This is a genomic window from Caproicibacterium sp. NSD3 (assembly GCF_053613275.1).
Window position 1 is genome coordinate 571,902 of the sequence record NZ_CM132119.1, and the last position, 57,253, is coordinate 629,154.

60 protein-coding genes and 1 pseudogene (2 of these 61 only partly in view) are annotated in these 57,253 nt (G+C 44.2%); 42 read left to right on the forward strand and 19 right to left on the reverse strand.

Annotated features, from left to right (window positions below; all coding sequences use genetic code 11):
* The 29 genes from ybeY to htpG form a co-directional block, all read left to right on the forward strand.
* Positions 1–269 carry the 3' portion of an rRNA maturation RNase YbeY gene (gene ybeY / locus ACVS9P_RS02790; RefSeq protein ID WP_452104125.1) on the forward strand. 241 nt of this gene lie to the left of the window's left edge, so 269 of the gene's 510 nt are visible here — the last part of the coding sequence; its start codon lies off the left edge, out of view; its stop codon occupies positions 267–269.
* Positions 270–274: 5 nt separating this feature from the next.
* Positions 275–823: a diacylglycerol kinase family protein gene (locus ACVS9P_RS02795; RefSeq protein WP_452104126.1), complete on the forward strand. Its 549-nt coding sequence runs from the start codon at positions 275–277 to the stop codon at positions 821–823.
* A gap of 12 nt (positions 824–835) precedes the next feature.
* Positions 836–1,759, forward strand: coding sequence for a GTPase Era (gene era, locus ACVS9P_RS02800; RefSeq protein ID WP_452104127.1), 924 nt, complete (start codon positions 836–838; stop codon positions 1,757–1,759).
* Positions 1,760–2,030: 271 nt separating this feature from the next.
* A complete protein-coding gene (gene recO, locus ACVS9P_RS02805) occupies positions 2,031–2,819 on the forward strand; it encodes a DNA repair protein RecO (protein WP_452104128.1) in 789 nt (262 codons plus the stop codon).
* A complete protein-coding gene (locus ACVS9P_RS02810) occupies positions 2,816–5,194 on the forward strand; it encodes an endonuclease MutS2 (RefSeq protein WP_452104129.1) in 2,379 nt (792 codons plus the stop codon). The genes recO and ACVS9P_RS02810 overlap by 4 nt, the downstream gene beginning before the upstream one ends.
* A gap of 139 nt (positions 5,195–5,333) precedes the next feature.
* Positions 5,334–5,708 (forward strand): YlxM family DNA-binding protein, encoded by a 375-nt coding sequence (ylxM, locus tag ACVS9P_RS02815; protein ID WP_452104130.1) that lies wholly within the window; start codon positions 5,334–5,336, stop codon positions 5,706–5,708.
* A gap of 13 nt (positions 5,709–5,721) precedes the next feature.
* Positions 5,722–7,083: a signal recognition particle protein gene (gene ffh / locus ACVS9P_RS02820; RefSeq protein ID WP_452104131.1), complete on the forward strand. Its 1,362-nt coding sequence runs from the start codon at positions 5,722–5,724 to the stop codon at positions 7,081–7,083.
* 83 nt (positions 7,084–7,166) lie between these two features.
* Positions 7,167–7,409, forward strand: coding sequence for a 30S ribosomal protein S16 (gene rpsP, locus ACVS9P_RS02825; protein ID WP_452104132.1), 243 nt, complete (start codon positions 7,167–7,169; stop codon positions 7,407–7,409).
* Between the two features lie 16 nt (positions 7,410–7,425).
* Positions 7,426–7,659 carry a KH domain-containing protein gene (locus tag ACVS9P_RS02830; protein WP_180341280.1) on the forward strand — a complete coding sequence of 78 codons (234 nt, stop codon included), beginning with the start codon at positions 7,426–7,428 and terminating at the stop codon, positions 7,657–7,659.
* Between the two features lie 109 nt (positions 7,660–7,768).
* Complete coding sequence (gene rimM / locus ACVS9P_RS02835; RefSeq protein WP_452104133.1) at positions 7,769–8,278, forward strand: ribosome maturation factor RimM; 510 nt, start codon at positions 7,769–7,771, stop codon at positions 8,276–8,278.
* Complete coding sequence (gene trmD, locus ACVS9P_RS02840) at positions 8,268–9,014, forward strand: tRNA (guanosine(37)-N1)-methyltransferase TrmD (protein WP_452104134.1); 747 nt, start codon at positions 8,268–8,270, stop codon at positions 9,012–9,014. The genes rimM and trmD overlap by 11 nt, the downstream gene beginning before the upstream one ends.
* 269 nt (positions 9,015–9,283) lie before the next feature.
* Positions 9,284–9,547 (forward strand): HPr family phosphocarrier protein, encoded by a 264-nt coding sequence (locus ACVS9P_RS02845; protein WP_266162816.1) that lies wholly within the window; start codon positions 9,284–9,286, stop codon positions 9,545–9,547.
* A 69-nt stretch (positions 9,548–9,616) separates the two neighbouring features.
* A complete protein-coding gene (uvrC, locus tag ACVS9P_RS02850) occupies positions 9,617–11,488 on the forward strand; it encodes an excinuclease ABC subunit UvrC (protein WP_452104135.1) in 1,872 nt (623 codons plus the stop codon).
* Positions 11,489–11,511: 23 nt separating this feature from the next.
* Positions 11,512–12,093 carry a 16S rRNA (guanine(966)-N(2))-methyltransferase RsmD gene (rsmD, locus tag ACVS9P_RS02855; RefSeq protein WP_452104661.1) on the forward strand — a complete coding sequence of 194 codons (582 nt, stop codon included), beginning with the start codon at positions 11,512–11,514 and terminating at the stop codon, positions 12,091–12,093.
* Positions 12,090–12,587, forward strand: coding sequence for a pantetheine-phosphate adenylyltransferase (gene coaD, locus ACVS9P_RS02860; protein ID WP_452104136.1), 498 nt, complete (start codon positions 12,090–12,092; stop codon positions 12,585–12,587). Before rsmD ends, coaD begins: the two co-directional genes overlap by 4 nt.
* Entirely contained in the window at positions 12,584–13,075 is a 492-nt protein-coding gene (locus ACVS9P_RS02865; RefSeq protein ID WP_452104137.1) for an ATPase, read from the forward strand. Before coaD ends, ACVS9P_RS02865 begins: the two co-directional genes overlap by 4 nt.
* Before the next feature lie 303 nt (positions 13,076–13,378).
* On the forward strand, positions 13,379–13,798 hold the full coding sequence (mraZ, locus tag ACVS9P_RS02870; protein WP_452104138.1) for a division/cell wall cluster transcriptional repressor MraZ: 420 nt from the start codon (positions 13,379–13,381) through the stop codon (positions 13,796–13,798).
* The gene (gene rsmH / locus ACVS9P_RS02875; RefSeq protein ID WP_452104139.1) at positions 13,795–14,730 is read left to right on the forward strand and encodes a 16S rRNA (cytosine(1402)-N(4))-methyltransferase RsmH; all 936 of its coding nucleotides are present in this window, start codon (positions 13,795–13,797) and stop codon (positions 14,728–14,730) included. Before mraZ ends, rsmH begins: the two co-directional genes overlap by 4 nt.
* Before the next feature lie 87 nt (positions 14,731–14,817).
* On the forward strand, positions 14,818–15,339 hold the full coding sequence (locus ACVS9P_RS02880) for a hypothetical protein (RefSeq protein ID WP_452104140.1): 522 nt from the start codon (positions 14,818–14,820) through the stop codon (positions 15,337–15,339).
* A 130-nt stretch (positions 15,340–15,469) separates the two neighbouring features.
* A complete protein-coding gene (locus ACVS9P_RS02885) occupies positions 15,470–17,812 on the forward strand; it encodes a penicillin-binding transpeptidase domain-containing protein (RefSeq protein ID WP_452104141.1) in 2,343 nt (780 codons plus the stop codon).
* 92 nt (positions 17,813–17,904) lie between these two features.
* Entirely contained in the window at positions 17,905–18,912 is a 1,008-nt protein-coding gene (gene mraY, locus ACVS9P_RS02890) for a phospho-N-acetylmuramoyl-pentapeptide-transferase (RefSeq protein ID WP_452104142.1), read from the forward strand.
* A gap of 89 nt (positions 18,913–19,001) precedes the next feature.
* Entirely contained in the window at positions 19,002–20,348 is a 1,347-nt protein-coding gene (locus tag ACVS9P_RS02895) for an FtsW/RodA/SpoVE family cell cycle protein (protein WP_452104143.1), read from the forward strand.
* A 61-nt stretch (positions 20,349–20,409) separates the two neighbouring features.
* Positions 20,410–21,540 (forward strand): undecaprenyldiphospho-muramoylpentapeptide beta-N-acetylglucosaminyltransferase, encoded by a 1,131-nt coding sequence (murG, locus tag ACVS9P_RS02900; RefSeq protein ID WP_452104144.1) that lies wholly within the window; start codon positions 20,410–20,412, stop codon positions 21,538–21,540.
* A gap of 60 nt (positions 21,541–21,600) precedes the next feature.
* Complete coding sequence (gene murA, locus ACVS9P_RS02905) at positions 21,601–22,857, forward strand: UDP-N-acetylglucosamine 1-carboxyvinyltransferase (protein ID WP_452104145.1); 1,257 nt, start codon at positions 21,601–21,603, stop codon at positions 22,855–22,857.
* A gap of 30 nt (positions 22,858–22,887) precedes the next feature.
* Positions 22,888–24,039 (forward strand): cell division protein FtsQ/DivIB, encoded by a 1,152-nt coding sequence (locus ACVS9P_RS02910; RefSeq protein ID WP_452104146.1) that lies wholly within the window; start codon positions 22,888–22,890, stop codon positions 24,037–24,039.
* Positions 24,040–24,227: 188 nt separating this feature from the next.
* Positions 24,228–25,373, forward strand: coding sequence for a cell division protein FtsZ (ftsZ, locus tag ACVS9P_RS02915; RefSeq protein ID WP_452104147.1), 1,146 nt, complete (start codon positions 24,228–24,230; stop codon positions 25,371–25,373).
* Positions 25,374–25,471: 98 nt separating this feature from the next.
* A complete protein-coding gene (locus tag ACVS9P_RS02920) occupies positions 25,472–26,005 on the forward strand; it encodes a FumA C-terminus/TtdB family hydratase beta subunit (protein ID WP_452104148.1) in 534 nt (177 codons plus the stop codon).
* Positions 26,006–26,037: 32 nt separating this feature from the next.
* A complete protein-coding gene (locus ACVS9P_RS02925) occupies positions 26,038–27,225 on the forward strand; it encodes a cation diffusion facilitator family transporter (RefSeq protein ID WP_452104149.1) in 1,188 nt (395 codons plus the stop codon).
* A gap of 180 nt (positions 27,226–27,405) precedes the next feature.
* The gene (gene htpG / locus ACVS9P_RS02930; RefSeq protein ID WP_452104150.1) at positions 27,406–29,310 is read left to right on the forward strand and encodes a molecular chaperone HtpG; all 1,905 of its coding nucleotides are present in this window, start codon (positions 27,406–27,408) and stop codon (positions 29,308–29,310) included.
* Between the two features lie 76 nt (positions 29,311–29,386).
* Here the strand turns inward: htpG and ACVS9P_RS02935 are convergent, their stop codons facing one another.
* Positions 29,387–30,019 (reverse strand): GyrI-like domain-containing protein, encoded by a 633-nt coding sequence (locus ACVS9P_RS02935; protein WP_452104151.1) that lies wholly within the window; start codon positions 30,017–30,019, stop codon positions 29,387–29,389.
* 142 nt (positions 30,020–30,161) lie between these two features.
* Between ACVS9P_RS02935 and ACVS9P_RS02940 the strand changes: the two genes are divergently transcribed.
* Positions 30,162–30,887: an NAD-dependent protein deacylase gene (locus ACVS9P_RS02940; RefSeq protein ID WP_452104152.1), complete on the forward strand. Its 726-nt coding sequence runs from the start codon at positions 30,162–30,164 to the stop codon at positions 30,885–30,887.
* A 46-nt stretch (positions 30,888–30,933) separates the two neighbouring features.
* Here the strand turns inward: ACVS9P_RS02940 and ACVS9P_RS02945 are convergent, their stop codons facing one another.
* Complete coding sequence (locus ACVS9P_RS02945) at positions 30,934–31,272, reverse strand: DUF1540 domain-containing protein (RefSeq protein ID WP_452104153.1); 339 nt, start codon at positions 31,270–31,272, stop codon at positions 30,934–30,936.
* A gap of 66 nt (positions 31,273–31,338) precedes the next feature.
* Positions 31,339–32,538, reverse strand: a complete 1,200-nt coding sequence (coaBC, locus tag ACVS9P_RS02950) for a bifunctional phosphopantothenoylcysteine decarboxylase/phosphopantothenate--cysteine ligase CoaBC (protein WP_452104662.1) — start codon at positions 32,536–32,538, stop codon at positions 31,339–31,341.
* Between the two features lie 254 nt (positions 32,539–32,792).
* Between coaBC and ACVS9P_RS02955 the strand changes: the two genes are divergently transcribed.
* Positions 32,793–33,449: an ECF transporter S component gene (locus ACVS9P_RS02955; protein WP_452104154.1), complete on the forward strand. Its 657-nt coding sequence runs from the start codon at positions 32,793–32,795 to the stop codon at positions 33,447–33,449.
* Between the two features lie 106 nt (positions 33,450–33,555).
* A complete protein-coding gene (locus ACVS9P_RS02960; protein ID WP_452104155.1) occupies positions 33,556–34,326 on the forward strand; it encodes a type III pantothenate kinase in 771 nt (256 codons plus the stop codon).
* Positions 34,327–34,380: 54 nt separating this feature from the next.
* On the opposite strand, the gene ACVS9P_RS02965 is transcribed toward ACVS9P_RS02960, so the two are convergent.
* Positions 34,381–34,992: a cytidylate kinase-like family protein gene (locus tag ACVS9P_RS02965; RefSeq protein WP_452104156.1), complete on the reverse strand. Its 612-nt coding sequence runs from the start codon at positions 34,990–34,992 to the stop codon at positions 34,381–34,383.
* A 420-nt stretch (positions 34,993–35,412) separates the two neighbouring features.
* Here ACVS9P_RS02965 and ACVS9P_RS02970 point away from each other — a divergent pair, with 420 nt between their 5' ends.
* Positions 35,413–36,069, forward strand: a complete 657-nt coding sequence (locus ACVS9P_RS02970; RefSeq protein WP_452104157.1) for a cytidylate kinase-like family protein — start codon at positions 35,413–35,415, stop codon at positions 36,067–36,069.
* A gap of 135 nt (positions 36,070–36,204) precedes the next feature.
* Positions 36,205–36,624: a GNAT family N-acetyltransferase gene (locus ACVS9P_RS02975; RefSeq protein ID WP_452104158.1), complete on the forward strand. Its 420-nt coding sequence runs from the start codon at positions 36,205–36,207 to the stop codon at positions 36,622–36,624.
* A gap of 326 nt (positions 36,625–36,950) precedes the next feature.
* Here ACVS9P_RS02975 and ACVS9P_RS02980 read toward each other — a convergent pair whose 3' ends face one another.
* Together ACVS9P_RS02980 and ACVS9P_RS02985 are read right to left on the reverse strand one after the other, a co-directional pair.
* Positions 36,951–37,523: a manganese catalase family protein gene (locus ACVS9P_RS02980; protein WP_452104159.1), complete on the reverse strand. Its 573-nt coding sequence runs from the start codon at positions 37,521–37,523 to the stop codon at positions 36,951–36,953.
* Positions 37,480–38,922, reverse strand: a complete 1,443-nt coding sequence (locus tag ACVS9P_RS02985; protein ID WP_452104160.1) for a recombinase family protein — start codon at positions 38,920–38,922, stop codon at positions 37,480–37,482. The genes ACVS9P_RS02980 and ACVS9P_RS02985 overlap by 44 nt, the downstream gene beginning before the upstream one ends.
* Positions 38,923–39,233: 311 nt before the next feature.
* On the opposite strand from ACVS9P_RS02985, the gene ACVS9P_RS02990 reads away from it, so the two are divergent.
* From ACVS9P_RS02990 to ACVS9P_RS03010, 5 genes are all read left to right on the forward strand, one after another.
* Positions 39,234–40,313, forward strand: a complete 1,080-nt coding sequence (locus ACVS9P_RS02990; protein WP_452104161.1) for an FG-GAP repeat domain-containing protein — start codon at positions 39,234–39,236, stop codon at positions 40,311–40,313.
* A 155-nt stretch (positions 40,314–40,468) separates the two neighbouring features.
* Positions 40,469–40,960 (forward strand): hypothetical protein, encoded by a 492-nt coding sequence (locus tag ACVS9P_RS02995; RefSeq protein ID WP_452104162.1) that lies wholly within the window; start codon positions 40,469–40,471, stop codon positions 40,958–40,960.
* A complete protein-coding gene (locus ACVS9P_RS03000) occupies positions 40,960–41,724 on the forward strand; it encodes a hypothetical protein (RefSeq protein WP_452104163.1) in 765 nt (254 codons plus the stop codon). The genes ACVS9P_RS02995 and ACVS9P_RS03000 overlap by 1 nt, the downstream gene beginning before the upstream one ends.
* Positions 41,725–41,964: 240 nt before the next feature.
* Positions 41,965–42,246 carry a hypothetical protein gene (locus ACVS9P_RS03005; protein WP_452104164.1) on the forward strand — a complete coding sequence of 94 codons (282 nt, stop codon included), beginning with the start codon at positions 41,965–41,967 and terminating at the stop codon, positions 42,244–42,246.
* Positions 42,247–42,259: 13 nt separating this feature from the next.
* Positions 42,260–42,619: a hypothetical protein gene (locus ACVS9P_RS03010; RefSeq protein WP_452104165.1), complete on the forward strand. Its 360-nt coding sequence runs from the start codon at positions 42,260–42,262 to the stop codon at positions 42,617–42,619.
* Positions 42,620–42,820: 201 nt separating this feature from the next.
* Here ACVS9P_RS03010 and ACVS9P_RS03015 read toward each other — a convergent pair whose 3' ends face one another.
* The gene (locus ACVS9P_RS03015; protein WP_452104166.1) at positions 42,821–43,042 is read right to left on the reverse strand and encodes a hypothetical protein; all 222 of its coding nucleotides are present in this window, start codon (positions 43,040–43,042) and stop codon (positions 42,821–42,823) included.
* Between the two features lie 568 nt (positions 43,043–43,610).
* Here ACVS9P_RS03015 and ACVS9P_RS03020 point away from each other — a divergent pair.
* A complete protein-coding gene (locus ACVS9P_RS03020; RefSeq protein ID WP_452104167.1) occupies positions 43,611–45,368 on the forward strand; it encodes a sensor domain-containing diguanylate cyclase in 1,758 nt (585 codons plus the stop codon).
* Between the two features lie 216 nt (positions 45,369–45,584).
* Here the strand turns inward: ACVS9P_RS03020 and ACVS9P_RS03025 are convergent.
* From ACVS9P_RS03025 to ACVS9P_RS03040, 4 genes and pseudogenes are all read right to left on the reverse strand, one after another.
* A pseudogene (locus ACVS9P_RS03025) lies at positions 45,585–45,692 on the reverse strand (manganese catalase family protein); the annotation flags it as partial.
* On the reverse strand, positions 45,693–45,953 hold the full coding sequence (locus tag ACVS9P_RS03030; protein WP_452104168.1) for a spore coat protein CotJB: 261 nt from the start codon (positions 45,951–45,953) through the stop codon (positions 45,693–45,695). It abuts the pseudogene before it with no gap.
* On the reverse strand, positions 45,950–46,147 hold the full coding sequence (locus tag ACVS9P_RS03035; RefSeq protein ID WP_452104169.1) for a spore coat associated protein CotJA: 198 nt from the start codon (positions 46,145–46,147) through the stop codon (positions 45,950–45,952). Before ACVS9P_RS03035 ends, ACVS9P_RS03030 begins: the two co-directional genes overlap by 4 nt.
* A 310-nt stretch (positions 46,148–46,457) precedes the next feature.
* A complete protein-coding gene (locus ACVS9P_RS03040) occupies positions 46,458–47,276 on the reverse strand; it encodes a putative ABC transporter permease (RefSeq protein ID WP_452104170.1) in 819 nt (272 codons plus the stop codon).
* A gap of 85 nt (positions 47,277–47,361) precedes the next feature.
* Between ACVS9P_RS03040 and ACVS9P_RS03045 the strand changes: the two genes are divergently transcribed.
* Positions 47,362–47,937 carry a hypothetical protein gene (locus ACVS9P_RS03045; protein ID WP_452104171.1) on the forward strand — a complete coding sequence of 192 codons (576 nt, stop codon included), beginning with the start codon at positions 47,362–47,364 and terminating at the stop codon, positions 47,935–47,937.
* A 43-nt stretch (positions 47,938–47,980) separates the two neighbouring features.
* Here ACVS9P_RS03045 and ACVS9P_RS03050 read toward each other — a convergent pair whose 3' ends face one another.
* The gene (locus tag ACVS9P_RS03050; RefSeq protein WP_452104172.1) at positions 47,981–49,306 is read right to left on the reverse strand and encodes an oligosaccharide flippase family protein; all 1,326 of its coding nucleotides are present in this window, start codon (positions 49,304–49,306) and stop codon (positions 47,981–47,983) included.
* A gap of 90 nt (positions 49,307–49,396) precedes the next feature.
* On the opposite strand from ACVS9P_RS03050, the gene prmA reads away from it, so the two are divergent.
* On the forward strand, positions 49,397–50,323 hold the full coding sequence (gene prmA / locus ACVS9P_RS03055; protein WP_452104173.1) for a 50S ribosomal protein L11 methyltransferase: 927 nt from the start codon (positions 49,397–49,399) through the stop codon (positions 50,321–50,323).
* Between the two features lie 61 nt (positions 50,324–50,384).
* On the opposite strand, the gene ACVS9P_RS03060 is transcribed toward prmA, so the two are convergent.
* The 7 genes from ACVS9P_RS03060 to ACVS9P_RS03090 form a co-directional block, all read right to left on the reverse strand.
* On the reverse strand, positions 50,385–51,497 hold the full coding sequence (locus tag ACVS9P_RS03060) for a bifunctional chorismate mutase/prephenate dehydratase (protein ID WP_452104174.1): 1,113 nt from the start codon (positions 51,495–51,497) through the stop codon (positions 50,385–50,387).
* A gap of 2 nt (positions 51,498–51,499) precedes the next feature.
* Complete coding sequence (gene aroC, locus ACVS9P_RS03065) at positions 51,500–52,579, reverse strand: chorismate synthase (RefSeq protein WP_452104175.1); 1,080 nt, start codon at positions 52,577–52,579, stop codon at positions 51,500–51,502.
* Positions 52,563–53,840 carry a 3-phosphoshikimate 1-carboxyvinyltransferase gene (aroA, locus tag ACVS9P_RS03070; protein WP_452104176.1) on the reverse strand — a complete coding sequence of 426 codons (1,278 nt, stop codon included), beginning with the start codon at positions 53,838–53,840 and terminating at the stop codon, positions 52,563–52,565. The genes aroC and aroA overlap by 17 nt, the downstream gene beginning before the upstream one ends.
* Positions 53,837–54,910 carry a 3-dehydroquinate synthase gene (gene aroB, locus ACVS9P_RS03075; RefSeq protein ID WP_452104177.1) on the reverse strand — a complete coding sequence of 358 codons (1,074 nt, stop codon included), beginning with the start codon at positions 54,908–54,910 and terminating at the stop codon, positions 53,837–53,839. Before aroB ends, aroA begins: the two co-directional genes overlap by 4 nt.
* Positions 54,907–55,749, reverse strand: coding sequence for a prephenate dehydrogenase (locus ACVS9P_RS03080; protein ID WP_452104178.1), 843 nt, complete (start codon positions 55,747–55,749; stop codon positions 54,907–54,909). The genes aroB and ACVS9P_RS03080 overlap by 4 nt, the downstream gene beginning before the upstream one ends.
* Before the next feature lie 3 nt (positions 55,750–55,752).
* A complete protein-coding gene (gene aroF, locus ACVS9P_RS03085; RefSeq protein ID WP_452104179.1) occupies positions 55,753–56,778 on the reverse strand; it encodes a 3-deoxy-7-phosphoheptulonate synthase in 1,026 nt (341 codons plus the stop codon).
* 312 nt (positions 56,779–57,090) lie between these two features.
* On the reverse strand, positions 57,091–57,253 hold the 3' portion of the coding sequence (locus ACVS9P_RS03090) for a shikimate kinase (RefSeq protein WP_452104180.1). The gene runs 1,262 nt beyond the window's last position; 163 of the gene's 1,425 nt are visible here — the last part of the coding sequence; its start codon lies off the right edge, out of view — the gene reads right to left on this strand; its stop codon occupies positions 57,091–57,093.

Below are 57,253 nucleotides of genomic sequence, written 5' to 3' on the forward strand. Positions count from 1 at the left end.
ATGATATCAATCATGATACCGGCGCAAAAATTCTTGGAGATGTTGTTCTGTCTATGGAAAAAGCAGAAGAACAGGCCAATCAGTTTGGGCATAGCCTGGAGCGTGAGGTTGGTTACCTGACGGCACACAGCGTTTTGCATCTGCTTGGATATGACCATGAGAACGGCGGAATCGAGCGGGTTCGGATGCGTGAAAAAGAGGAACAGGTTATGCTGCAGTTGGGACTTCCTAGTACCAGCAGTTATGTGCTGACAGACGAGGACGTGTAAAAATCTTGCGATTTCGAAAAAGCCTAAAATATGCTTTTCGGGGAATTATTTACTGTATCAATACTGAGAGAAACATGCGGTTTCATACAGTAGCGATCCTCTATGTGCTGCTTTTAGCGCCCTATTTTTCCCTGAGTCGTGCAGAGTGGGCGGTCCTTTTTTTGACCTTCGCTGTGGTTACGGCAGCAGAGTGCTTTAATACGGTGGCAGAAAGGCTGAGCGACTTTTCGGCTTCCAGCTTTAATACGGTGGTGCGCATTGTCAAGGATATGGCGGCCGGCGCCGTGCTTTTGTGTGCACTTTTTTCGATTGCGGTCGCGGTTTGCCTTTTCTGGAAGCCAGAGGGCTTTTGGAATTTATGGCAGATGTTTTTCGAAAATCCAGCCTTCCCTGTGCTCTTGATTTTGTTGGCTTTTCCGGCTTTCTTTTATGTTTCATGGGGGCCGCTGGAAATTCGGGATCGGATTCACCATCGAAGAGTTGTAGGGTTTCGGGTCCATCAGAAAAAATACTCTTCTGAAAAATCCGAAAAGAATAAAAATAATTTAGTTTAAGGAGTTACAAAAATGAAGGAACCATCCAAGGAACGCAGTGCATATATTGCGATTGTAGGACGTCCAAATGTAGGGAAAAGTTCTTTGATGAACCGCTTATTAGGACAGAAAGTCGCGATTGTCAGCAGCAAACCTCAGACGACCCGTACCAGAATTATGGGGGTCCTGACCGAAGGCGAAGATCAGCTCGTTTTTTTGGATACTCCTGGACTTTTAAAGCCGAGAGACCGTTTGGGAGAATATATGGTTAAGAGCGTTATCGCTTCTGTTTCGGGCGTAGACGCGGCTCTTCTGGTGGTTGAGGCGGGAACTAAAATCTCTCCTGCGGACCGCGATTTGATTGAGCGGTTCCAAAAGTTGCATCTGCCAGTAATTTTATGTATCAATAAAATTGATTTGCTGCCGAATAAAACGGATCTGATAGTGCAGATTGCGGCTTTGAGCCAGCTTTATGATTTTGAAGCCGTTGTGCCGGCTTCTGCCATGGACGGAGACGGCTTAGACGATTTAAAGGAAGAATTAAAAAAACTGTGTATGGAGGGCGGTCATCTTTTTCCGGACGATACTTTGACCGACCAATCGGAACGGGTGCTTGCTGGAGAAATTGTACGCGAAAAGTTGTTGCGCCTTTTGGAAAAGGAAGTTCCTCATGGCTTGGCAGTGGTTGTGGAACAGCTGCACGAACGGGAAGATCATTCTTGTGTGGATATTGAAGCCACAATTTATTGCGAAAAAGAAAGCCATAAAGGAATTATTATCGGTAAAGGCGGCTCTATGCTTAAAGAAGTCGGCACTTATGCCAGACAAGATCTGGAGAAGTTCTATGGAACAAAGGTCAATTTGCAACTCTGGGTCAAGGTGAAAGAGGATTGGAGGAACAAGGAAGCAGCGCTTCGTTCCTTTGGATTTAATGGCAATGATCTTTTGGATCATTGATTCCTTTTTTAGAAAATTCTTCAAAAAATCCTTTTTCATAGCACAAAAGAAGAGAAAAAAACGTCTAATTTTGACGAATATTCATTTATTTTCCACTCATACTGGAGCGGATTCCTGTACATAATGATCCTTGTACGACAACAGGAAAGGGGCGTTTTCAGTATGGACGAAAAATCAGCTTGGTCTTGCTTTCAAGAGACTGGCAGGGTGCAGGATTATCTTGCCTACGCCCAGCTAAAATACGATGCTCAGCAGATAAAGGAGGCGCCTGATGCGGTTGAATACACGGGGACTGATCATCAGGACTTCGGAAGTGGGCGAAAGTGACCGCGCAGTAACGGTACTTACCAAAGACTGCGGAGTCGTACATGCGTTTGCACGCCGTAGTCGTGCCGCAAAAAGCGCGCTTGTTTCGGCAACTCAGCTTTTTTGCTATTCTGAGCTGACCCTTTTTGAAGGAAAAACAGCGAATACGATTGATGATGCCCAGCCGATCGAAGTCTTTTTTGAACTTCGGCAGGATCTCGCACGGCTGTCCCTTGCCCAGTATTTTTGTGAGCTGGTGGGTGTGCTGGCTCCGGAAGATGATGGTGCAGGGGATTTTTTGCGCTTGCTATTAAATGCTTTTTATTTAATGTGCAAACAAAAGCGTCCCCTTCCTATTATCAAGGCGGCTGTCGAAATGCGCATGCTTTCTCTGGCTGGATATATGCCGGATCTAATTTGCTGTAAAGACTGCGGTGCCTATGAAGCCGATCTGATGCTCTTTTCTCCCCGGGAGGGAACACTGACTTGTGATTCCTGCTGCAAAGGGGATTATGAGGGGATGATTTCGCTTCATAGGGGAGCATTGACTGCACTTAGGCATACTATTTATGCAGATTTTTCAAAATTATTTTTGTTTTCCCTATCGGAAGAGGGACTAAGAGAATTAAACCGCGCCAGCGAATCTTACATAATCAATACGTTGGAGCGTTCTTTTCAAACGCTGGATTTTTATCATTCCATCAAAGATGATGAAAATGCGGCTGATTCCAATCAAGAGGATAAAAAATCATGAGACTTGAAAATAATCATCATCTAAAAGCACTGGAACTGCCCAAAATTCTTGCACTTTTGGCGGAGCAGACTGACTGCGACGACGCAGCACAGATGGCTCGGGAACTGCGGCCTGTCGGCACTTTGGAGGAAGCTTCTGCGCTTTTGGAAGAAACATGGGACGCTTATCGGATGATCGCACAGTTTGGTGCGCCGTCGTTCCGAGAACTTTATAATGTGACAAATGCGGTTCGCCGGGCAGAAGCAGGCGGACTGCTCAATTTGACGGAACTTCTCAGAATTGGGGAGACTCTGCGTGCCTTGCGGGGCATCTATGACTGGCGGCAGAAAAGCGCCGGGCTAAAAACGGTATTGGAATGGAGATTTTCCAATCTGATGCCGAATAAATACATGGAAGACCGAATCTTTAATGTGGTCATTTCGGAAGAAGATGTGAGTGATAATGCTTCTCCGGAGCTTGCCTCTATCCGCAGAAAAATGCGTGCGGCGGGAGCAAGAGTGCGGGAAAAACTTGACCATATGATTCATTCTACAACTTATCAAAAATATCTACAGGAACCGATTATCACGCAAAGGGAAGGCCGTTATGTTGTTCCGGTAAAAGCGGAATGCCGAGGGAATGTGCCTGGCCTTGTTCACGATACTTCGGGCAGCGGCGCTACCGTTTTTGTGGAGCCGATGGCTGTTGTGGAAGCGAATAATGAAATTCGGGTGCTGGAAAGCAGAGAACGCGCAGAGATTGAACGGATTTTAGGGGAGCTATCAGCAGAAGTCGGCAGTTTTGCGAGCACGATTGTGGCGGGATACAATTCCGCAGTGGAAATTAACATGATTTTTGCGAAAGCAAATCTTGGGTATCAGATGAAGGCCACAAAACCGATTCTCAACGATCAGGGTGTGATCAACCTTAAAAAAGCACGTCACCCTCTGATTGCGGCTAATAAAGTAGTCCCTACCGACATCCGTCTGGGGGAAGATTTCGATACACTGGTGATTACAGGCCCTAATACCGGTGGCAAGACGGTTTCTCTTAAAACGGTGGGACTTTTCTGCCTGATGGCAATGTGTGGCTTGCTGATCCCCGCAGCGGAGCAGAGTGAAGTATCCGTCTTTAGCAGAGTGCTTGCGGATATTGGCGACGAACAATCCATTGAACAGAACCTTTCTACGTTTTCTGCCCATATGGTGAATCAGATCGCGATTTTGAAGCAGGCGGATAAACACAGCTTGGTGCTCCTTGATGAGCTTGGAGCAGGGACGGACCCGATCGAAGGTGCGGCATTGGCAATGGCTATTTTAGAGCAACTGAGGACGACCGGAGCCAAAATTGCTGCAACAACGCATTATGCGGAGCTAAAAGCATACGCTTTGCAGACCCCCGGAGTGGAAAATGCCTGCTGCGAGTTTAATGTTCAGACGCTGTGTCCGACCTACCGGCTTTTAATTGGGGTGCCGGGGCGCAGCAATGCATTTGCAATTTCACTTCGTTTAGGTCTTTCAGAGACGGTAGTAGCGCGCGCTAAAACATTCGTTTCCAATGAAAATCTTCGCTTTGAAAATGTGGTAAAACAGCTGGAAGAAAATCGCCAGCAGTTGGAAATACAGAAAAAAGAGGCTGAAGAGGCAAAGCTGCAGGCACAGGAACTGAAAAACGAAGCTGCCGGTGAGCGCGAAAAAATTCAGAAGAAAATGCAGCAGGAAATGGATGAAGCACGCGAAAAAGCAGCACTTTTAGTTTCCCGGACCCGCGGACAAGCGGATGAGCTCTTGGAAGAGCTGGAAGCGTTAAAAAAGCAGAAAGACCGTGTGATTTCGGCTGAAGAAAAGGCGAGGGTCAAAGCGGGACTGCGGGGATTGGAAGAGCAGGCAGACCCAGTGAGCCAGAAAAAGGACGATCATTATGTGCTGCCCCGTCCGCTGAAATCTGGAGATCCTGTTTTGATTTTTGATCTGGATAAAGAAGCGGTTGTGCTGGAAGCGGAAAAAGGCGGGAAGACTGTCTTGGTGCAGGCAGGAATCATCAAAACACAGGTACCAATTGAAAATTTGCGCCTCCTCACCAATCGACAACAGAAAAAGCGCGGCACCGTGGGAACTCGTCGGGCGGTAACTCGTACTGCAGTAGAGACGCAGGCAAAAGCAGAGCTCGATTTGCGCGGGGAGAATGCCGACGAAGCGATTTTTCATGTGGATCAGTTCTTGGATCATGCTCAGCTGGGCGGCCTTTCCCAAGTGATGCTGATTCACGGAAAAGGAACCGGTGTTCTGCGAAAAGCGGTGCAGGAGCATTTAAAACATCATCCCAGCGTTAAGAGTTTTCGCTTAGGAACTTATGGCGAGGGCGAAAGCGGCGTTACGATTGCAGAATTAAAATAAAGAACGATCAAAAGGACGAATTTTTTCGCCCTTTTTGTTTTTTTGGCGGCAAAAATTTATGGTTGACATTTTAAATCGAATACGGTATAATTTTTCTTGCGTGTAAAAGTAAAGCACTTTACAGAAAGAAGGAGACAGCATGGCAAAGAACTTGGAAGTATCTGTTTTGTTGGACTATTATGGTTCTATGCTGACTCAAAAACAGCGTAAAGTACTGGATTATTACTATAATGATGATTTGTCTCTCGCTGAGATTGCGGAAAACGAGGGAATTACCCGTCAGGGGGTAAGAGATGCTATTAAGCGCGGTGAAACGCAGCTTTTTGAAATGGAAGACCACCTGGGCTTTTTAAAGCGATTCCGCGAGATTAAAGAATCTCTTCAAATCGTTGACCAAAGCACGCACAATATTCAGGATTACAATAAACGGTTCCTTTATAACCGTGATATTACAGGAGAACTCGATAAGATTCTCTCTGCGGTCGAAAATTTGAACAATCTGATTGAAGAATGAAGGGAGTGCATCTATGGCATTTGAAGGCTTATCGGATAAACTTTCGGCGGCTTTTAAAAAGCTAAAATCGAAAGGAAAACTTTCCGAAGCGGACGTTAAAACAGCAATGCGTGAAGTTCGCATGGCACTTCTGGAAGCAGACGTCAATTATAAGGTTGCAAAAGATTTTACCAACCGGGTAACAGAACGCGCAATCGGCAGTGAAGTGATGGAAAGTCTGACTCCCAGCCAGATGGTGGTCAAAATTGTCAATGAAGAGTTGACAAAGCTGATGGGCACCGACGACGCGGACATGCGCCTGAAAATGCCGTCTTCCGGGCCATGTATTGTACTGCTCTGTGGCTTGCAGGGTGCCGGTAAAACGACGCATGCTGCAAAGCTTGGAAAGCTGCTCAAACGGCAGGGACATCGTCCGCTGCTGGTCGCCTGTGACGTTTATCGTCCGGCTGCAATTAAGCAGCTGCAGGTAGTCGGAGAACAGGCTGGCGTTCCTGTTTTTGAGATGGGCAAAGATGATCCGGTCAGAATCAGCGTAAAAGCGATTAAACATGCAAAAGATTATGGCAATGATATTGTTTTGATTGATACAGCCGGCCGGTTGCAGATCGATGATGTTCTGATGGATGAACTGGAAAACATCAAAGCGGCAGTCAAGCCGAGTGAGATTTTGCTGGTAGTCGATAGTATGACCGGTCAGGAAGCAGTCAATGTTGCAAAAGCATTTGATGATAAGCTTGGGATTACAGGCGTTATTCTGACGAAGCTCGACGGTGATACCCGCGGCGGCGCTGCACTTTCAGTTAAGGCTGTTACCGGAAAGCCCATTAAATATGCCGGAGTCGGCGAGAAGCTTGATGATCTGGAAGTTTTTCACGGCGACCGTATGGCGAGCCGAATCCTTGGCATGGGCGACGTTTTAACCCTGATCGAAAACGCTGAACAGACGATGGACGAAAAAGAAGCCCGTAAGACTGCTCAGAAGATGATGCACAACAAGCTGGATTACAATGACCTTTTGTCACAGTTCCAACAGATGCAGAAAATGGGGCCGATGCGTTCCGTTCTGGAAAAATTCGGTGTAGATACCCGCAAAATTGATGATAAAGCGGTAGATGACCGCATGGTTGATAAACAAATTGCAATGATTCGCAGTATGACAGAAGAAGAGCGCGAAAAGCCCGCCGTAATGAATCCGAGCCGCAAGCGGCGTATTGCCGCCGGAAGCGGAACCAAAGTGGAAGATGTGAATAAACTGATCCGCAGTATGGAACAGATTCAAAAAGTCACCAAGATGATGAAAAAAGGCGGCAAAAAAGGAAAGCTTCGGCTTCCGCCCGGAATGCTCAATGGGATGGGCCCCGGAATGGGATTCTAATTTACTTAGATACTTTTATTAATTTGTTATCTATTAAAAAATTATTAGATAAATAATTATAATTCAATATGGAGGTGAAAATTATGGCAGTAAAAATTCGTTTGCGCAGAATGGGTGCCAAAAAGAACCCTTTCTATCGCATCGTTGTAGCAGATTCCCGCTATCCTCGTGACGGCCGTTTCATTGAAGAAATCGGTTATTACAATCCGCTTACTGAGCCTTCTGAAGTGAAGGTTGATGCTGAAAAGGTAAAAGAGTGGATCAAAAATGGCGCTCAGCCGACCGATACAGTGAAGTCACTGTTTAAGAAAAATGGCGTACTGTGAGAAGGAGTGAAGAAAAATGCAGGAACTCTTACTTGCGATTGCCAAGGGTTTAGTCGAAAAACCTGACCAAGTTTCCGTTACAGAAGATGCTCCGATTGAGGATGGTACGATTGTTTATCATTTGCATGTTGCAGAAGAAGATATGGGTCGTGTGATCGGAAAACAGGGTCGAATTGCAAAAGCAATCCGTGTGGTTATGCGCGCAGCGGCCACTCGAAAGGAAACTAAAATTTCTGTGGAAATCGACTGATAAAATGAAAAGCAGTGGACTGCCTTTTTGCAGAACAGCAGACAGCTTTTTTGTTTGCTTTTTGCAGAAAATGTCTGCCGCTTTTTCTTTACTCTAAGGAGGGACGTTTATGCAGTCTGAATATTTAGAGGCCGGGCAGATCGTTGGAACACATGGTATCCAGGGAGAACTGCGCCTTTTACCATGGTGTGATTCGGCAGATTTTCTGTGCCGTTTTAAAATGTTTTACCGGAAAGATGGCACTGGTCTAAAAGTCCTTTCTGCAAGAACCCATAAGATGCTTTTGCTGGTTCGGCTGGAAGGAATTGAGACAGTCGAAACGGCCGACACTATGCGCGGACAAGTCCTTTATTTTGCGAGAAAAGACGCAGACCTTCCGAAAGGCGCCTATTTTCGTCAGGACTTGATTGGCTTGTCTGCTGTAGATGCGGACACTGGAAAATCTTATGGCATTTTAACGGATATTTTGGAGACAGGTGCAAATGATGTTTATGAGGTCACAGATGAAAAGGGAGAAAAACATTTGATGCCGGCCGTTAAAGAAATGGTGGAATCCGTTCATGTTGAAGAGGGTATTTTAAAGATTCGCCCGATTGGGGGAATCTTTGATGAGAATTGATCTCATTACGCTTTTTCCGGAAATGTGTGAACGGGTGCTTTCCGAAAGTATCATCGGAAGAGGCAGAAAAAAAGGTGCAGTGCAGGTGTGCTGCCACCAGTTGCGTGATTATGCGCACGATAAGCATCAACGGGTAGATGATACGGTTTTTGGCGGCGGAAAGGGAATGCTGTTGATTGCAGAGCCAATCGCTGCATGCTTTGATGACCTCATAGAGACACTTGGAAAAAAGCCGCATATTGTATATATGTCACCGCAGGGGCGCCCGATGAATCAAACCGTAATCCGTGAACTTTCTCAATACGAAAATCTTTGCATCCTCTGTGGCCATTATGAGGGCGTAGACGAACGCGTTCTGGAAGCGTACGTAGATGAAGAAGTGTCGCTTGGAGATTTTGTGATGACCGGGGGCGAAATTCCCGCGTTGTGTCTGACCGACGCAGTAGGACGGATGCAGCCGGGGGTTTTGGCGGCGGAAGAGTGCTTTGAGGAGGAGAGCCATTATGATGGTCTCCTTGAGTATCCACAGTACAGCCGTCCACAGGTTTGGCGTGATCACAGTGTGCCGGATATTCTGATGACCGGCCACCATGCGAATATCAAAAAATGGAGACATCAGCAAAGTCTTTTGAGGACTGCCCAAAAAAGACCGGATTTATTGCAAAAGCGATCATTATCCAAAGAAGACCGGAAATTTTTGGAACAACAGAATCCTATAGAGCAGAATCAAAATTAAGACTTTATTTGACATAATTTTGTCATTGATACAGCAGACAGCCCAAAAGTTTTCAACAAATATGGCAATTTGCACGATAAAAAACCTTGCAAGGCCTGCTCAATTAGGGCAACGATCCAAAGTTTTTTCTCGAATGTTGACGACGAAAGGAATTGTGCTATAATATTTTCGATGCTAAGAGAACTTAGATTTTTGTCTTGTTATGTTGGATTTCGTTTGATGAGCGTAAATTTCATCAAATCATTTGAGCGGAGTTAGGAGCGTTTTATATGTGTATGAAAGAAGTTTTGGTACAGAATCAAGTTGGGTTGCATGCGCGGCCGGCTACATTTTTTATTCAAAAAGCAAATGAGTTCAAATCTTCTATTTGGGTGGAGAAAGAAGAACGCCGTGTAAATGCCAAGAGCCTTTTGGGAGTGCTTTCTCTGGGAATTGTCGGCGGTACTACAATTCGTATTATTGCGGACGGCGCCGATGAAGAAGAGGCTGTTGACAGCTTGGTAAAACTTGTAAAATCCGGTTTCGCCGAGTAATTATTTTAAAAATTAAGCACCGCCTTAAAAGCGGTGCCTTTTTTATTTTGGGACGAAAGGAGAAAGTTTATGGAAGAAACACCGGATCAGAAAAAAAGAGAATTACGGAAACAAGCCATGAAATTACCGCTTTCTCCGGGAGTCTATTTGATGCATGACCGCTCGGGAAAGATTATCTATATTGGAAAAGCTAAGGCGCTGAAGAACCGGGTCAGCCAGTATTTTGGCAGTGAAAAAAATCATGATGACAAAGTGCGGCAGATGGTGGCGCATGTCGATTGGTTTGAGTATATTTTGACCGACAGCGAATTTGAAGCGCTTGTTTTGGAATGCAGCCTGATAAAACAGCACACACCGAAGTATAATATCCTTTTGAAGGACGATAAAGGATATCATTATATTAAAGTTACAAATGAGGAGTGGCCCAGAATTTCTCAGAGCAAACAGGCGCCTGATGATGGGAACACCTATATTGGCCCTTATGTAAGTTCCTGGGCAACAAAAGAAAGCGTGGATGAAGCACTCAAGATTTTTTGTTTACCAAGCTGCAACAGACATTTTCCAAGGGATATCGGAAAGGGAAGACCGTGCCTTAATTTCTTTATTAAGCAGTGCTGTGCACCCTGCCGTGGGAAAATCAGCAAAGAAGAATATTTGGAGTCCGTAAATGAAGCGATTGATTTTCTCAAAGGAGGCAGTTCCGAGAGCGTTCGAAAGCTGACGGAGAAAATGAATCGAGCAGCAGAAAATTTAGAATTTGAGTATGCTGCCAGAATTCGTGACCGCCTCACAGCAATTCGAAGGATGGGAGACCGACAAAAGGTTGTAGCGATCAGTGTGCCCGAACAGGATGTGATTGCGTTGGCACAGGGACCAAGCGCCTGCTGCTTTCAGGTGTTTCGCTTTCAGGACGGGAGACTCTGCGACCGCGAGAGTTTTCCAATGGGCAGATGTGGAGAACCGGAATCTGCAAGAAGAGAATTTTTAGAGCGCTATTATACGATTCGCAACCGTATCCCGCCCCGTGTTACGCTCGATGGTTCGGCAGAAAGCATGGATCTTTTAGAGCGATGGTTAACGGAAAAACGCGGTTCTCGTGTTCTTTTGAGCGTGCCACAAAAGGGAGAACAAGCAAAACTTGCTGAAATGGTAAGGCAAAATGCGGCGGAAGCAGTCGCACAGACGACCGGACGCACCGTAAAAGAAACTTCTGCCCTGGATGAATTAGGGAGAAAGTTGGGCCTTTCTGAGCCGCCGAAATATATTGAATCCTATGATATCAGCAATCTGCAGGGCGGTGAAAATGTTGCCGGAATGATCGTCTTTGAAAATGGGCGGCCATTAAAATCAGCTTACCGAAAGTTCGCAATCAAAACAGTAGAAGGACAGGACGATTATGCTTCTATGCGGGAAACACTGGAACGCCGTTTTGAGGAATATGAGCTGCATAAAGAAGAAGGCGAAGGCTTCGGTCGGCTGCCGGATTTGATCTTATTGGATGGCGGAAAGGGACAAGTCGGGGCGGTTAAACCTGTTCTGGAAGAACACCATCTCGAGATTCCACTCTTTGGTATGGTCAAGGATTCCTCTCACCGCACGAGGGCAATTACAGGCGACGGCGGCGAGATTTCAATCAGCTCCAATCGTGCTGCTTTCACGCTGGTTTCTTCGATTCAGGATGAAGTGCACCGCTTTGCAATCGGATATCATCGTCAGCTGCGGAAAAAGCATTCGATCTCTTCTGCATTGACTACCGTGGAAGGAATCGGGGAAAAGCGAGCAAGGGCGCTTTTGCGGTATTTCAGAACGATGACGGCAATTCGGGAAGCAGAGCTTTCCCAACTGGAGCAGGCGCCGGGTATGACAAAACCAACGGCACAAAAGCTTTATCAGGCAATTCACGGAGCAGAAAATCTTGACGAAAAATCGCAAAAAAGTTGACAGAATGACGAGAGAATGCGATAATAAAAAAATCAGGAAAAAAGGAGTTCGAACCTATGCGCGTAATTACAGGCTCTGCCCGGGGAAGAAAATTAGTGACCCGGGAAGGGGAAGAAACCCGTCCGACTCCGGAGCGGGTCAAAGAGGCACTGTTCAATATTATTCAGTTCCAGGTGGAAGGACGGCGGGTGCTTGACGCATTTGCCGGTTCCGGTCAGTTGGGAATTGAAGCGCTGAGCCGCGGTGCAGCCCATGCGGATTTCTTGGATCAAAGCCGTGAAAGTGTTGCGGTGATCCAAAAGAATCTAGCAGAAACTGGCCTTTCTGAACAGGCCGAAGTTTATCAGACAGATGCATTGGTTTTCCTGATGCGGAAAAATGCACCTTATGATTTGTGCTTTCTAGATCCGCCCTATCGTACCGGCCTTCTGCAGAAAGCACTGCCGCTCTGTGCGGAATGTATGAATCCGGGAGGGATAATCATTTGTGAGCATCCTACGGATGAGAAACTGCCGGAGCAGGCGGGAAAATTCCAAAAAGAACGGGAATATCGTTACGGAAAAATTCTGCTGACGACCTATACGTGTAAGGAAGTAAATATATGAAAATAGCAATCTGCCCGGGTAGCTTTGATCCGGTTACTTTAGGACATCTCGATATTATCAGCCGTTCCTGTAAGCTTTTTGATAAAGTGATTGTTGCTGTCCTGGTCAATCCGGAAAAAAAGACATTGTTTACAGTGGAAGAACGTATGGAGCTACTCAGACGCTGCACCAAGGATCTGCCGGGGGTAGAAGTGGGCAGCTTTTATGGCCTTTTGGCCGATTATGCGAAAGAGAAACATGCAACTGCGGTGATTCGTGGGCTGCGGGCTCTTTCTGACTTTGAATATGAATTTCAGATGGCGCTGACAAACCGGCAGTTGAATCCGAATCTTGAAACGATTTTTTTGGCAACACAAGCGCAGAATATGTTTATCAGTTCCAGTATCGTCAAACAGATTGCTAATTTTGACGGAGATGTGAGTGGTTGTGTCCCTGGATGTATTATTAAAGATATTCAAAAACGTGTTGAAGAAAGCAGGAGGGAATCCCTATGAATGCTGAAGATTTAATCAATGAATTATACGATTTGCTGGATAAGGCATGGAGCCTTCCGTTGAGCCATGGCCGTGCAGTCTTAGACAGCGCGGAGGTTAAACAGATCTTGGATGAACTGAAAGAAAGTCTTCCAAAGGAGATTCAGCAGGCAAAAGGAATCGTAGCAGATCGCAGTCAGATCCTGACAGATGCCAAGCGTGAGGCCGAAACGGTGATTCGCGTTGCGGAAGACCGCGCCAAAGCAATGGTGAATCAGGAAGAGATCGTTAAGCAGGCACAGCAGAAGGCAAACGAAGTGCTGCTGCAGACAAAGCAGAAGGCGCGGGAACTGCGCAAGGCCAGCAATGATTATGTAGATGACCTGATGCGCCGCGCTGATGAAGGCTTGACGGGGAATCTTGCGGAACTGCGCAAAACACGGCAGAATATCAAGGTGAGCCAGCGTGCGGCAGCACAGCCGCAGGAGAATGCTTCTCGTCAGAGATAAAAGTTGAATGTTCCATAAGCAGAGCCAAATGATGGAAAGACCATCATGCGGCTCTGCTTTTTTTATTTTCTTTGGAGAACAGATCAAAAGATTATAATGCTTGTAAACACCAGATTTTGTACAAGCTAAAATAGAATATGCAACATCTTTTGAAATATAGAAATTTTTAAAATTCAGTTGACATAAATTTTAAAAAGCACTTGCAATTCCAAATGGAATCCTTTATAATGAATTCACAAGTGGTGAAAAGTGGAGACAAGTGGAACCAGAAACCACAAAAATGCAGGTTAGGGGAGTTTCGTTATGCTGATCGGTGAGTATCAACATAATATTGATTCAAAAGGCCGCGTAATTGTGCCTTCTAAATTCCGTGAGGATTTGGGAGAGCACTTTTATATTGCGAAGGGCCTTGATCGTTGCCTGTTTGTGTTCTCTCAACAAGAATGGAGCAGACTGCAGGAAAAAGTGCGTGCCATGCCAATTTCCAAGGCACGCGGACTGCAGCGCTTTTTCTTTGCGGGCGCTTGTGAAGCGGTTCCCGATAAGCAGGGCAGAATCCTGATTCCACAACTGCTGCGCGAACACGCTGGACTGAAAAAGGATATCACCTTTATCGGTGCGTCCAGTCGTGCAGAAATTTGGGACACCACTTCTTGGAATGCATTTAATGCAGAATTGACACAGGAAAGCATCGCTGATGCGATGGATGATCTGGAACTATGAATTATCAACATCGTCCTGTTTTATTTGAAGAAGCAATTGAAAGCTTACAGATACGCCCCGATGGGCATTATATTGATGGTACAGCCGGCGGCGGCGGCCATTCGCAGGCAATCCTTGATCGTTTGACATCCGGCAAGCTGCTTTCGATTGACCAGGATCCGGATGCGATCGCAACGGTTACAAAGCGTTTTTCCGGGAATCCATGCAGCATTATTCGGCAGGCAAACTTTTCTCAGATGCAGCAAATTGCCGATGAGGAAGGAATTCTTCCAGTGGATGGAGTTTTGCTGGATATTGGTGTTTCCTCTTATCAGCTGGATACACCGGAACGTGGCTTTTCCTATCATTATGATGCTCCCCTTGATATGCGTATGAGCAAATCCGGACCTAGTGCGAAAGATTTAGTCAATACGCTTTCAGTAGCAGAATTAGCGAAGATTATTTCTCAATATGGTGAGGATCGAAATTCAGCCAGAATTGCGCGTGGCATTGTCGCCGCACGAGAAAAAATGCCGATTGAAACGACTCTTCAGTTAGCTGAAATCGTGAAGGAAAGTGTTCCCGCGGCAGTTCGGCGTCAACCTGGACATCCTGCTCGTCAAACTTTTCAGGCACTGCGGATTGCAGTGAATGGAGAGCTGGATCGTCTCCACGAAGGACTGAATGCAGCATTTGACAGTCTGGCGCCTTTCGGTAGGCTCAGCGTGATTACATTCCATTCGTTGGAAGATAGAATTGTGAAACATCAAATGGTTCAATGGTGTCAAGGCTGTACTTGCCCGCCGGATTTTCCAATTTGTGTTTGCGGCAAAAAACCGCGGGCCGAGTTGGTTTTTAAAAAGGGATTGGTTCCAAATGAAAAAGAATTGGAAGAGAATCCCCGCTCTCGCAGTGCAAGACTTCGTTGTTGCACCAAATTAGAACAAAGGTAACAGAAAAGTTACATTATTAACAGAATGTTCATAAACGTGACAGCAAAAGTATGGTAAAATAAATCCATAACAAAGGAAGTGGAATCATTGGCAACTTTACATAATAGTAGTGCAGCATATGATTTTTCGTTGTTTGAGGAATGCGCTCCTGAAGTACAGGAAACTTCTCAGAAAGCTTCAATAGATCATCCAATTAATAATGTTGTAGAAATGCCGCAACAGAAGAAAAAAATTGGTTTGCGGGTACGCAAACGTGCTTTAAAAGTAGTAGGAATGGGAATCGGCCTCGTAACCATGGTCAGCATGGTTGGCGTTCTGATTTTTGGACAAGTTCAGCTGACAGAATTAACGGATCAGATCGGAAAGCAGAAAACGGCTTTAAGTGAGCAGCAGAGCCTTCAAACTCAACTTCAGGTGAAGGCAGATTCTCAGCTCTCTTTGTCTTCGCTGGAAGAGCGTGCAAAGGAAATGGGAATGCAGAAGGTAAATACTGCACAGGCAACTACCGTTAATTTATCGCAGGGAGACAAGAGTCAGATCGTTACCAGTACGAAAACACCCTCCTTTTTAGAGCGTGTATGGGATCAAATTGTTTCTTTGCTGTCATAAGTTTTTTATGATTGAAATATGAATCATACCGAAGGCTATTATAATTTTTAGCGGGAGGTATTCTAAAAGAGAGTTGAGATGAGTGAATCTTGACTCTCATTTTTGTAACGGAAGGAATTGGAGGTAAAGTATGGCAAAAGGCACCACCTCGAAAATGTGGAAACGAACGACGACCCTTTTGATTACTCTGATTGTTTTGGGCTTTGGCACGGTGATCTTTACGTTATTTCATCTTCAGATCATCGATGGGGAAACTTTAAAATCGAAAGCAGTTGCTCAACAGTTAAAGGATAATATCCTTTCCGCGAAGCGCGGTACAATCTATGATTGCAATATGAAGGAACTGGCTACCAGCGCTGATGTTTGGAAAATTGTATTGGTGCCGGCACAGATGGATGAAACAAAATATCCGGGACAAAAAGAAGAAATTATTTCCGGATTAAGTCAAATTCTGGGAGTTGACCGCTCTAAAATTGAAGATGCCTGCAATAACAGAGACTCTTATTGGCAGGTGGTCGGTTCTAAGGTGGAAACAGATGTTAAAAACCAACTGGCAGACTGGATCGAAGCAGATGCCCAGAAAAAGAGCGGCTATCTTGCTTTGGGAAATTGTATCGAATATGAAAATGATTATAAACGCTACTATCCGTTTGGGGATTTTGCTTCGGTCGTTTTGGGATTTACCAATGCGGATGGCGACGGCGTAGAAGGCCTTGAGTCTAAATATAATTCTTATTTAAAAGGCACAAACGGACGCCTTGTTACGGCGAAGAACGCGCAGCAGGGAGATATGCCGTTTCAATATTCGCAGAGAGTAGAGGCTCAGGATGGTTCTTCTCTCGTCCTGACGATCGATGAAGTTGCGCAGCACTATCTGGAAAAAGCACTGGAGGAAGGTGCCGTCGCGCATAATGCCGGCAACCGTGCATTGGGAGTCTTGATGGATGTCAATACCGGAGAGATTAAAGCAATGGCGGTTAAGGGCAATTTTAACAGCAATGATGTAGTAAATGTCCATAAGAATATGTTGGCTGATTCCGGCGCATTTGACCCCAATAATCCGCGGGTCTTAACGGATACGGAAAAAGCGCGTATTGCCAAATTACCGGAAGATCAACAAAGTACTGCGACCCTCAATACGCTTCAGCAAAAATGGAGAAACAAAGCGGTCAGTGATACCTATTATCCTGGTTCTGTCTTTAAGATGTGTACGGGCTCCATGGCGATGGAAGAGGGCGTTGTAAATGAAAATACAACGTATACTTGTACCGGCAGTTACCAAATTCCGGGCGCAAGCAAACCGATTAATTGCTGGAAGACCGGCGGGCATGGAACGGAAAATTTTGTACAGGGACTGTGCAATTCCTGTAACACCTTCTTTATTCATATTGGCGTAGACCTTCTCGGAAAAGAGCGTTTCTTTAAATACTTCCAGGGCTTTGGATTTACAGAAAAAACAGGAATCGATTTACCTGGTGAAGCGAATTCCCTCTATTATAGTGAAGAAGCACTGGATCCAATCAACTTGGCCGTTGAATCTTTCGGCCAGAACTTCAGTATTACGCCGCTGCAGATGGTTACCGCCTGTGCGGCAGTCGCAAACGGCGGAAATTTGGTCACTCCGCATGTGGTAAAGCAAATCGTCGGAGCAGACGGAAACATTCAGAAAAGTGTTGGAACTGAGGTTCGCCGGCAGGTAATTTCAGAGGATACGAGTAAGCGAATGACCGCAATTATGCAGCAGAACGCTACCAGCGGTACTGCAAAGAATGGTTATCTGATGGGATATCGTGTTGCCGGTAAGACAGGTACCAGTGAAAAAGTAGATAAAGATAACGAAAGGAAAGCCATTGACGGAGTAGAAGGCGAGTATTATATCGCTTCTTACTGCGGATTTGCTCCGGCAGATAATCCACAGTATGCATTGCTGATTTTTGTCGATGAACCGGATTCAAGTGTGGGCAGCTATTATGGCGGTGCAGTTGCCGGCCCGATCTTTAGTCAGGTGATGGGCGAAGTCCTCCCATATTTGGGCGTCGACGCAAAATATGATGAGGCGGATGCAGCAAAGCTGGATGTTAAAGCACAGGATGTCACTGGAAAATCAGTAGCAGACGCAAAGGCTGCACTGCAAAGTCAGGGTCTTTCAGCCGAAGTACAGGGATCTGGAGATTCTGTGTTGATACAAATTCCTCAGGGCGGTCAATCTATGCCAAAAGATGGAACCGTTGTGCTCTTTACAGATCAGGCAAGCAGAAGCACGACAGTGGACGTTCCGGATTTTTCAGGGATGACGGTTTCGGAGGCCGAGGCGACAGCGGCTTCCCATCATTTGAATATCGAACTGGCAGGTGCCGGCGAAACCGGGAGCAGCGGCATTACCGCTTCCGGTCAGAGTGCAACAGCCGGCAGTAAGGTAACACCGGGCACAATTGTGACGGTTACCTTCATTGAAAAAGACACCGTTATGTAAATTTGATCAGACTTAAAATTTCCTATTTGCGTGTATTTGTGGTATAATCAACATAACTGTGTTGAATACCAGATATTGAGGGTGGAAAATATATGAGTATTATTTGGATCGTCTCTGCGGCGGCTATTTCATTTGGTGTAACTGCGCTGCTTGGAAAATGGATGGTGCCCTATTTGCACCATATCAATTTTGGGCAGACGATTCGCGAAGTTGGTCCAAAATGGCACCAGAAAAAAAACGGAACCCCTACAATGGGCGGATTTATGTTTATGACAGGAATCGCTTTGGCGCTTCTTGCAGCGCTTCCCTTCTGCGGAGAGAATTTTGCGGAAAATTTAATGGGAACCCGTGTGGTCGGCGGTCTTTTGATGGCACTTGGCTTTGGGATGGTCGGCTTTGTGGATGACTATATTAAGGTTGTAAGAAAGCGAAATCTTGGTCTTACCGTTTTGCAGAAGCTTTTGCTGCAGATCATTGTGGCGGCAGCATACCTTTTGGCGCTGAAAATGGCCGGAACCGGTTCGATTACGATCGTTCCAGGAGTCGGAGCAGTAGAACTCGGTACCGGTTACTGGGTTCTTTCGCTGATTGGAATTGTGGGCATGGTGAACGCGGTCAACTTTACAGATGGAATAGACGGGCTGAATGCTTCCGTTACTTTTGTCGTGGCAATCTTCTTTATGGCGATTGCAGGTGTGATGAAGCTGACTGGGATGAGCATTTTGTCGGCGGCGTGCGCAGGGGGATGCTTGGGATTCCTGATGTGGAATTTTTATCCCGCAAAAGTTTTTATGGGGGATACCGGTTCCTTGTTTTTGGGTGGCTTGGTCTGTGCGCTTGGGTTCGGTATGAATGTGCCGGTATTAATCCCTCTCATGGGAATTATCTATGTATGTGAGATCCTTTCCGTTGTGCTGCAGGTGACCTATTTTAAAGCAACCCATGGAAAAAGGATTTTTAAGATGACGCCGATCCACCATCATTTTGAGATGTGCGGATGGAGTGAAGTGAAAATTTGCTGTGTATTCAGCCTCGTGACGATTGTAGCCTGCATTGTGGCATTGCTGCTTGTGATGCGAACTTACTGGATGCCAATCTGAATTTTGTCCGTTTGATAGGACAAGAAAATTTTGAATGAACGATTTCAAATCAGAAATGATTGTTTTAACGATTGGAAAGGAGATCGTCTATGGCGGTTCGGAACAGTGGAAATTTTTCGCAAAACCGGTCAAATACAAGTGCTTCCGGATACAAAAGAGATACGAAAGCGGTGCAGCAGCGCCAGCCCAATCAAAGGACAGAACGCTTTCCAAAGCAGAACTTTGAGCAAATACGGCAGACACCTCAGGAAAAGCCAAAGAAACATCGGCCCCGTCGTGCAAAAAAGTTTCGGCTGTTTTCTACCCGTTCAGGAATGGACCTAACATTATTGTTTCTTGTTTTGGCACTTGTCAGCGTTGGCCTGGTCATGCTGTTTTCATCCAGCTATGCATATGCCTATTACAATATGAATGGCGACAGCTATTTCTTTGTTCGTAAACAGGCATTTTTTGCAGTCCTCGGAATTGCTGTAATGATTGCGATTTCCTATTTCGATTATCATCATCTTCATAGGTTTGCCATACCGCTTTTGATTATTACCTGTTTGGTGCTGATGCTGATGGTTCCTTTAAAAGGAACTTCATTGGTGCCAAACCGCAATGGTGCTTTCCGTTGGATTGAACTTCCCTTTTTAGGATCTGTTCAACCGTCAGAAGTTGCAAAGTTTGCGGTGATCTTGATTTTTGCTCATTTGATTTCGATTAACTATAAGCAGATGAATAACTTTAGGTATGGTGTTTTGCCATATCTTGCAATTCTAGGGGCTGTCTGCGGATTGGTCATTTTGGAAAAGCATTTGTCTGCAACTTTGATTATTTTGATTTTGGGATTAATTATGCTTTTTATTGGCGGTGTTCCGCTTAAATGGTTTGGAATTGGAATTGGCGGCGTTGCAGGAGTTGGCGGGTTGAGCTTTTTATTTTTACGGAATTCGCTTCTTTCCTATACCATGCCGCGACTTCAGGGTTGGCTCAATCCTCTAAACCCACCTGACGGCGTTGATACATGGCAGACCCGTCAGTCCCTTTATGCGATTGGCTCTGGTGGACTCTTGGGGTTGGGACTCGGAAAGAGCCGCCAAAAATATCTTTATCTTCCGGAACCGCAGAACGATTTTATTTTTGCTATTGTCTGTGAAGAACTTGGATTTATCGGTGCAACACTCATCGTGCTGCTCTTTGCGGCACTGGTTTGGCGTGGAATTATGATTTCTCTGCGTGCGCAGGATAAATTTGGAATGCTTCTTGGAATTGGATTGACGATGCAGGTAGGACTTCAGGTCGTTTTAAATATTGCCGTGGTTACGAATTTGGTGCCAAATACCGGCATTAGCCTCCCATTCTTCAGCTACGGCGGATCTTCTCTAATGATCCTTCTGGCAGAGATGGGAATCTTGCTTTCTATTTCGCGAACTTCTAATATTGAAAAGACTTAAATCCGGAAAATTTCGAAATTGGAGATTTTACAAAGAATCTCAGCAGAAAGGAATGGATTCGATGAGAATTCTGTTTGCCGGCGGCGGAACGGCCGGACATATCAACCCAGCGTTGGCGATTGCGGGATATTTGAAAGAACGTCAGCCGGATGCACAAATCCTTTATGTAGGAGCAAAGGGCGGCATGGAAGAACGTCTGGTCCCCCAGGCAGGATATGCTTTTAAAAGTGTGACAATTTCGGGATTTCAGCGTAAAATCAGCTGGACCAATTTTAAAAAGAACTGTAAAACGCTTGTTCATGTATTTACAGCAACAGAAGAATCCAAAAAAATTATTCGTGAATTTAAGCCGGACGTTTGTGTTGGAACTGGCGGGTATGTATCCGGGCCTGTTATTCGTGAAGCAATGAAAATGGGAGTTCCGGCATTGATTCATGAGCAAAACGCCTATCCTGGAGTGACCAATAAAGCGCTTTCTCGTAATGCGGCGCGCACGATGCTTGCAATGGCAGATGCCGAAAAGTACATGGAAAAAGGTGCGCACTGTGTGCTTACCGGAAATCCGGTGCGGCTGTCCGTCCTGCGGGCAGACCGAACCAGCGCCCGCCAGAGGCTAGGCCTCGATAATCGTCCGGTCATTCTTTCTTTCGGCGGAAGTCTTGGAGCAAGAAAAATCAACGAACCGATGGCTGATCTTTTGGCGCATACCGCTAAGACGGATCGTTTTCAGCACATCCATGCTTATGGGCAGTGGGGGAAATGGTTCCCCGATCTGCTTAGAGAAAAGGGAGTGGATCTGGCAGCTCATCCCAATATGGATATCCGAGAATATATTAATGATATGCCGGACTGCCTTGCTGCGGCGGACCTTGTAATCTGTCGTGCAGGCGCCATTACGCTTTCAGAGCTGCAGGCCGTTGGACGCGCATCGCTTATTATTCCAAGTCCCAATGTTGCGGAAAATCATCAGTATCATAATGCGATGTCCATGGTAAAGCGCAACGCTGCATGGATTTTGGAAGAAAAAGATCTAACCGGCCAGACGCTGATTAAAAAGGTAGAACAGCTTTTCCAAAAGCCGGAAACGATTGAACATTTGGCAGAAAACGCTAAAAAAATGGCGATTGTAGACGCCAACGAGCGAATCTATAAATTGATTTTGGAAGTGCTCAAGGAGAATCATAAAGCGTAAATAATGACATTCGCAAAATTCCCTGCATAGTATGGGAAAGATTATGTGGGGGTGTTGTCTATGCCAAAATTAAAAATTGCCGGTCCCTGTCGATTACAGGGCGAAGTTTCCGTTCAGGGGGCGAAGAACAGCGCCCTGCCTCTTTTGGCGGCTTCTATTTTATGCCGAGAAGAATGTATTTTACACAACTGCCCACAGCTTTCAGATGTTCGTATTTCGACAGAAATTCTCCGAAAGCTGGGCTGCCGGGTCCTTTCGGAACGAGATACCATCTGCATAGATGCACGTGAGGTTTCTTCTTTTCAGATTCCGGATGACCTGATGAGGGAAATGCGTTCGTCAATTATCTTTTTAGGGGCGATTCTGGGCCGTACCGGCTGCGCAGTTTTAGGCTTTCCAGGTGGGTGTGAATTAGGGCCGCGGCCAATTGACTTACATTTGGAAGCTCTACGGAAAATGGGCGCTTCGATTGTAGAAGATCATGGACGGCTGCTCTGTGAGACGCCTACGGGGCTTCATGGCGCTCATATTGCATTGAGTTTCCCCAGTGTAGGTGCAACAGAAAATGTGCTTTTAGCAGCATCGTGTGCAAAGGGAATCACTCTTCTTGAAAATGCGGCACATGAACCGGAAATTTGTGACCTTGCCGATTTTCTTAACAGCTGCGGCGCAAAAATTCGTGGAGCGGGCGGCAGCACGATTGAAATCGAAGGAGTAGAGCAGCTTGGCGGATGCGAGCATTGGGTGATCCCAGATAGGATTGCGGCTGCAACCTTTTTAGCAGCCGGTGCAGCAACATACAGCACAATTACTTTGCGCAACATTAATCCGCAGCATCTGACCCCAATATGGCCCGTGTTTGAAGAGGCAGGCTGTGACCTTACTTTGTTTCGTGATGCGGCAGTTTTAGTTCCACCCAAAAAGCTTCATCGGATCAAGCATATTAGAACAATGCCGTATCCAGGATTTCCCACAGACGCACAGGCACCCTTGATGGCAATGACAACGCAGTGTCAGGGTACGAGTATGTTTGTGGAAAATATTTTTGAGAGTCGGTATAAACATGTTGGAGAGCTGCTCCGTCTTGGCGCACATATTCGTGTAGACGGACGGGTAGCTGTTGTTGAAGGTCCCAGCAAACTTTCCGGAACAACTGTTGAAGCTGCAGATTTGCGTGGCGGCGCGGCTTTAGTAGTCGCCGGATTAGCGGCATTCGGAGAGACTATTGTAGAAGAGATTCACCATATTGACCGAGGATATGAGGCAATTGAACGGACTTTGGGTGATTTAGGAGCACAGATTCGGCGGTTGCCGTAATGGATGATCGAAATCTGGAGGATCGGAAATTTGAACAGGAATGAGAAAAATCGGCGAGGAAACGTTTCGCCGGAAAATCAGAATAAACGTGTGATTTCATCAGAGACACGCAGAGCCTATTCGGATCGAAAGATGCCGGAATATCCGAAAGAAAGGCAAAGGACTGCGCCGAAGGATCCTTATGACCGGGTACGAAGACATCGGCGAAAGAAAAGAATCTTTTATATTGTTTCTTTTTTAATTGTGGTAGTGGCAGCTATCACGCTATCGCTGACGGTCCTGTTCCGGGTTGACCAGATCGCGATTGAAGGGGAAACACGGTATAGTTCGGATCAGATCATAGAATCGAGCGGCCTTTATTACGGAGAAAATCTTTTTCGTGCAAATGGGAATCTTGCAGAGGAAACAATCGAAAACAAATTACCGTATATCGGGCAAGTCAAAATTTCAAAGTCGCTTCCTGGAAAATTATTGATCAGCGTACAAGAAGATGATGTTGCCGGCGCAGCAGGATATAATGGACAGTATGTAATCTTGTCTTGCAAAGGAAAAGTTTTGCAGCTTTCAGATGCAGTACCGGAAGGAGTTGCAACGATCAAGGGGCTAAACCTTACGAAAGCAGTTCCGGGAGAAACGGCGTCTTATGAGACTGAAGACGAAGGTTCTTTGTTTGGGCAACTTGGAGAAGCAGTTGAGCAGTCGGGGCTCAGCAACGTGAGTGCGATGGACCTTTCGGACCGATATCAACTGACGGTAACGATTGAGAGCAAGTTCTTACTCAAATTAGGAACACCTACTTACCTGCAAAGAAAATTGACTTTTGCACAGGAAATTTTGACAAATCATTTACAAGGCTCTCCATCCGGTGTGATTGATCTTTCCGGTATTCAGGAAAGCAATCAAGCCTATGTGCCATATGATCCGCAACAGATTGATGATACGACTTCTCCGGCAAGTTCCAGTGCATCTACTAGCCCTTCTTCAGAGGCTTCTCCTGCATCGGCAACAAGTCCTTCTTCTGGAAGTCCTTCGCAAAGTACCGCTTCGACTTCTAAAGAAGGTAGTTATCATATTGCGGTAGATGCCAACGGAAATACCGTTTATGATTCCGATGGAGACCCTATTTATACGAAAAAGGATGTTTATACTCCGGATCCTGCTGCGGGAGAGACCACCAAATAATTCGATGCAATTTTTAAAATAAAAAGAATCATTTGAAGAACTTCTTTGAATTACGGAATTTTCTAATTGAAATAGTTGAAATTTATCGTGAAACGTGATAAAGTAAAATATAATTGAAAAAAGAAATGGTCATTTTACGGGTTCCCCGTAAAATGTAGGATTGTACATCATTAAGGGGGATTTAAAAAATGCCTTTTGAAATTGATAGCGATTTCGATAATATTGTTCAAATTAAGGTCGTCGGTGTCGGCGGCGGCGGCGGAAATGCGGTTGATCGAATGGTCAACTCCGGAGTGCAGGGCGTTGAGTTTATTACAGTGAATACTGATAAGCAGGCGCTTTACCGTTCAAAGGCCACTCAGAAAATTCAAATTGGCGAAAAGGTTACGCATGGAAAAGGTGCGGGCAGCAAACCTGAAATCGGCAGCAAAGCCGCGGACGAAAGCCGCGAGGCAATTTCTGCGGCTATTCGCGGCAGTGATATGGTCTTTATTACTGCTGGTATGGGCGGCGGCACCGGTACTGGTGCTGCACCTATCGTTGCTGAGATTGCAAGAGACATGGGGATTCTTACCATTGGAATTGTGACAAAACCTTTTGCTTTTGAAGGAAAGGTTCGGATGTCTCAAGCTGATGAAGGAATTGCCAATCTGAAAGAGCACGTCGATTCTTTGGTCGTAATTCCAAATGAACGCTTGAAGTTGGTTTCTGAACAGCGTATTACTCTGCTCAACGCATTCGCAGTTGCAGATGATGTTTTGCGCCAGGGCGTTCAGAGTATTTCTGATCTGATTAAGCTTCCGGGTCTTGTCAACCTTGATTTTGCTGATGTTACTTCTGTTATGAAAGATGCCGGCTATGCACATATGGGCGTTGGCCATGCTTCTGGTAAAGATAAGGCTGAGACTGCTGCCAGTATGGCAATTTCCAGCCCGCTGCTGGAAACCTCTATTGCTGGAGCAAAGGGCGTTATTATTAATATTACTTCCTCTCCGGATATTGGTTTGGATGAGATTGAGACTGCATCTTCCATGATTTCTGAGCAGGCACATAAAGACGCCAACATTATTTGGGGCGCCGCTTTTGATGAGAATATGGATGATGAGATGACTGTAACAGTCGTTGCAACCGGCTTTGCAACCCATGACGGTTCTGATCCGGATGCTGATTTGGACATTGATATTCCACCTATGGCAGCTTCTTCCGCAAGACGTCAGCAGGCGGCGGCATCTGCTACTCCTCGCAACACTGGAAGAGCGGTTGATAAAGCACCAAGTTCTTCTGAAGAAGACGATGATTATGTGGATATCATGTCAATCTTCAATCGTAAATAAAAGCTTTTGAGAATCTTTCGGAGACGGGCGCTTTCGCGTCCGTCTCCTTTCTCTATCCTATATTTTAATTCGAATTTTCGAAGAGGAGAAATTATAAAATGGAAAAAATCAGGATTAATGCACAACAAATGGTCAAACTAGCTCCGACTCTTCATGCAGGAGATAATGTGCTTTTAAGCGGTATTATTTATACGGCTCGCGATGCAGCTCATAAGCGAATGATCGATTTGATTGATCAAGGGAAAAAGCTGCCGTTTGAACTTTTTGGGGCGACTATTTATTATGCAGGGGCAACCCCCGCTCCAGAAGGCTTAGCGACTGGTTCCTGTGGGCCAACTACCAGCACGAGAATGGATGTTTTTTCACCACGTCTGCTCGATTTGGGCCTTAAATGTATGATTGGTAAGGGTGGCCGCGGCCCAGAAGTATGCGAAGCAATCTGCCGGAATCAGGCAGTCTATCTTTGTGCAATCGGCGGAGCAGGAGCACTTGCTTGCCGCTGTATTAAAAAGCAAGATGTGATTGCTTTTGATGATTTGGGCTGTGAGAGTATTAAACGCCTAGAAGTAGAAGATTTTCCGTTGATTACGGCAATCGACTGCCATGGCGGGAATCTATTTAAAAGGCCCTAAATGACTTTTGAATTTGTTGTGAGGCGATTGATTTGATCCAGTTTTTAATTCGGCATTTTATTAAAAATTATCAAAATACCTCGGATCTGAAAGTCAGAGCAAACTATGGAAAATTTGCCGGAGCAGTGGGAATTTTAACGAATTTATTGCTTTCCGCTTTAAAGTTTATGGCAGGTACCCTTTTTCACAGCATCGCTGTGGTAGCGGATGCTGTCAATAACCTTTCAGATTCCGCGTCATCAATCGTCACTTTGGTTGGATTTAAATTGGCCGAAAAGCCGGCTGACGCGGAGCATCCATTCGGACATGAGAGGATAGAATACATCAGCGGGATGATTGTTTCTTTTGTCATTTTAGCGTTGGGATTTCAACTGGGACAGGAGTCTGTTTTGAAGATTATTTCTCCGGAACCAGCGGAGATCAGCTTTTTGACAGTTGCTGTTTTGCTTATTTCTATTTTGATCAAGCTGTGGCAGTGCTTGTTTTATCGTTCGATGGGGCAGGCAATTTCTTCAGAAGCACTTTTGGCAAATTCTATAGACAGCCGCAACGATGTAATTTCTACGTTGGCAATTCTTCTTGGAATGGCTCTTACGGCGCTGACCGGGTTTAATTTGGACGGCTATATGGGCCTTGTAGTTGCCATTATGGTCTTTTTGACAGGAATTCATTTGATTCGAGATACCAGCAATCCGCTTTTAGGGGTTGCTCCCAGCAAAGAAATGGTCGACGAAATCTATCATCGGATTATGGCATATCCGGGTGTTTTGGGAATGCATGATTTGACGGTGCATAATTATGGCGCCGGAAATATTTTTGCAAGTGTGCATTGTGAAGTGGATGCTCGGGCGGATATTATGAAAAGCCACGATATGATCGACAATATCGAAAAAGATTTTCATTCGGAGATGGGGATTCAGCTGGTGATCCATATGGACCCCATTGTGACGAACGACGAGAGGACCAACGGACTGAAAGAGCGAGTAAAAGACGCTTTACACCTGCTTTCACCAGAAATTACGATGCATGATTTCCGTGTGGTTTGGGGAACAACTCACAGTAATGTCCTTTTCGATATTTGTGTCCCTTTTGGCTTTTCTACAAAAGATGATGTTTTGCATGATCAAGTTGTTAAAATGGTTGAGGGACTCGATCCAAAGTATCGAGCCGTGATTACAGTGGATCATAATTATATTCCATCGGATGCGCCGGAAGAATAAAACATGAAAAAGCAGTCAGCAAAAAACGCTGACTGCTTTTTTATTTAGAGAGGATTGTTACAAAATGGAAAATTCATAATTTATTCATTGAAAAATAAGGAAATTTGCGCTACAATAATTTAGCACTTAAAGATAAAGAGTGCTAAAATTAAAAAACAAGTAAGAAGAGGTTGATCGATCATGAAGCAATTTAAGGCAGAATCAAAACGGCTTTTGGATCTGATGATTCATTCTATTTATACGCACAAAGAGATTTTTTTAAGAGAGTTAATCAGTAATGCAAGCGATGCTATTGACAAGCTTTATTATAAAACGCTGCAGGATGGCGATACGGGTCTTTCCAGAGATGATTTTGAGATTCGAATTACAGCAGACAAAGAAAATCGTACGCTGACGATTGAGGATAATGGCTGCGGCATGACGAAGGAAGAGCTGGAGAATAATCTGGGTACGATTGCAAAATCCGGTTCGCTTGATTTCAAGAAAAATAATGAAAAATCCGATAATATTGATATTATCGGACAATTTGGTGTTGGATTCTATGCGGCATTTATGGTCAGCTCTAAAGTAGTGGCAGAGAGCAAGGCCTATGGCAGTGACGAAGCGTGGAAATGGGAAAGCAGCGGCGTAGATGGGTATACAGTTGACCCCTGTGAAAAAGAAGGGCGCGGCACAAAAATTACCTTGTATTTGCTGCCGGAAAATTCGGAAGAAGAATCCTATGACCAGTATCTTGACGGCTTTACGATTAAGCGCCTTGTGAAAAAATACAGCGATTATATTCGCTATCCGATTAAGATGGAGCTTGAAAAGAGCCGCATGAAAGAGAAGCCGGCGGATGCCCCGAAGGATGCAGAGCCGGAGTACGAGACCTATACAGAGCTCGAGACGCTCAATTCTATGGTGCCGATTTGGCGCAAAAATAAGAATGAAGTGACAAACGAAGAGTATGAGCAGTTTTATCGGGATAAATTTTCTGATTATGAAAAACCGCTCAAGATTATTCGCAGTAGTACTGAAGGAACTGCTACTTATGATGCTCTGCTCTTTATCCCGAGTCATGCGAGCTATGATTATTACAGCAAGAGCTATGAAAAGGGACTGCAGCTTTATTCTAACGGCGTTTTGATTATGGACAAATGTGCGGATTTGCTGCCGGACTGCTTTAGTTTTGTGCAGGGCCTTGTAGACAGTCAGGATCTGTCACTTAATATTTCGCGTGAGATGCTGCAGCATGACCGTCAGCTGAAATTAATTGAAGGCCGCCTTGAGAAAAAGATCAAGGAAGAGCTGCAGAATATGCTCAAGAATGACCGCGAAAATTATGAGAAATTCTTTAAGGCTTTCGGTCTGCAGCTAAAATACGGCGTCTATGCAAACTTTGGTCAGCAGAAAGAACTTTTACAGGATCTGTTGATGTTCTGGTCCAGTAAAGAGAAAAAGATGGTTACGCTCCAAGAATATGTTTCCAGAATGAAAGAGGACCAGAAATATATTTATTATGCTTCCGGAGACAGCGTTGCCAAAGTGGATCTATTACCGCAGACAGAAGCACTGAAAGAAAGAGATTACGAGATTTTGTATCTGACTGAGGGCGTCGATGAGTTCGCTCTCAAGATTCTTGCAAAATATAATGATAAAGAATTTAAATCCGTTTCCGACAATGATCTCGGATTGGAAACAGAGGAAGAAAAAGAGACAGCCAAAAAGCTGGTCGAAGAAAACAAAGATCTGCTCAATACAATGAAAGATGATCTTGGAGATGAAGTGAAGCAGGTAATTGTTTCGCAAAAATTAAAGAGTCATCCGGTTTGTCTTTCTACAGATGGCGCTCTGTCAATTGAGATGGAAAAGGTGCTGAATTCTATGCCTGGAGAAGAAAAAGGCAATGTAAAGGCACAGCGTGTGCTGGAGCTCAACGCAAATCATCCGGTCTTTACAAAGCTGCAGGAGCTTTATAAAGAAGATCCGGAAAAGCTTAAGAAATATTCTAAACTGCTTTATAATCAGGCGCTTTTGATTGAGGGTGTTCCGATTTCTGATCCAGTGGCGTTTAGTAATGCCATTTGTGATCTGATGGTTTAAAGATAACAGAATCGCAGAGTAAGGAAAGAGGCTGAAAAAGGGCGACGGAAAATTCCGCCGCCCTTTTTCTGTCCTTTTAAAGCTTTTTGACCGGATGCCGAATCACAGTCCGAAGTTTTTGTGGATTGCATCTTCTAGCATCACTTAAATAGATTTCATGATGATAGCGGGAAGGCGTGATATCGATCACATATCCCAGGTCTTTTGCAAATTGTTCCATCAGAGCAATCGTTTTTGGTTCGTTATCAAAAGGACCGATATGCATACACTGTACGCAAAGCCCTTCATGGTAGGTTAAAAATTCTGCTTTAGAAAAATCAGCCTTCTTTTTTCGAGAAGCTTCTGCGACTGCCCAGTCAAAATCTGATTTTTTTACAAAATCAGGCAGGCAAATAAGAGAAATCCATTGATAAGTTTCCTTATGAAGATAATCAATTCCACTGATGTTGTCCTGCCACCAAAAGCCTTCTAAGGGTGGTACCACATAGTCAAAATAGCCGTCCAAGGCGTGACCGTTTTTTTTGCTCATTTTGATCGTAAAAGCAATTCCGTAGAGCAGACTCATGGCGGCTTTATATTCTCCGTCAGTTTCGTTTGGGTTTCCTTTGCCGCGAACCGCAATAAAATTCATCGTTGGAATGTCAATAATTTCCGGTTTGTTTTTCGGCATATAAAATTCTTTATATTCTTTTTTATAATCGAATGCCATTAAAAATTGCACCTCCGCAACGTATTTTCCTATTTCTGATGCTACCATAAAATCAGGCAAAAGACAATTAGAAAAGGATTTTTGTACGGAACTTTCAAAATTGTGCTATACTGAAATTATTCGAAAAAGGAGGCAGTTTTCGATGAAAAAAGAACTGGAAGAATTGCAGAATATGATCGACCAGAGTAAACGGATCGTCTTTTTTGGTGGAGCAGGTGTTTCCACCGAGAGTGGAATTCCGGATTTTCGCAGTGTAGACGGTCTTTATCATCAGAAATATAAATATCCTCCGGAGGTAATGCTGAGTCACAGTTTTTATAGGCAGCATCCGGAAGAATTTTTTGATTTTTATCGGGATAAACTTCTTTATCCTGATGCAAAGCCAAATGCGGCACATCGCAAGCTGGCCGAAATGGAGAAAGCCGGAAAGCTTTCAGCAGTTGTCACGCAGAATATTGATGGTCTGCATCAGGCGGCGGGCAGCCAAAAAGTCTATGAATTGCACGGCAGTGTTTTGCGCAATTATTGTGAGCGATGCCATAAATTCTATGAGATGGATTCTATTCGGGAAAGCAAGGGCGTTCCGCACTGCAGCTGCGGCGGCACCATTAAACCCGATGTGGTGCTTTATGAAGAAGGGCTTGACAGTGATACGATCGACGGAGCGCTTGCAGTCATTTCTGCTGCGGATATGTTGATTATCGCAGGAACTTCTCTTGTTGTATATCCGGCGGCATCTTTGATTGATTATTATCGTGGACACCGTCTTGTTTTGATCAATAAATCCGAAACTTCCGCAGATCGGCGGGCAGATCTGGTCATTCATGCACCGGTAGGAGAAGTATTGGAACAAATTCATGTAGAATAAAGCGAAAGGGCTTTGAAAGAGTTTTCTTTCAAAGCCCTTTGTGAATTTAAAGGGATTGCTGCATCTTGAAAGTGAAGCAGGCAGTTTCAGATTTGCAGTCGGTGCAGCCATGCGTTGAGCAGCTGGTCATTTGTACATTGGAGGCGTCACAATACCCTTTTTTATTATAAGAACAGTTTTCAGCCTCACAGTGGACATCCAGGCTCTCGTTAGGATCGGAAGTACCAGCTGTAGAATTAGAAGCACCCTGGCGTTTCTGAAAATCGCTGCAGCTGGTTTGTTCGCAGCCACAGGCAGATTTTCCTACTACCTCAATATCCGGGCGACAGCAGAGATTTTGGCTATTATTTGCACAATCACTTACACTGCAATGCAGATTCGACATATTAAGCACCTCTTTTTTATTTGGGATACGTTTAGTTTGTTCTGCCTGCAGATAATTATGCGTTGGTTATTTTTTTTGCAAAGAAAGCAGCGTGTCCCAAATCTTTCCGGCTGTTTCGTATTTGGAAAGCTGCGGCAGTTCTATTTCTTCAGAATCCGAAATCAGGGTAATTACATTTGTATCAGTGCCAAAACCTGCACCTGGTGTGCGAAGATTGTTGGCAGCAATTAAATCAGCATGCTTTTTTTGCAGCTTTTTTTTCGAATTTTCAATTAAATGTTCTGTTTCCATCGAAAAGCCACAGATCATTTGACCCTTTTTCTTTTGGCTTCCAATTGTTTTCAAAATATCCGGAGTGGAAGAAAGAGGAATATCCGAAAAATTACCATTTTCTTTTTTTAATTTTTGATCGGCAACAACTGCCGGACGATAATCAGCAACAGCGGCAGCAAAAGCAAAAAGATCTTGTTCGGGTGCTGCCGAGAGAACCGCGTCGAACATCTCTTGGGCAGAACCAACAGGTACCGTTTTTACGAAAGCTGGAGAAGGAAGTGCGGTCTTTCCAGAAACCAACGTGACCTCGGCGCCGCGGCGCATGGCATTTCGTGCCAGTTCATATCCCATCTTTCCGGTGGAATGATTTGTGAGGTATCGTACCGGATCCAATGGCTCCTGAGTGGGACCGGCAGTCACCAGCACCTTTAGCCCTGCCATATCCTTTTTTTCGGCGATTTCTTTTAGCACATATTCCAGGATATCTGCAGGTTCGGGGAATTTTCCAGCCCCAATGTCTCCGCAGGCGAGCATTCCGCAGGCAGGCTCGATGATGGTCCACCCGTAATGACGCAATTTTTTGAGATTATCTTGTGTTACCGGATTTTCATACATTCCAGTATTCATCGCCGGTGCGATCAGCTTTTTGCAGCGGCAGGCAAGAACCGTGGTTGTCAGCATGTCATCTGCAATTCCATTTGCTAATTTTGCAATCACATTTGCGGTTGCCGGCGCAACCAAAACAAGATCAGCCTGTTTCGCAAGAGAAACATGTTCTACATGATATTGATAGTTTCGATCAAATGTATCTGAGACCGCTTTTTGCCCTGTCACGCCCTCAAAGGTCATTGGTGAAATCAGTTTGCAGGCGTTTTCGGTCATCAATGTGTGAACTTTGGCGCCCTCATGATGGAGACGGCTTGCGAGATCGGCAGCTTTATAAGCGGCAATACTGCCGGAAATTCCCAATAAAACGGTTTTATCTTGCAGCAACATGGAGAACATCCTTTCAAAATCCGGTTTGTTTCTATTTTTACCGGACAACATACCTCTATATTATAAGAATTCTTTCATAAAATTACAAGGAAAATCCCATTTGGGTAAATTTTTTTGTCAATTCCCTTGCATCTCTGAAAAATCCTGTTATAATAAACTGGAAATATGCGCTGGATCTTTTTGATTCAGGCTTTTCTTTTTGTCCTTTGAAAAGAAAGCCAATCAGGGACCGGCAGCTGGAGGAATTTAATATGTCAAGCAAATCAACAACGATGTCCGCAACAAACTCTAAGTACCGCGATTTTGTGCTTTTGGCACTTTTTGCGGCCATTGTACTGCTTTTAGGATTTACGCCGTTAGGCATGATCCCACTGCCCTTCATTAAAATGACCATTATTCACATCCCGGTTATTTTGGGGGCATTACTGCTAGGACCAAAATATGGAGCGGTTTTAGGCTCCTTATTTGGCTTGGTTAGTCTGATCAGCAATACAATCACTCCTGCACTGACTTCTTTTACATTTAGCCCTTTGATTCCACTGCCGGGTACGGCAAATGGAACCCCGCTCGCTTTGGTTGTTTGTTTTCTTCCGAGAATTTTAGTAGGCGTAATTCCCTATTATGTTTACCGTGCAATTCAGAAAGTAACACATGCAAAAAAGGAAGGCTCAGTCGTGTCTCTTGCGGTTGCAGGCGTATCTGGTGCCCTGACGAATACGATTTTTGTAATGGGACTGATTTTTGTTCTTTTTCGTGATGCTTATGCAGCGGCAAAAGGAGTGCCAGCCGATGCAGTTCTCGGAATTGTACTCGGAATTGTCGGCGCAAACGGAGTCCCAGAAGCAATCGGTGCTGGAATTTTAGTCGCGGCCATTGGCAAGGTTTTATTTAAAATTGCAAAATATTGATTGATTGAAAAATTCATAGTAAAAGCGGGAGGCAGAGGTCCTATCTGCCTTCCGCTTTGTGTGTTTCGGGAGAACCGAACACGGAAAAATTAAAGCAGGTGAAAAAATGATCGTCGCTATTGACGTAGGAAATACGAATATTGTGCTGGGCTGTATGGATGCTGAAAAAATTTATTTTACAGCACGTTTATCAACAGATGCCAGCAAAACAGCAGATGAATATGCTCTCATGATTCGCACTTTATTTGAAATGCATGGGGTGGAGCGCCACGAGCCGGAGGGAGGGATTATTTCCTCTGTGGTTCCGGCACTTTCTGCGGCACTGCAAGAAGCAGTCCGCAAAGTTTGTGGAAAAGTTCCGCTGTTAGTTGGTTCTGGATTGAAAACGGGATTGAATATTTTAATGGACAATCCTGCCCAGTTGGGTGCCGATTTGGTGACCGAGGCAGTGGCAGCTAGCGCAGAATATCCCAAGCCAATCATCATTTTTGATGTGGGAACTGCAACGACCATGTGTGTTGTAGATGCAAATGGAAGTTATATTGGCGGAATGATTATTCCAGGGCCTGTTGTCAGCTTGGAGAGCCTTGCAGCACATGCCAGCCAGCTTTCTCATGTTAGCTTGGAGGTCCCTCAGCGCCTGATTGGCAAGAACACAAAGGAATGTATGCAGTCCGGGATCGTTTTCAGCAATGCCGCGATGATCGATGGGATTATCGATCGGGTAGAAGCGGAGTTAAAGGAGCAGGCAACGATCGTTGCGACCGGTGGAGTTGCGGGCGTGATTATACCGTTCTGCAATCGCCGCGTCATTCTCGATGATAATCTGATGCTGAAAGGTTTGTGGATTTTATATCAAAAGAACCATAAGGATTGACAGAAAAAAACAACAGCGGTACTTGGATTTTAAGCCAAGTACCGCCATTGCTTTTTAAGGTTGAATAATTTTGTACGCTTTTAGAATCATCTCTACGGAGTTATCAATTCCCAAAGCACCCGTATTCAGGCACAGATGATAATTTTGAGGGTCGTTCCAACGAGTATCACTATAAAAATTATAATAGTTAGAGCGCTGCTTATCTTTTTTTATAAGAATTTCGTGAATCTTTTTCTCATCTTCTCCATATTTTTCAATGGCACGTTTTGCCCGGAATGATTCATCTGCATAGAGAAAAACATGCAGTACGTCATGGCGTTCCCGTAGAATATAATCTGCACAGCGGCCGACAATTACGCATGGACCTTTTTCCGCAGCATTTTTAATCAGTTCCGTCTGAAGAATAAAAAGCTGATCGTTAAGAGGAAGATGGTTTGCAACTGTTGGAATTCCATAGGAATAGCCATTCATCCACAGAGAATAGAGAAAGCTGGAAGCAGCTCGTTCATCTACGCTTTTAAAGACCTCTTCGCTCATACCACTTTTTTTAGCAGCCATGATAATGAGTTCTTTATCCAAAAACGGAATCTGCAGTTTCTTTGCGAGCTTTTCCCCGATTTCTCGACCACCGCTGCCATATTGTCTGGAAATTGTGATAATATTCATAAATATACCTCCTTGCTGGTCCAAAAATATAGATATAATTTATAACTATAAAATACCTGAAATTTTCAAAAAAGTCAAGTGCATAATATGAATATGGAACGTATTGTTTATGGCTTGTTTTTTCGATGTAATTTGTTTATAATAAAGTTACTTATGAAACGGAGGAATTATCATGCAGGGAAAACGGCGTACGATATTTTTGCGAGTAGTAGCGATTGTATGTGCAATATTGATCGGCGGATCGGCAATCATTAGTGCCTTCTTTGCGTGACTGAAGTTTTTGGCTGTGTGCTTAATTTGCACACAGCCTTTTTTTAAAAGGCTATAAAAGATAAAATACACATAAATATTATAAAATTAATTGAATTTTTATCTTAAATATGATATTCTCAAATTATAAAGGATAAAGGGGGCTTTGTTATGCATCATACGATTTTAACAATCGGCAGGGAATATGGAAGCGGCGGCCGCAAGGTGGCTCAAATTCTTTCCGGATTACTCGATATTCCGTACTATGACAAGGAACTCATTGAAAAAGCAGCAAAGAACAGCACTCTAGATCCAAAGGACTTGGAGTGTGTAGATGAGCATCCGGTAAGTCCATTTTTGTATATGGATGCGAAGGAGGCAGCTCATATTGCACGTTATGGACAAACGATAGGGGATACTCTTTATCAGCTGCAGTCGAGAATTATTCGTCAGATGGCAGAAAGAGAGTCCTGTATCATTGTTGGCCGCTGCGGAAACTATGTCCTTCGCAATCGGCCTTACTGTCTGCATGTATTCCTTTATGCCCCTTTGCCAGTTCGGATTCAATGTGTTATGGAACGGAGTAAAATTTCTGAGGATGAAGCCAGAATTCTTGTGCGCAAGACTGACCGTATGCGCCGTTCTTATTATAACTATTATACGGATTTGCGTTGGGGAGAAAGAGATCAATTTGATCTTTTAATGGACAGTTCTGTTTTGGGGATAGAAGGAACGGCAGAAATGTTAAAGGCAGCTTATCAGCAGTTGGTAAAAATTCCCGAATCCCAGATGATGAATCGATCCTCTAAAGAACCATTCGGAAAATAATCAATTATATTTTGTTAAAAAAGTACGGGGAAGAAATTCTTCGTGCTTTTTATTTTGATTAAAATTTTTGCGGCTTTTCAAGTCGATTAGAAAGTGATAAAATTTTTTTAAAAGAATTGAGAGAGAGGAAATTTGATGAAGAGCATTATAGATAAAGAATTGACACCACAGGGAAAAGAAATTCGTCAAAAAGTTTTTGTGGAAGAGCAGGGTTTTCAAAAAGAGTTTGATGAGATCGATTTAACGGCAGAGCATTTAGTCTTGTATGATGGAGACGTTCCAAAAGCAGTGGGCAGAATGTTCCGTGAAGACTCCAAAAAGCCGGTTTATACAATCGGCAGAGTTGCGGTTTTAAAAGAATTTCGGGGAGAAGGCCTCGGAAGGGTAGTCGTAGAAAAATTAGAGCAGGAAGCCCAAAAAGAAGGCGGCACCGCGATGAAACTCTCTGCACAGTGTAGAGTGCAGAAGTTTTACGAAAAGCTTAATTACCATGCAGTCGGAAATGTTTATTATGATGAATTTTGTCCTCATATTTGTATGACAAAAGAATTATAAAACAAATTTGGACAAACAAAAGCCGGACTTTGCTTTCGCAAAGTTCGGCTTTTGTAAAAAGGAGAAATGATAAAAAAGGGGTCAATATATAGAAAACCAATTTCTTGGTCTTATTGTTTGTCTGTGCATCTGCCGAGTTGGTATTCCAGAAAGTCCGGCGGTTAGCACAGTGTTTTATAATTTCTTTTAGAAATCTTTTTCTTTAGAACTGTTTATAGTATAGAGAAAGGATATGTCCTGAATTTTAACAGGATTCGAACTTCTGGTAAATCTTAAGTGATGGTTATGTGAAAAAAGCCCCATCGGTTTTTCGATGGGGCAAAACATTAACGGTCAAATTCAGGGTTAAAGGCATAAAAGTTTTTGGAATCCAAACGATCGGTAGCAATGCGCAATCCTTCACCGAAACGCTGAAAATGAACGATTTCACGGGCACGCAGAAATTTGATTGGGTCCCGGACATCCGGGTCGTCTGCAAAGCGCAAAATGTTTTCATAAGTTGTACGGGCTTTTTGCTCTGCGGCGAGATTTTCGTGCAGATCCGTTACCATATCGCCTGCAACAGAGAAAGTCGTTGCACTAAATGGGTTTCCGCTGGCGTCTACAGGATAAATTCCGGTTGTATGGTCTACAAAATAAGCGTCATAACCGCCCTTTTTAATTTCTTCTGGAGTTAGGTTGCGCGTAAGCTGATACACAATGGTACTGACCATCTCGAGATGAGCTAGTTCTTCTGTACCGATATCTGTCAAAATTGCCTTGAGCTCTGGATAGGGCATGGTGTATCTTTGGGAGAGGTAACGCAGTGATGCGCCAAGTTCTCCATGAGGTCCACCATACTTCAAAATGTGATCATTAAAGGTAATAAAAGATTTGAACGGATTGAGATGCTCGGTCAAAAATGATATGATCGATAAAAGTACGCAAGATCCGATTCCCTTCATCAGGCGGTAAAGATTCGCATTGTTGAAGATTTTTAAGTGCTTTCTTACAGAAAGCTTTCTGCTGGGCTTCGGTAATATCAGTAATGGGAGCGACAGAGAGTTTTGCTTTTAGATTTTTGATTTCAGACATGATTTTCTGCTTATTTTCTTTATATTCCTCCAGAGTGTCAACGCCGGCAGTATAGGAATCTTTCACACGACCAAGTTTACGTTGTTCTTGCTCGATTTTGCTTTGGATCATGGAATTATCAAATCCATCAGACTTCCTATTTTTACGCTGAAGAGAAAAAGCTTCGTAAGTTAGCTCATAGTTGATTTCAGAAAAGACCATTCTGTATATTTTATCATTGGTGATGTAGTGTGATTCTGTACAGCGGCTGTGCGTGTAATTGGTACACTGTAGCCCCCCTCTTTTTCCGCCGCCGACCGGAGACATAGTAGCACCGCATGCGCTGCATCTAATCAGTCCACGAAATAGATTACCGGAAGGGGTACTGCTGTGTGCATAATGGCCATACAGATTGCTGATCGTTTCTACTCGCTTTTGGGCGGCCTGCCATTGGCTTTTCGATATAATCGGGTCATGGTCGCCGTCTACAATTTTTGATTTTGTTTTATAGTAATCTACCTCTTTTCCGGTGGAATTCCAACGAATCTTTCCGATGTAAACCGGATTTTGTATTACATAGCGAATGGTGCGGTTTTCCCACAAGTTGCCCCGGCGTGTTTTAATGCCTTGCGCATTGAGATTAAGAGCAATCTGCTTGTATCCGTCACCGGCTAAAAAACGCTCGAAAATGTATTGAACAACTGGAGCGGTTTGGGGATCGACAATGAGCTTTCCGGTGCCCTTCGGCATTAGATATCCAAGAGGCGCAGCTGATACCGGTTTACCACGCTGAAAGCGTTCGGTCATTCCGCGCATCACTTCGCCGGAGAGGCGAGTAGAATAATAGCCGTCCATCCATTCGATGATGCGCTCGATTAACCCGCCGAAGTCACTATCTGAAATTGGCTCCGAAACACTGACAACGGAAATGTTGCGCTCTTTTTTTAAAAGGGACTTGTAGACGATTGACTCTTCTTGATTTCGCGCAAATCTTGAAAATTTCCAGACAAGGATCATGGAAACATCGGATCCTTTATTTCGAGCGGTTGCAATCATGCGCTGAAATTCCGGACGTTTAGCAGCCGAGCGGCCCGAGATTCCTTCTTTTTCACGAAAAATGTATTTTGCCGGGACGATTATATCGTTGTGCTTTGCATAGTCCAGTATTTTTTGAAGCTGAGAGTCGGGGGAGAATTCCAGCTGGTCATCCGTTGATACGCGGATATAAGCTGCGGCAATTTTCATAGCATCACCTTCTAATCATTCTCCAGCATTTTTATATTGGAATAAGAACTTTTATCGCTTATTTGTATGTGATTAAAGCTAAAAAGTTTCTCTTTTTAAAAAATACGATTTCATTTTGGGATAAATGCAGATGACTGCCAGATCTCAAAAGGATACGGTCGCCGCCGTTTTGGAAACATTGAAGGGAAAAAACATATTATCATAATAGCGGGGAACGGATAGATTATCATGATATCTAATCCAGCCCTTCGAGATTAGTTCTTGTCTAATGTAAGTATGGAGGTAAACAAAATTATTAGGAGGAGCTTTTAATGAGCGTATTTTTTCAGCCCGCCGTGTTTTATTCTGCCGGATCTTCTCCTTATGGGATTACGGCCGCTGATTTTAACGGCGACGGGCGTCTTGATTTAGCAATCACAGATATTGGTAGCGAATCGGTTGCTGTATTGCTCGGAAATAGCGACGGCACTTTTCAGGCAGCTTCATTTTTTGATGTAGGTATCAATCCAACCTCGGTTACTGCTGCCGACTTTAACAACGATGGCAAAATGGACTTGGCCGTCGCGGATTCAAATGGCGGTGATGTCGCAATCCTGCTTGGCAACGGTAACGGAACCTTTCTGCCGGCTACGGCAGTAGCAGCGGGGTCAAATCCTTTGACAGTCGTTTCCGCCGACTTTAACAACGATGGCAAAATGGATTTAGCAGTAACCGATGTGGGCCTTGGAAACGTTAACGTGCTGTTTGGCAATGGAGACGGTACTTTTCAGGCGGCTGTGCCTTATCCTGTTGGCAGCTCCCCTTATGGGCTTGCGGCCGCTGATTTAAGCGGTGACGGAATTGTTGATTTAGTTGCGGCAGTTGGTGGGAACAATACTGTTGCGGTTCTGCTTAATAACGGTGACGGCACTTTTCAAGCAGCAGTACCTTACTCTGTAGGAACTGGTCCTATGGAGATCGCAGTAGCCGACTTTAACGGTGATGGTAAAAGCGATTTGGCAGTATCAAATTTTGACTCTATGAATGTGGCCATATTGCTTGGCAATGGTAACGGTACTTTTCAAGCGGCATCCTTTGTTTCAATTGGTTCAAATCTTGAGGGAATCATTGCAGCTGATTTTGACAACGACGGAACATTTGATTTGGCAGTTGCAGATAACGGTTCCAATAACATTGCAATATTGACCGGAAATGGTGACGGTACTTTTGGACCGAAACAATTTTATGCTGTTGGTTCTTATGCTGCGGGATTAGTAGCCGGCGATTTTAATAACGATGGTAGAGCAGATCTTGCAGTTACAAATACCTATTCAGACAATGTTGCAATCCTGCTCAGCGACACGAATTCATTATCGCGCGGCGCGCCTTTCTTGAACAGAATAGAACGATAAGAAAAAAGAGCTTTGCTAATAATTGCACGATTCATAAACAGACGATGGGTAGCGTAATGTTTTATTGAACCTCCCGGCTGGTATATACGGAAGTACCAACTAGGAGGTTCAATTATACAATATGATCGCAAATAAAAGAAATGGAGGAAAATTTTATGAACGCAATTCCCGGTTGGACTATATTGGCTTATCTAGACGGCAATGGGGAACTGGAGCCGGAAATAGCAGCTGAGTATTGTGAATTGAAGGCAGCAGCAATAAACGAAAAGCCAAAAGTCCTTCTCCAAATTGGACGGCTAAAGCAAAGTACCGTGCAGCTCATAAGGCCCGATGCTAAACCGGATCAGGAGATATGGGACGGAGTTCGGCGCTATCAATTCAATACGGATGAAAAAATTTTGCCGGAGGATTTAGGCAATGTCAATCTGGCGGATCCAAATTGCTTGTATGATTTTCTTCTCTGGGGGCTTAAGAATACCGATACCAAGCATGTAATGCTGATTCTGGGCGGGCACGCCTGTGAATATATAGGCCTAATGAATGATTACAGCGGGAAATATCCCGCGATTATGGGGATTCCGGAGCTTGTAGCAGCTATCGAAATGGCGGCAAACGCCGGGGGGGGCATGTCATTGACCTGCTGCTGATGGATGCGTGCTACTGCAATAATATCGAGACTCTCTATGAATTTGGATACCGAGACAACCCCGCCGTTAAATTGCTTATTACGTACAGACAAAATGCCAGCGCAGCAGGAATATCCTTTCGGGAACTTCTAAAGGCGGTGGGAGAAAACGATACAGCAAACCCGAAAGAACTTGCGAATAGAATCTGTTCGGAACTTCCATCCGATCTTGTTGCCAGAGTGGTTCGGTCAAAAAGCATAAAACAGCTGAAACGGCTGTTTGACCGTCTTGCGCGAAAAGAACTTTCTTCAAATGTGCGTAAAATAAAAAATCCATCGGAGCTTTTTTCGGTAAAAGCCGGGGAGAACAAATTTGAGCGGGATGAAGCAGAAGGGATTTCGCGTATTGTTTCTGATCTGACCATCAGCCAAAAAACAAAGGTGCAGGATACGGGTAAAGATATTGGAATTTTGGATCAATACATTCCCGACAAGGGGCTGGCTGCTTTTTATTATCGGCTTGCTTTCGCAAGAGACAACGCATGGGCGGAGCTTTTATGTTCACAGATAAAAGAAAAAAATTATATGCTTTTAGTTACCATCGGATTTTCACCTCTTTTGATTCCAGAAGCAAAGGTACAAGCGCTTATCAAATCATGCAACCCTTATGCGGACTCGTCCCTTGTAGATGCTATATGCGGAAAACTAATTGATGAAAGAAGATGGAATAAACATCTTTTTCCAAACATTTATCCCAAAAATGCCGCAGATAGTTTAGAAAAATAAGAAAATTCTTTATTTCATACCGCTAAAATCATCGCTCGTGATCTGCTGTCGGTTAGCTAAATAAAAAATATAGAAGAGGGATAGATCTGTTGATCTACGCTTCTTCTATATTTTTTGGTAGTGGCTTTTGGAAATTCCTTTCACTCTTAGTTCAATTGTCTCATTCATGATACGACTGAAACGAAATTAATTAGAAAGTCGGACAATCGGCTAAACATATTATGAAATGAGGTGAAAGAAATGGCGCGCAAACCGGAAATTTGGACAGTGCAAAACAACTTAATAGAGGGCAGCCAAACGTGCCTGATCAGTGAGCACAAAATGAAGCTCTATAAAGAAAACGGGAAATGGAAAGCAGAAATTATTTCTGAAAAAGATAGGATGCCAAAGGAAGAACAGAAATCGATCTTTAAAAGGATGACGAAAAACATTGGGAATGAAATCAACGAGCGTGTTTCCAGGGGAGATATAAATTTGCCGGACGGCAATTATACCGTTGGAGAAATCTTAGACAAAATATGAAAGGAGCCAGAACATGGCGATCAATATGATTAATTCGAATGAAGAAAGAGTAGAGGAACTATTGGAAGGGATAGCAAGTTCCATGAAAGAAATTTGTCAGCTCGGAAAATATGATCATCTCTATGTTACATATCCAGCAGATGGAAAGGCTACTGTGGTTGCGCACGGGGAAGCTGGACTCGATCAGTATGACGATATTTGCCCGAAAATTAACAGCCTGACCGTTGAAAATTTAGCGCAGGAATTTAATGATCTGGCGATCAGCATTGAAACGGCACGTGCAGAAGCAGTTGCTCTGAATGAACAACTGGAAGCAGTAAAGCTAAGGGAGAAAAAGAAGGTACACGTCGAATTGCGAAAGTCTGGCAGATAAGCAATGCACACACGGCAAATGTCAAAATAGTTATTTGCGGGCGGGCAATAAAATCGGTCAAAAAACAATTTGACCGGTGCCCGTTTGTGATAGATCTGTACAAGCTGACTTTTTATAATATCAGAAGAGAGACTATTGATTTTTAGCAAAAATAAAAAAAGGCTCCGCCGAAGCAGAGCCGTTAGAATGAAAAAATTTACATCATGCGCTTTCCTGCGTGCATAGGTCGAAAACGAATTCATCAATACTTTCTAAATCCTCATAGATTCCTTCACTATGTATTGCGGCCAGATGCAGAAATGCTGGTGAATAATCACCATGATCGTTTTGGGGTGGAACAAAAGCAAGCTCAACAAGATCTCCATCCTTTACTTGTGCTAATTTTTCTTCTAACAAATTTTTTTCTACAATGATTTTTACCACTTTGGACTTCCTTTCTTTATTTAAGGTTAACTTTCTCTCGAGAACAGTTCTTATTATCAGGCATTAAATCGAAAAAAAACGTCGAAAAAAATTGCATCTATGGAAATCAGCGAATAAAACAAAATAAGTTGTTAATTTAGGGGAAATTTAATGCAAAAGGCTTAATAAATGTTCCAAAAATTAACTTAAAAAGCAGCGGTTGGGTCAATACAAGAAAATAATAGACTGAAAAAACGGTTGGCTGCTAAATGATAGTGTAAAATACTTTTATCCAGCTGCTGAGGGTTTCCTCTATCCTAAGGACGGCTGTAAAAATTTTGTTGTTAATACCTCTAATATATAATTAAAATTATGTTGAATCTCGACGAACTTTTCTTCAAGATGTTTCATTTTATAAAATTTAAAGGTATGATTAACGCGGTAAAAAATTATAAGTAAATTTCGAAGATTAACTTTGTAAAATAATGGTTTGAAGCAGGACTGAATGTTTGATTTGAGTTGTAAAATCCGGGAAAAGCTCAGAATCATTCAGCTCAGAAATGCTGCATATCTGGAGATATGATTACAAATGAAAAGCCTAACATATTTATTTAAAGACATTCCAAAACTCAGAACTTTTTTGGAGTCCCATACCCTACTCTTTTCTCATACAGCAAAATCTGTTTTAGTCCAGATCTTCTCGTCACTGCCTGACAGGAAAGTCCTTGGGCGCATTACAGATGAAATAAGAGAGTACATTCCCAAAGCAGTGGTTGTCGGTTCCACTACCGTCGGTGAGATCATTGATGGTCAGCCCAAAGTCAGAACTGTTGTATTATCGTTTTCTTTTTTTGATGAAACCGTTTTAAAAACTTTTGTAGTTGAAGATCCTATGGGTGCTGAATTCGAGGCCGGCAAAAACTTGATGAAAAAAATAAACAGCATGGAGGAGGTAGCCGGCGTACTCTTATTTGCGACCCCGCAAAGTATTAGTGTTTCAAAACTGTTTAAAGGAATGTCGGAAGAAAAATTCGACTTTCCTGCTTTTGGCGGCGGTGCTGGTGTTTATGATCCGAATGCAGCTTCCATGATATTTTTAGGTCGGCAATCGGTAAGCAAAGGAGCAATTTGCGTTGCCTTTTTAAGCAAAGACTTACATATTTATACAAGAACATTTTTAGGTTGGAGACCACTCAGCAAAGAAATGACGATTACTCAGGCGGATGGTAATCTGCTGAAAAAAATTGATGGAAAATGTGCTTTTGACGTTTACAATCGATATCTCAATATTCCGAATGATGAACGTTTTTTTGCGAATGCGCTTGAATTTCCGATTCTTATACAGAAGGACGGAGAAATGATTGCGAGGGTCCCATTTTTTGTAACAGAAGATGGCAGTATAGGCTTTTTGGCTGATATTGATTCTGGGGATCAGTTTCATATCGGTTATGGAGAACCCAACTTGATTTTGAATCATTCGGAATCTATACGGAAAGAATTGCACGATTTTGAACCGGATGTGATTTCTTTGTATGCTTGTATCAGTAGAAGATTCCTATTGCAGAATGATGCGAATCTTGAAATTCAAACGTTCAATCGTATTGCACCCACTACCGGATTTTATACGTATGGTGAGTTTATCAAACGGAACAACAGGATGAATCTGTTAAACTCAACGATTGTGATTGTCGGAGTCCGTGAAGGAGAACGAAATTCGCGCCGTAAGTTGGAACGTTCTAAGGGAATAGCAGATCTGCCGATCAGCAACGATCCGTTTTCGGCTACGCACAGCCGTATTATAACGAGGCTTCTTCATTTTATCAGTGTTGTAACATCGGAACTGGAAGAAGCAAATAAGGAACTAAAAAGGGTATCCGGCATTGATAAGCTTACTCAGATTAATAACAGACTTAAATTGGACGAGGTTTTGGAGCATGAATTTTCCATCACTGTACGTTATAACACGGGTCTTTCTATTTTGATCCTTGATATTGACCATTTTAAAGAAGTAAACGATACTTTTGGTCATCTGGTCGGCGATTTGGTTCTTACGCAGCTGGCAGGCATCCTAAAATCATGCGTTCGTGAGAGTGATACGGTTGGCAGATGGGGTGGAGAAGAATTTTTGGTAATCCTGCCTCATACTCGTCTGGCAGATGCCAAAAAGGTTGCTGAAAAGATCAGGGCCGCAGTTGAAAAAACGGACTTCCAAAAGGCAGGGCATATCACCTGCAGCATTGGGACAGCTTCATTCTGTGAAGGTGACGACAGCGAAAAGCTTTTGTCTCGTGCCGATAAGGTTCTGTACCGTGCGAAAAGCGGCGGCAGAAATCAAGTGGGATATTAATTTTTTAGTAGGACACGCATTTGGGTAAAAAAGAGATCTATAAATATGTAGTGAAAGGTGTTATGAACTTCGTATAAGGCCATGAATTAACGGTTGGCAAGTAAAAATCAACTTTTTAGTTTGTTTATAAAATGAAAGCAACTGTTTTGGAATATTATTTTGATATTTAAAGGCGGTTGTTTAATCCTTATAAAAGTATAAGCCAGCGGATTATCATAATTTACAATGAGGGCCACCATACTGTGTGGCGATTAGCCTAGCGAGGGCTGGATTTGGATTCTTGATTTTCACTGGATACTGAAGCCTTTTTTCATAAGTCCACATTTAGTCCTCGTCTCCCTTCTTGATTTCCCACGGCCATGGTCCTTGAATCCATGACCAGCGTGAAGTACAATCGCTTTTTTGGCCCATGGCACCATAAGCATCTTCATATTGTGCCGTTAGCTTTTTAGCAAGTGCAAGATTTTCCTCCAGCTTTTTGTAAGCTGCAGAATCGTTAGGATGAGTATCTAGGAAGATGTGCAGTTCCCAGATCGAAAATTGTACGGCGTAGATTTGCCGCATTAGTTTTTGCTGTTCATTCATTTTGGCGCACCCCGCCTTCCGTAAAAAGGTTTATCAAGATCTGGAAAAAGAGTTCCTGCATTTAACGCTTTTTCCGGAGGAAAAGTAGTGCCAAATTGCTGAAAAGGAACATATGCCATCGCAACAACCGGATTTTCCGGCAGAGGAGATGTTGGTTTAATTGAACAGAACTGCCCTTCTGTGATTTCTGCCATTATAAAACCTCCCTTCATAGAATCGGGATATTCCCTTAGATATTCTATGAAGAGAGGTCCTTTTGGGTGTTTTTGCCAAAATCACAAGAAAATTAATGCTTTTTTCCGCTGGCGCGAAAACAGCAGCCCCACAATAAACCAAGATAAAAACAGATGACTCCGGTCATGATATAACCCACCATTTTTCTCGCCCTCCCCTGACTATTTCCAAATTCTTCTATTCTAGTATATCCTTAAAATTTGAAAACTTGCAGGAATGGAAAAGCCTCTGCAAAGCTTTTTTGCAGAGGCTGAAAAAGAAAGGCGTATTTTAGGGACGACGCAGAGTTTTACGTAATTGATCCAGTGCATCCCGCGCATTTGGGAGCTGCATTTGCATCTTTGGGAAGGCTTTGAAAATTCGAGTTGAAAGAGCAGAGAGATCTTTTTCAACAGCGTTCTTTCGGGCGATTAGATCTGCTGCGCGTTGACGGTTGTCGTTGTCCAGAGTCTCCAGCTTTTCCTGCAGATTATCAATCATGTCGTCTTTGGCAAGATGCACCTGAAGACGAATTTCATCGAGAATCCCTTGTAGCACTTCAATCTTTCCACGTATGCGTAGTGCATTTCGTGCAGAGAAGAAAGTATCTACGGCAAAATAAACCACAAGCAAAGCCGAAATCCATAGAATTCCTTCGGAGGGAATCATGTGCATGAGGAAAAGAACCCTTGGATGAAGGACTTCCATTAAAAAGAGAGACAACAGGCCAAAAATTAGACAGTTTTCGAGGCAGATACGCCCATGTAAATGAAAGCGGTGATTGCTGTAATCCCACCATTTGGCATGAAATAATGTTTCTAAAAGCCAACCGGTAAAATATTCAACGGCAGAAGTGATGAGAGTGCCCAAGAGGAATACGAGCGGCCAGTTTTCAGAGACGGGTGTCAAAAAATAAATGCTCAGGAGGGCTCCAACTGCATAGACCGGACAAAATGGGCCATACAGAAATCCACGGTTGATCCAGTGCTTTGCGCAGATGGAGCAGAAAATACTTTCGCATAGCCAGCCCATCCATGCATAACAGGTAAACAAAAGTATTTGTTCTGAAAAGACGGCCAAAAAATCACTTCTTTCTTCTAAAATAGACATGAATACTTTTTAAGTTTACTGATTCTGACGAAAATTGTCAATCCTATTTTCCTGTGTTATAATTTAAAGAAAAGGAGGGCTGTTTATGAATGGAATAGAGGGATTACGGGAACTTCCGCAAAAATACGGAATGGTTTTTCTGATTTTAAGCATCCTATTGAGTTTATTGAATTGCTTTTTCGGCTATAAACTTCTACACCTTTGGACAACCCTTTTAGGTTTTTTGATCGGAGGAGTCGGTGCCTATCTAGCGGCTTCTGCCTTTGGTTTTGAGATGACGTGGGCCGTATTGATTGGCTTTGTCGGTGCAACGGTAGTAGGAGCGTTATCCTTTTCTATTTATCGTTTCGGTGTTTTTCTGTTTACTTTTATTATGGGACTTGGAATGGGACTGCAGTTGTTTCAGCAAAATGAGATAGCAGCATGGATTTCCGGAGTTCTTTTGGGAATCGGCTTTGCTATTCTATCGGTCAGCTATATCCGGCAGATTGTGATTGTGTCATCCAGTCTGAGTGGCGGAGTCAATGCAGGAGCGGATTTGATTACTTTATTTCATATTAGTGATCTTTGGGTGCCCTACCTTATAGAGGCAATTCTTGTGATTTTGGGAATTTTGGTTCAGTTTCGTACGACGAAGACGAAAAAGAGAAGATATCGATAAAAAAAGCCTTTCCGAAATTTCGGAAAGGCTTTTTTTATCTGGTTTACAAGGAGAGACAAAGATAAAGTAAAACTGCCCCAGAAGCCGGCGTAAGAATCCAAAGCGGAGAAATTTCAATATCGGCTGTGTTGAGCAACTTACTGATACTTAGGGAGCTATTGAGCAGCTCGCTGCAGAAAAGAAGCAAAAGATATCCTTTTAGGCCTAATATTGGGATCAGGAAAAAGCACCAGCAAACTCGAAAGACAGCATCTACGAGATTGCAGCACAGAGAATATTTTTGCTGATTCAGTCCTTTCAGCATTCCGTCAACTACGCTGTCGAGATATAGAAGTGGAATTAAAGGGACCATAATGCGAACAAGAATAGCCGCGTCCTGACTTTTATAGAACAGCTGACAAATTTGCGGAGAGAAGGCAGCCATCAATGCAGCGCAGACAAATGAAAAACAGCTGGTCAGACAAAAGGCCTTTGTCGTGATTCGGCGAATCCTTTTTGGCTGTCTATGCGAATTGGAACGGGCAAGTTCCGGAATCAGCAGAAGAGTTGCAGAGGATAAAATGGTACACGGAAAAACCAAAATCGGCATCATCATTCCTTGTACTAGCCCATATTGGGAAAGCGCTTCTTCCCTGGAGCAGAAAGAGGAAAGTCCTCTCGGAATCAGCAGATTTTCCACTGAGAATAGAAAACTGCGGAGCCCTGCTCCCCCTAAGACAGGCAATCCAATCGCGGCTATCTGACGGAAGGAGGGGATAGGAGCAGCACACGTTTTATGATGAGGCATTTTTTTCAGATAGCAGAAAATCATGAAGATGCAGCCGACCGCTTCTGCTGTGGTGGAGGCAGTCATAACCGCGGTAATAGAAGAGGAAAAATCGTCCAGAAAAAGAATGCCAAGCCCGATGGTTGCCCCCTGTTCCACTATTTCTGCAACTGCCGGAACACCAGATTTTCCCTCTGCCAGAAAACAACCTTTTAAGCAGGCACAGACTGAAATAAAAGGCAGACCAATGGCAAGAATCCGCAGAGGAAGGCTGCCGGAAAGCAGAGGCCCAAAAAGCGGTGCAAAAAGCTCAAATAAGAGACAGGCGCTGCAGCTGATCAAAAGGCTGAAGCAGAGACATTTTCGAATAATTCGGTGGTCGCTTCCATGTTCCGCTACCATGCGAGTCGTACAAAAAGAGGCTCCGGCAGCAGAAAGACTGACTCCTAAAACAAAGACAGAAAGATTCAGTTGATATAGCCCCATTGCGGCTGTGCCGAGATGGGTGCAGAGGTATCCGCGATACCAAATATCAGTCAGACGCAAAAGTCCGTTTGTAATCGTAAGGACAGCGGCGCTCTGGAAGAATTTGCGTTCATTCATGTACATCCCTCCGCTTTATTATATTGAAAGACGGGGGTAAACATGTTAAACTAAAATAAAAGGATTTGAATGCGTTAAAGGAGCTTTAGAATGGATTGGACAGACCTGACCGTTACGGTTTCACAGAAAGACAGTGAAACAGCCGAAGCAATCGCACAGATGGTAGTTCCCTATGGAATTTATATTGAAGATTATTCCGATTTGGAAGAGGGTACATGGAAAATTACGCATGTTGACGTGATCGATGAAGAACTTTTGAAAAAAGATCGGTCGAAAACGATTATCCATATTTATTTGCAACCAGATCAGAATCCGGCAGAAGCCACTGCTTTTTTGCAGGAACGGCTGAAAGCATCTGGAATTAAAAGTGAGATCGGTTCTTCAAACTGTAGGATGGAAGACTGGATTAATAACTGGAGAAAATATTTTCATCCGATCCCGGTAGGAAAAAAGCTTTTGATTCGTCCGGACTGGGAAGAAGTAAAAGGCCCAGGGGGACGTATAGTGCTGCACTTAGAGCCAGGGCTTGCTTTCGGGACCGGTACGCATGAGACGACCAGGCTGTGTCTGGAGCTTTTAGAGACCTATTTAAAGCTGGGAGACGAGGTCCTTGACGTCGGCTGCGGAAGTGGAATCTTGGGAGTTGCGGCGCTCCTTTTAGGGGCAAAAAAAGCGGTCGGGGTTGATATTGACCCGTTGGCGGTTAAAACAGCAGTCAGCAATGCGAAACGCAACGGAGTAGCGGATTCCTTCGTGGGAATTTCCGGCGATCTAACGGAAAAAGTGACCGGAACCTATCAGATTGTAGTTGCCAATATTGTGGCGGATGTGATTTTGCGGCTTACAAAAGATGTGGAGCAATTTTTCTGTGAAGATACGGTTTATCTAATGAGCGGAATCATTGATGAGCGCGAACAGGATGTTTTGGATGGCCTTAAAGACCGGTTCGAAATTTTGGAGCGTCGGGAAGAACGCGGCTGGGTCGCTTTGGCAGCGAGAAGAAAAAAGAATCTTTAAAAACAAAAACAGCCTTCTGATATCTTTAAAAGATACCGGAAGGCTGTTCTTTATGATTCGGTTAATTTTCCGGATAATTCCCCAAAAATGAAAAGCGCGGCAGTTCGTCCCAAAGAGAACATAAAAGTTCCAACACAACAGGATCATGAATATTTCCAGAAAAATCCAAATAAAAATCATATTCAAATTCTTTTCCGATAATTGGGCGAGATTCAATCTTTGTCAGATTCATTCCCGCTGCGGCAAAACGGGAGAGAACACTGTTTAAGCTGCCGGTACGATGGGGTAGATTGAAGCAAACGCTGATTTTATCGGCTCTTTTGGAAAGACAGAATTCCCGGCTCAATACCAAAAAGCGGGTATGGTTTGCGCTGCAGTTTTGTACTTTCAGCGGAACAATTTTGAGATGGTTCTCTTCGGCAGCTTTCTTTCCGCAGAGCGCAGCCGAATTTGGATTTTTTGCAGCCATAGCGGCAGCTTCTGTTGTGCTTCTGCATTTTTTGACCGAAAGGCCACAGGATTCTACAAAAGTGCTGCACTGCATCAGAGGCTGCGGGTGGCTGTAAAGGGATGTTACCCCATCAAGTGTTCCGGATTTACTTGCCAAAACATTATTGACGCATAATTTTCCGGCAGCAATGATATAGTATCGGTATTTTAAGAGCAGATCATATACTTCCAGAACACTTCCGGCAGAAGAATTTTCGATCGGGACCAGAGCAAGGTCTGCGTCTTCCTTCTCGAGAGTGGAAAAGATAGACGAAAAATTCGGACAGAAAACCGGCTGTGCTTCCGGATAAAGGGTTAAAAGTTCCACATGACTATAGCTGCCGGGGCTGCCGAGACAGGCAATTCGAGCGCTATTTTTAGGCGTTTCCCGGGCATTTTGCAAAAGCTGCCGCAGTGGCTTTCCGGCACTTAACATTTGGTGCTGCAGCGCGCGGCTTTGACTCATGATCGCTGAAAAAATCACACGGGCAGTACCGCCGTATTCTCCGGCTTCCTTTTCCACGCGGTCAAGAATTTCTTCTTCCCGGAAGCTATTGAGTACGGGAATTTGGTGCTCTTTTTTATAGACGGCAACTTTTTTTGCACATTCCATTCGTGCGGTTAAGAGCGGCAAAAGCTGTGCGTCGATTTGATCGATTTCCTTTCTGATATCAGATAGTTCCATCTTCAGTCCCTCCAAAGATTCATAATTGCAAGAGCCGCAGCGGCTTCTACCACAGGGATTGCCCGCGGTACGATGCAGGGATCGTGACGCCCCTTAATTTGAAGCTTTACATTGCGGTGCGTTGATAAATCAATGCTATTTTGCTCTTTTGAAATGGAGGGGGTCGGCTTAAAAGCGCAGCGAAAAACCAGAGGCATTCCAGTTGTGATTCCGCCTAGAATTCCTCCGGCATGATTGGTGTGCGTTTTGATGGAACCTGTTTCATCGTAAAAATAGGAATCATTATTTTCGCTGCCCAAAAGGGAAGAGACTTTGAACCCATCGCCGAATTCTACGCCCTTGCAGGCCGGAATTCCAAACAAAATGGAAGAAAGAACGCTCTCTACACCGCCAAACATGCCCTCCTCTGCGTAGCCGCCGGGGATCCCTACACAGGCGCATTCGACGATTCCGCCGACGCTGTCACCTTGCAGGCGGATAGTCTCAATTTCCTGCCGCATCTTTTCCTGCACTTTTGAATCGATAACGGGAAAGAAAACCGTATTCAGCATGGAAAGTGCTTTGGCATCAATATTAACGCTGTCGAAAGGCGTATCGAAAACATCATGAATTGCATAGGCATGTGCGCCGATTACAATGCCGCGTTGTTCTAAGATTTGACGGCAGATGGCACCGGCGAGGACGAGGGGCGCTGTCAGCCTGCCGGAAAAATGACCGCCGCCTCTCAGATCAGAAAATCCGTGATATCGGAGAAAAGCGGCATAATCGGCATGACCGGGGCGCGGAATATTTTTAAGAGATTCATAATCTCCAGAATGCTGATTGCTGTTTTCGATGACAGCGCAGAGAGGGGCTCCAGTTGTGATCTGATTACAAACGCCGGAGACGATGATCGGTGTATCACTCTCTTTGCGGGCGGTAGCAGTTGAATCATTCCCAGGAGCTCTGCGCGCCATCTGCTTTTTTACTGCCTCTAAATCAATCGTTTCTCCCGCTGGAAGGCCCTCTAATACCATGCCGATCATAGGACCATGACTTTCTCCAAAGATTGTTAGTTTTACACGTTCACCCCATGATGACATGGACGTTTCCCCCTAATCGTTTAAAATCTTCAAAAAAATTCGGATAGCTTTTTTGAATCGCTTCTGCGCCGTGGATGGTTACCGGGCTCTCGGCGGAGAGAGCAGCAATCGAAAGCGCCATCACGATTCGATGGTCATGAAAGCCGTCTACTTTTCCGCCGTGAAAAGCCGAGATTCCATTGATAATGAGTCCGTCCGGCTTTTCTATAATATGGGCGCCCAAAGCGTTGAGCCCGTCGTGGATTGCTTTCAGACGGTCGCTTTCCTTAATGCGCAGCCGCTGGGCATTCGATATCACTGTCCTTCCGGGACTGAGAGCGGCACAGACGGCAAGCGCCGGAACAAGATCCGGAATTTCACCCGCGTCGATCTCAATACCGGAAAGCGTCCCGGCTTTCGCATGAAGAGATCCATCTTTTTCCCAATTTATTTGTGCGCCAAATTTTTGGAATAATTCCAAGGCAGCACAATCTCCCTGAGCAGAGTCTTTTGAAAGGCCTAAAAGAGAAAGATCGCTGCCGAGAGCCGACGCTGCGAGGAAAAATGCCGCTTGACTCCAGTCACGCTCAACAGCGAACCGGCAGGCGTGATAGGTTTGCCCTCCTGGAATCTGCCACCCGGTTTCGGTCGGAATGACTGTAACGCCGAATGAAACCATTGCTTCGATTGTCATCTCTACATATCCGGTACTTTGCAGCGGCGTTGTCAAAACAATTTCACTGTTCCCTCTTAACAGCGGCAAAGCGAGTAAAAGGCCTGTTATAAACTGACTGCTGACATTTCCAGGCAGAGAAAAAGTACCGCAGGTAAGTTTTCCGGAGATTGCTAATGGAAGGCCTCCTTTTGTATCACAGGTAAGGCCATGTGAAGGCAGACAGTCAAGATAGCAGCCAATCGGTCTTTGCGGAAGACGTCCGTGGCCTGCAAAAAGTGCCGGAATTCCTAAAGCACCGAAAATCGGAATTAAAAACCGCAGAGTAGAGCCGCTTTCTCCGCAGTCTACCGGTATGGGACCGATTGGAAGAGAATCTTTTTTTATTCCGGAGACGCGCAAAAGATCTTCCTGCAGCGCAACATGCGCCCCCAGTACCGAGATGGCACGGATGGTTGCTTCAATGTCTTTGCTGTCCGCGACCGGAGAGAGAAAACTTTCTCCCTGAGAGAGCGCAGCACAAATAATCGCACGGTGGGCAACACTTTTGCTGGGTGGAACAGAGAGCTTACCAGAAAGGCTTCCGGGAGAAATCACAACGGAACTCATTTTAACACCTCGCACAGCTTTGGCAATTCTGAGCGTGGAGTTTTGCGGAGAAAAGCGTCACCGATTTGATGCAGAAGAACGAGATTGATACTGTCTGCGGTACTCTTTTTATCGTTTCCGGTGGCAGCGATCAAGTCGTCGATGGATTCTGTAAAAGAAGTGGGGAGTGCATATTTCTGCAGCAATTCTGCAATTTCAGTATGAGTTCCGGCGGGCGTAACAGCTAATCCTTCTCCGATCTTTGCGGCGATCACACAGCCGATTCCAACAGCGGCACCATGGGTAAGACCACCGTAGTTTTGCAGCCGTTCCAGCGCATGACCGAAAGTATGTCCAAAGTTGAGCATCATTCGTTCACCGGTATCAAATTCGTCCCGTTCCACAACGGCACGCTTAATTTCAATGCACTGACGAATTAGATCGCAGAGCTTTTCCGAATCCTGACGCAGAGAATTTTGATTGTTTTCTTTTAAAAAGTCAAACAAAACTTCGCTTTTGATACACCCGTATTTAATGGCTTCTCCCATGCCGTCTGAAAAGAATTGATCAGGAAGCGTCTTTAATGTGTCGGGATCGATCAGCACAAAGGAGGGCTGATGAAATGCGCCAACCATATTTTTGCCCTGCGGCAGATCAACGCCTGTCTTTCCACCGACAGAAGAGTCAATCTGAGAAAGCAAACTGGTAGGAACTTGGATAAACGGGATTCCTCTTAAAAAGCTGGCCGCCGCAAATCCGGCCATATCTCCGGTGACTCCGCCTCCCAATGCGACGACAAAGTCGGTACGAGTCAGATGTGCTTCACAAAAAGCATCGTAAAAAGACGAAATTGTTGCGAGCGTTTTTCGTGCTTCTCCGGCTTCAAAAGAAACAGCAGAAACAGAAAACCCGGCTTTTTTCAAGCTTTCTTCTGCTGTTTTTCCATAAAGGGGCAGTGTATTGCTGTCTCCGACAACACAGCAGCGAGCAGCTTTCGGAAAAAGTTGGGCAGCACGTTTGCCAAGTTCCTTGATACATCCCGGCTCGATTTGAATTTCATAAGGATGTCCAACCTGTATCTGTAAAATCATTCTCCCAATTCCTCCTTTACTAAACGACCCTGCCGAAGAAGAGATTCCAGTTTTGGCTGATCTTTAGCGGCAATCGCATCCCGAATCGCGCTGAGATTGCGGATCAATGTATTGAGTTCCGTTTTAAGCGGTTCTGCATTATCCAAAAATAGTTCTGACCAGAGCACTTCGTTAATATTGGCGACTCTGGAAACATCGCGGTAACTGCCAGCCGAAAAGCCCCGATGCTGCGGGCAGCAGGGACTCATCACATAGGCGCAGGCCAAGGCATGCGGAATCTGACTTGTAAAAGCAATCATTGCATCGTGGTGTTCCGGCGTTGTGATGATCGCGCGGCCGAATCCAAGTTCATAAGCGGTTTCTTTTAAAATTTCAACGGCACTTTGGGGAGCACCGCAGGGAACGATCAGATAGCTTGCACCGCGGAACATATCAGCCTGTGAAGCGGAAAATCCATGCTTTTCTGTCCCGGCCATCGGGTGGCTGCCGCAGTAGGTGAATCCGCCAAGCTGAGAAAGTTCCCTGAGTTTGGCACAGACCGCAGTTTTGATTCCGCAGACATCCGTGACAATTCCATCCGGATTAAAAGAATGCAGATGGGATTTTACAAATTCAATATCAGAACCAGGATAAAGGCATAGATAGGTCAAATCTGCGGATTTTAAATCTGCTAGATCTGCTTCTTTTTGAATGGCACCGATAGAAAGGGCCTCTTCCAGAACGGCAGGATCGCTGTCAAATCCTGTAACAAGGCTGTCTGTATATTCAGAAAATGCACGGGCAAGGCTTCCGCCGATCAGCCCTAAACCCACAATTACAATTCGCTTTTTCTGCTTCAAAAATTATTGCACTTCCTTGCCAAAAAATTCTGCTGTCTTTTTAATTTTGTCGGAAATTTTGTCGAATTGATCTGGAGTCAGACTCTGCGCACCATCTGAAAGCGCCTTTGCGGGATTGTTGTGCACCTCGATAATCAATCCGTCTGCTCCGGCCGCGATTGCTGCCATAGAGAGCGGCTCTACCAGCCATGAAATTCCGCTGGCATGGCTGGGATCTACAATCACAGGCAGGTGAGAAAGACGCTTTAAAATCGGCACGGCAGAAATATCCAAGGTGTTGCGCGTATAGGTCTCGTAGGTGCGAATTCCACGCTCACAGAGAATGACCTGATCGTTGCCGCCAGCCATAATATATTCCGCGCTCATCAAAAGCTCTTCAATGGTGCTGGAAAGACCGCGCTTTAAAAGAATTGGTTTTTGAATATGACCGAGCTCTTTTAAAAGCTCGAAATTCTGCATATTTCGTGCGCCGACTTGAATGATATCAACGCCTTCATTGAGAAACAATTCAATATGAGCTGGACTCATAATTTCCGTTACGATCGGCATTCCGGTAACATTTTTTGCTTTTTTCAGAAGTTCCAGTCCCTCTGCTTTAAGTCCCTGAAAAGAATAGGGACTGGTGCGAGGTTTAAAGGCACCGCCGCGTAAAAACTGTGCCCCGGCTTTTTTAACGCGTTTGGCAACTTCGGTGATTTGGGATTCACTTTCTACGCTGCAGGGACCGGCAATCATTGAGAAGTTACCGCCGCCGATCTGTTGTCCTCCGGGAAGTCGAATTACGGTATCTCCCGGGTGAAATTTGCGATTTGCTTTCTTATAGGGTTCTTGGACCCGTTTTACATTTTCAACAAACTCCTGTGCCGCAATATAGTCAATATCGATTGCACTGGTATCTCCTAAGAGTCCCAATACGGTGCTCTGTGTGCCAACCCATGTATTCACCTGAACATGGTATTCCTGTACTAATTCCTTGGTGAACGCTTCAATTTGTTCCTTTGAACACTCTGGCTTTAAAACGATAATCATATTCTAAACCCCTTTATCTCATTTAAAAAAATAAAAGGCAAAGCTGATCGTTTCAGCTCCGCCTTTTTCACCATTCCAATGTTCTGTATCAACAGGACTTTTATCTGCAGAGGAACTTACCACGAATTTTACAGTATAAGAAATTAGCCTGCGCTATAAAATAGCGAAGGAAATCAAAACCTGTAAATCGTGTGGAAAGCATTTGAGCAGTCATGGAAAAGCTCCTTTTTGTTTGATTGAACCTATCATACTTCACTTTGAAGGGATCTGTCAAGCACTTTATTGATTAAAAGTGAAAAAGTAAAATACAACTTAATCTGTATGAAGAAGCTCCATAACCAAACAGGCGGCTTCTTCACTGGTATTTGAAACAGGAATCACGTAGTCGGCGGCTTCCTCATAGATTGGTTGACGTTTTTCATAAAGAATGTGCATGGCTTCTTCTCGATTTTCACATTCCAAAAGCGGCCTGCTG

Coding starts and splice junctions, on each gene's coding strand:
- ACVS9P_RS02865 (WP_452104137.1), top strand. CDS start 12,584: ATGAATGCTGAAGATTTAATCAATGAATTATACGATTTGCTGGATAAG.
- aroA (WP_452104176.1), bottom strand. CDS start 53,840: ATGAGTTCCGTTGTGATTTCTCCCGGAAGCCTTTCTGGTAAGCTCTCT.
- ACVS9P_RS03035 (WP_452104169.1), bottom strand. CDS start 46,147: ATGGCAGAAATCACAGAAGGGCAGTTCTGTTCAATTAAACCAACATCT.
- trmD (WP_452104134.1), top strand. CDS start 8,268: ATGAGAATTGATCTCATTACGCTTTTTCCGGAAATGTGTGAACGGGTG.
- ACVS9P_RS03045 (WP_452104171.1), top strand. CDS start 47,362: ATGAATGGAATAGAGGGATTACGGGAACTTCCGCAAAAATACGGAATG.
- ACVS9P_RS02985 (WP_452104160.1), bottom strand. CDS start 38,922: ATGAAAATTGCCGCAGCTTATATCCGCGTATCAACGGATGACCAGCTG.
- mraY (WP_452104142.1), top strand. CDS start 17,905: ATGAGTATTATTTGGATCGTCTCTGCGGCGGCTATTTCATTTGGTGTA.
- ACVS9P_RS03000 (WP_452104163.1), top strand. CDS start 40,960: ATGGATGCGTGCTACTGCAATAATATCGAGACTCTCTATGAATTTGGA.
- rsmH (WP_452104139.1), top strand. CDS start 13,795: ATGAATTATCAACATCGTCCTGTTTTATTTGAAGAAGCAATTGAAAGC.
- aroF (WP_452104179.1), bottom strand. CDS start 56,778: ATGATTATCGTTTTAAAGCCAGAGTGTTCAAAGGAACAAATTGAAGCG.
- uvrC (WP_452104135.1), top strand. CDS start 9,617: ATGGAAGAAACACCGGATCAGAAAAAAAGAGAATTACGGAAACAAGCC.
- ACVS9P_RS02960 (WP_452104155.1), top strand. CDS start 33,556: ATGATCGTCGCTATTGACGTAGGAAATACGAATATTGTGCTGGGCTGT.
- ACVS9P_RS02975 (WP_452104158.1), top strand. CDS start 36,205: ATGAAGAGCATTATAGATAAAGAATTGACACCACAGGGAAAAGAAATT.
- ACVS9P_RS03050 (WP_452104172.1), bottom strand. CDS start 49,306: ATGAATGAACGCAAATTCTTCCAGAGCGCCGCTGTCCTTACGATTACA.
- ACVS9P_RS02845 (WP_266162816.1), top strand. CDS start 9,284: ATGTGTATGAAAGAAGTTTTGGTACAGAATCAAGTTGGGTTGCATGCG.
- aroC (WP_452104175.1), bottom strand. CDS start 52,579: ATGTCATCATGGGGTGAACGTGTAAAACTAACAATCTTTGGAGAAAGT.
- ffh (WP_452104131.1), top strand. CDS start 5,722: ATGGCATTTGAAGGCTTATCGGATAAACTTTCGGCGGCTTTTAAAAAG.
- ACVS9P_RS02990 (WP_452104161.1), top strand. CDS start 39,234: ATGAGCGTATTTTTTCAGCCCGCCGTGTTTTATTCTGCCGGATCTTCT.
- aroB (WP_452104177.1), bottom strand. CDS start 54,910: ATGATTTTACAGATACAGGTTGGACATCCTTATGAAATTCAAATCGAG.
- coaD (WP_452104136.1), top strand. CDS start 12,090: ATGAAAATAGCAATCTGCCCGGGTAGCTTTGATCCGGTTACTTTAGGA.
- ACVS9P_RS02920 (WP_452104148.1), top strand. CDS start 25,472: ATGGAAAAAATCAGGATTAATGCACAACAAATGGTCAAACTAGCTCCG.
- ACVS9P_RS03020 (WP_452104167.1), top strand. CDS start 43,611: ATGAAAAGCCTAACATATTTATTTAAAGACATTCCAAAACTCAGAACT.
- ACVS9P_RS02935 (WP_452104151.1), bottom strand. CDS start 30,019: ATGGCATTCGATTATAAAAAAGAATATAAAGAATTTTATATGCCGAAA.
- ACVS9P_RS02955 (WP_452104154.1), top strand. CDS start 32,793: ATGTCAAGCAAATCAACAACGATGTCCGCAACAAACTCTAAGTACCGC.
- ylxM (WP_452104130.1), top strand. CDS start 5,334: ATGGCAAAGAACTTGGAAGTATCTGTTTTGTTGGACTATTATGGTTCT.
- rpsP (WP_452104132.1), top strand. CDS start 7,167: ATGGCAGTAAAAATTCGTTTGCGCAGAATGGGTGCCAAAAAGAACCCT.
- ACVS9P_RS02995 (WP_452104162.1), top strand. CDS start 40,469: ATGAACGCAATTCCCGGTTGGACTATATTGGCTTATCTAGACGGCAAT.
- recO (WP_452104128.1), top strand. CDS start 2,031: ATGCGGTTGAATACACGGGGACTGATCATCAGGACTTCGGAAGTGGGC.
- ACVS9P_RS02970 (WP_452104157.1), top strand. CDS start 35,413: ATGCATCATACGATTTTAACAATCGGCAGGGAATATGGAAGCGGCGGC.
- ACVS9P_RS03005 (WP_452104164.1), top strand. CDS start 41,965: ATGGCGCGCAAACCGGAAATTTGGACAGTGCAAAACAACTTAATAGAG.
- ACVS9P_RS02830 (WP_180341280.1), top strand. CDS start 7,426: ATGCAGGAACTCTTACTTGCGATTGCCAAGGGTTTAGTCGAAAAACCT.
- era (WP_452104127.1), top strand. CDS start 836: ATGAAGGAACCATCCAAGGAACGCAGTGCATATATTGCGATTGTAGGA.
- ACVS9P_RS03060 (WP_452104174.1), bottom strand. CDS start 51,497: ATGGAACTATCTGATATCAGAAAGGAAATCGATCAAATCGACGCACAG.
- ACVS9P_RS02940 (WP_452104152.1), top strand. CDS start 30,162: ATGAAAAAAGAACTGGAAGAATTGCAGAATATGATCGACCAGAGTAAA.
- ACVS9P_RS02945 (WP_452104153.1), bottom strand. CDS start 31,272: ATGTCGAATCTGCATTGCAGTGTAAGTGATTGTGCAAATAATAGCCAA.
- ACVS9P_RS02895 (WP_452104143.1), top strand. CDS start 19,002: ATGGCGGTTCGGAACAGTGGAAATTTTTCGCAAAACCGGTCAAATACA.
- ftsZ (WP_452104147.1), top strand. CDS start 24,228: ATGCCTTTTGAAATTGATAGCGATTTCGATAATATTGTTCAAATTAAG.
- murG (WP_452104144.1), top strand. CDS start 20,410: ATGAGAATTCTGTTTGCCGGCGGCGGAACGGCCGGACATATCAACCCA.
- ACVS9P_RS03010 (WP_452104165.1), top strand. CDS start 42,260: ATGGCGATCAATATGATTAATTCGAATGAAGAAAGAGTAGAGGAACTA.
- ACVS9P_RS02965 (WP_452104156.1), bottom strand. CDS start 34,992: ATGAATATTATCACAATTTCCAGACAATATGGCAGCGGTGGTCGAGAA.
- ACVS9P_RS03040 (WP_452104170.1), bottom strand. CDS start 47,276: ATGTCTATTTTAGAAGAAAGAAGTGATTTTTTGGCCGTCTTTTCAGAA.
- ACVS9P_RS03030 (WP_452104168.1), bottom strand. CDS start 45,953: ATGAATGAACAGCAAAAACTAATGCGGCAAATCTACGCCGTACAATTT.
- murA (WP_452104145.1), top strand. CDS start 21,601: ATGCCAAAATTAAAAATTGCCGGTCCCTGTCGATTACAGGGCGAAGTT.
- htpG (WP_452104150.1), top strand. CDS start 27,406: ATGAAGCAATTTAAGGCAGAATCAAAACGGCTTTTGGATCTGATGATT.
- rimM (WP_452104133.1), top strand. CDS start 7,769: ATGCAGTCTGAATATTTAGAGGCCGGGCAGATCGTTGGAACACATGGT.
- mraZ (WP_452104138.1), top strand. CDS start 13,379: ATGCTGATCGGTGAGTATCAACATAATATTGATTCAAAAGGCCGCGTA.
- prmA (WP_452104173.1), top strand. CDS start 49,397: ATGGATTGGACAGACCTGACCGTTACGGTTTCACAGAAAGACAGTGAA.
- ACVS9P_RS02885 (WP_452104141.1), top strand. CDS start 15,470: ATGGCAAAAGGCACCACCTCGAAAATGTGGAAACGAACGACGACCCTT.
- ACVS9P_RS02810 (WP_452104129.1), top strand. CDS start 2,816: ATGAGACTTGAAAATAATCATCATCTAAAAGCACTGGAACTGCCCAAA.